50 protein-coding genes (1 of these 50 cut by a window edge) are annotated in these 56,293 nt (G+C 68.6%); 24 read left to right on the top strand and 26 right to left on the bottom strand.

Annotated features, from left to right (window positions below; genetic code table 11):
* Together ACN6O8_RS11305 and ACN6O8_RS11310 are read right to left on the bottom strand one after the other, a co-directional pair.
* The coding region (locus ACN6O8_RS11305; protein ID WP_427991148.1) for an amino acid ABC transporter permease at positions 1 to 1,079 on the bottom strand (1,079 nt) is incomplete at its 3' end.
* 167 nt (positions 1,080 to 1,246) lie between these two features.
* Positions 1,247 to 2,263, bottom strand: coding sequence for an amino acid ABC transporter substrate-binding protein (locus tag ACN6O8_RS11310; RefSeq protein WP_427991149.1), 1,017 nt, complete (start codon positions 2,261 to 2,263; stop codon positions 1,247 to 1,249).
* Positions 2,264 to 2,578: 315 nt separating this feature from the next.
* Here ACN6O8_RS11310 and ACN6O8_RS11315 point away from each other — a divergent pair, with 315 nt between their 5' ends.
* The 3 genes from ACN6O8_RS11315 (at position 2,579) to cheD (ending at position 5,340) form a co-directional block, all read left to right on the top strand.
* Positions 2,579 to 3,292: a cell division ATP-binding protein FtsE gene (locus ACN6O8_RS11315; RefSeq protein ID WP_427991150.1), complete on the top strand. Its 714-nt coding sequence runs from the start codon at positions 2,579 to 2,581 to the stop codon at positions 3,290 to 3,292.
* A complete protein-coding gene (locus tag ACN6O8_RS11320) occupies positions 3,289 to 4,197 on the top strand; it encodes a cell division protein FtsX (RefSeq protein ID WP_427991151.1) in 909 nt (302 codons plus the stop codon). The genes ACN6O8_RS11315 and ACN6O8_RS11320 overlap by 4 nt, the downstream gene beginning before the upstream one ends.
* 366 nt (positions 4,198 to 4,563) lie before the next feature.
* A complete protein-coding gene (gene cheD, locus ACN6O8_RS11325; protein ID WP_427991152.1) occupies positions 4,564 to 5,340 on the top strand; it encodes a chemoreceptor glutamine deamidase CheD in 777 nt (258 codons plus the stop codon).
* Between the two features lie 14 nt (positions 5,341 to 5,354).
* Here the strand turns inward: cheD and ACN6O8_RS11330 are convergent, their stop codons facing one another.
* The gene (locus tag ACN6O8_RS11330) at positions 5,355 to 8,966 is read right to left on the bottom strand and encodes an indolepyruvate ferredoxin oxidoreductase family protein (RefSeq protein WP_427991153.1); all 3,612 of its coding nucleotides are present in this window, start codon (positions 8,964 to 8,966) and stop codon (positions 5,355 to 5,357) included.
* A 170-nt stretch (positions 8,967 to 9,136) separates the two neighbouring features.
* On the opposite strand from ACN6O8_RS11330, the gene mutY reads away from it, so the two are divergent.
* Positions 9,137 to 10,204 (top strand): A/G-specific adenine glycosylase, encoded by a 1,068-nt coding sequence (gene mutY / locus ACN6O8_RS11335; RefSeq protein ID WP_427991154.1) that lies wholly within the window; start codon positions 9,137 to 9,139, stop codon positions 10,202 to 10,204.
* Positions 10,205 to 10,270: 66 nt separating this feature from the next.
* Here the strand turns inward: mutY and ACN6O8_RS11340 are convergent, their stop codons facing one another.
* From ACN6O8_RS11340 to metH, 11 genes are all read right to left on the bottom strand, one after another.
* On the bottom strand, positions 10,271 to 11,098 hold the full coding sequence (locus tag ACN6O8_RS11340) for a helix-turn-helix transcriptional regulator (protein ID WP_427991155.1): 828 nt from the start codon (positions 11,096 to 11,098) through the stop codon (positions 10,271 to 10,273).
* Between the two features lie 138 nt (positions 11,099 to 11,236).
* Positions 11,237 to 12,799 carry a mannitol dehydrogenase family protein gene (locus ACN6O8_RS11345; protein WP_427991156.1) on the bottom strand — a complete coding sequence of 521 codons (1,563 nt, stop codon included), beginning with the start codon at positions 12,797 to 12,799 and terminating at the stop codon, positions 11,237 to 11,239.
* Complete coding sequence (gene manD, locus ACN6O8_RS11350; RefSeq protein ID WP_006386881.1) at positions 12,787 to 13,998, bottom strand: D-mannonate dehydratase ManD; 1,212 nt, start codon at positions 13,996 to 13,998, stop codon at positions 12,787 to 12,789. The genes ACN6O8_RS11345 and manD overlap by 13 nt, the downstream gene beginning before the upstream one ends.
* A 28-nt stretch (positions 13,999 to 14,026) precedes the next feature.
* Positions 14,027 to 14,839, bottom strand: coding sequence for an amino acid ABC transporter ATP-binding protein (locus ACN6O8_RS11355; RefSeq protein ID WP_427991157.1), 813 nt, complete (start codon positions 14,837 to 14,839; stop codon positions 14,027 to 14,029).
* On the bottom strand, positions 14,836 to 15,495 hold the full coding sequence (locus tag ACN6O8_RS11360) for an amino acid ABC transporter permease (protein WP_049070959.1): 660 nt from the start codon (positions 15,493 to 15,495) through the stop codon (positions 14,836 to 14,838). The genes ACN6O8_RS11355 and ACN6O8_RS11360 overlap by 4 nt, the downstream gene beginning before the upstream one ends.
* Positions 15,492 to 16,157, bottom strand: a complete 666-nt coding sequence (locus ACN6O8_RS11365) for an amino acid ABC transporter permease (protein WP_427991158.1) — start codon at positions 16,155 to 16,157, stop codon at positions 15,492 to 15,494. Before ACN6O8_RS11365 ends, ACN6O8_RS11360 begins: the two co-directional genes overlap by 4 nt.
* A 30-nt stretch (positions 16,158 to 16,187) precedes the next feature.
* Positions 16,188 to 17,225, bottom strand: coding sequence for an L-idonate 5-dehydrogenase (locus ACN6O8_RS11370; RefSeq protein ID WP_427991159.1), 1,038 nt, complete (start codon positions 17,223 to 17,225; stop codon positions 16,188 to 16,190).
* Positions 17,226 to 17,237: 12 nt separating this feature from the next.
* Positions 17,238 to 18,071: a substrate-binding periplasmic protein gene (locus tag ACN6O8_RS11375; RefSeq protein ID WP_427991160.1), complete on the bottom strand. Its 834-nt coding sequence runs from the start codon at positions 18,069 to 18,071 to the stop codon at positions 17,238 to 17,240.
* 129 nt (positions 18,072 to 18,200) lie between these two features.
* On the bottom strand, positions 18,201 to 19,067 hold the full coding sequence (locus tag ACN6O8_RS11380; RefSeq protein ID WP_427991161.1) for a substrate-binding periplasmic protein: 867 nt from the start codon (positions 19,065 to 19,067) through the stop codon (positions 18,201 to 18,203).
* A gap of 99 nt (positions 19,068 to 19,166) precedes the next feature.
* The gene (locus ACN6O8_RS11385) at positions 19,167 to 19,895 is read right to left on the bottom strand and encodes a FadR/GntR family transcriptional regulator (RefSeq protein ID WP_427991162.1); all 729 of its coding nucleotides are present in this window, start codon (positions 19,893 to 19,895) and stop codon (positions 19,167 to 19,169) included.
* A 167-nt stretch (positions 19,896 to 20,062) separates the two neighbouring features.
* Complete coding sequence (metH, locus tag ACN6O8_RS11390) at positions 20,063 to 23,836, bottom strand: methionine synthase (protein ID WP_427991163.1); 3,774 nt, start codon at positions 23,834 to 23,836, stop codon at positions 20,063 to 20,065.
* A 454-nt stretch (positions 23,837 to 24,290) separates the two neighbouring features.
* Here metH and ACN6O8_RS11395 point away from each other — a divergent pair, with 454 nt between their 5' ends.
* The 6 genes from ACN6O8_RS11395 to ACN6O8_RS11420 all read left to right on the top strand — a co-directional run bounded on the left by ACN6O8_RS11395 (position 24,291) and on the right by ACN6O8_RS11420 (position 31,523).
* On the top strand, positions 24,291 to 26,336 hold the full coding sequence (locus tag ACN6O8_RS11395) for a TonB-dependent receptor (RefSeq protein ID WP_427991164.1): 2,046 nt from the start codon (positions 24,291 to 24,293) through the stop codon (positions 26,334 to 26,336).
* Positions 26,337 to 26,391: 55 nt separating this feature from the next.
* On the top strand, positions 26,392 to 27,312 hold the full coding sequence (locus ACN6O8_RS11400; RefSeq protein WP_427991165.1) for a cobalamin-binding protein: 921 nt from the start codon (positions 26,392 to 26,394) through the stop codon (positions 27,310 to 27,312).
* A gap of 257 nt (positions 27,313 to 27,569) precedes the next feature.
* A complete protein-coding gene (locus ACN6O8_RS11405; RefSeq protein WP_006386872.1) occupies positions 27,570 to 28,379 on the top strand; it encodes a thiazole synthase in 810 nt (269 codons plus the stop codon).
* Positions 28,376 to 29,218: a bifunctional hydroxymethylpyrimidine kinase/phosphomethylpyrimidine kinase gene (gene thiD / locus ACN6O8_RS11410; RefSeq protein WP_241133388.1), complete on the top strand. Its 843-nt coding sequence runs from the start codon at positions 28,376 to 28,378 to the stop codon at positions 29,216 to 29,218. The genes ACN6O8_RS11405 and thiD overlap by 4 nt, the downstream gene beginning before the upstream one ends.
* Positions 29,219 to 29,412: 194 nt before the next feature.
* Complete coding sequence (locus ACN6O8_RS11415) at positions 29,413 to 30,093, top strand: protein-L-isoaspartate O-methyltransferase family protein (protein ID WP_006386870.1); 681 nt, start codon at positions 29,413 to 29,415, stop codon at positions 30,091 to 30,093.
* Between the two features lie 98 nt (positions 30,094 to 30,191).
* Entirely contained in the window at positions 30,192 to 31,523 is a 1,332-nt protein-coding gene (locus ACN6O8_RS11420; RefSeq protein WP_427991166.1) for a TolC family outer membrane protein, read from the top strand.
* Between the two features lie 15 nt (positions 31,524 to 31,538).
* Here ACN6O8_RS11420 and rfaE2 read toward each other — a convergent pair whose 3' ends face one another.
* From rfaE2 to ubiE, 6 genes are all read right to left on the bottom strand, one after another.
* Positions 31,539 to 32,027, bottom strand: a complete 489-nt coding sequence (rfaE2, locus tag ACN6O8_RS11425) for a D-glycero-beta-D-manno-heptose 1-phosphate adenylyltransferase (RefSeq protein ID WP_427991167.1) — start codon at positions 32,025 to 32,027, stop codon at positions 31,539 to 31,541.
* A gap of 81 nt (positions 32,028 to 32,108) precedes the next feature.
* The gene (locus ACN6O8_RS11430) at positions 32,109 to 32,987 is read right to left on the bottom strand and encodes a ferritin-like domain-containing protein (RefSeq protein ID WP_427991168.1); all 879 of its coding nucleotides are present in this window, start codon (positions 32,985 to 32,987) and stop codon (positions 32,109 to 32,111) included.
* A 181-nt stretch (positions 32,988 to 33,168) separates the two neighbouring features.
* On the bottom strand, positions 33,169 to 34,722 hold the full coding sequence (gene ubiB / locus ACN6O8_RS11435; protein ID WP_427991169.1) for a ubiquinone biosynthesis regulatory protein kinase UbiB: 1,554 nt from the start codon (positions 34,720 to 34,722) through the stop codon (positions 33,169 to 33,171).
* A 3-nt stretch (positions 34,723 to 34,725) separates the two neighbouring features.
* Positions 34,726 to 35,364: a ubiquinone biosynthesis accessory factor UbiJ gene (locus ACN6O8_RS11440; protein ID WP_427991170.1), complete on the bottom strand. Its 639-nt coding sequence runs from the start codon at positions 35,362 to 35,364 to the stop codon at positions 34,726 to 34,728.
* 198 nt (positions 35,365 to 35,562) lie between these two features.
* The gene (locus ACN6O8_RS11445; protein ID WP_427991171.1) at positions 35,563 to 36,552 is read right to left on the bottom strand and encodes a Tim44 domain-containing protein; all 990 of its coding nucleotides are present in this window, start codon (positions 36,550 to 36,552) and stop codon (positions 35,563 to 35,565) included.
* 176 nt (positions 36,553 to 36,728) lie between these two features.
* Positions 36,729 to 37,505 carry a bifunctional demethylmenaquinone methyltransferase/2-methoxy-6-polyprenyl-1,4-benzoquinol methylase UbiE gene (gene ubiE, locus ACN6O8_RS11450; protein WP_427991172.1) on the bottom strand — a complete coding sequence of 259 codons (777 nt, stop codon included), beginning with the start codon at positions 37,503 to 37,505 and terminating at the stop codon, positions 36,729 to 36,731.
* Between the two features lie 161 nt (positions 37,506 to 37,666).
* On the opposite strand from ubiE, the gene phoB reads away from it, so the two are divergent.
* From phoB to serA, 9 genes are all read left to right on the top strand, one after another.
* Complete coding sequence (gene phoB / locus ACN6O8_RS11455) at positions 37,667 to 38,365, top strand: phosphate regulon transcriptional regulator PhoB (protein WP_006386862.1); 699 nt, start codon at positions 37,667 to 37,669, stop codon at positions 38,363 to 38,365.
* Positions 38,366 to 38,377: 12 nt separating this feature from the next.
* Positions 38,378 to 39,685, top strand: a complete 1,308-nt coding sequence (gene phoR, locus ACN6O8_RS11460) for a phosphate regulon sensor histidine kinase PhoR (RefSeq protein WP_427991173.1) — start codon at positions 38,378 to 38,380, stop codon at positions 39,683 to 39,685.
* Between the two features lie 66 nt (positions 39,686 to 39,751).
* The gene (locus ACN6O8_RS11465; RefSeq protein ID WP_427991174.1) at positions 39,752 to 40,438 is read left to right on the top strand and encodes a heavy metal response regulator transcription factor; all 687 of its coding nucleotides are present in this window, start codon (positions 39,752 to 39,754) and stop codon (positions 40,436 to 40,438) included.
* Entirely contained in the window at positions 40,435 to 41,829 is a 1,395-nt protein-coding gene (locus ACN6O8_RS11470; RefSeq protein WP_427991175.1) for a heavy metal sensor histidine kinase, read from the top strand. Before ACN6O8_RS11465 ends, ACN6O8_RS11470 begins: the two co-directional genes overlap by 4 nt.
* 72 nt (positions 41,830 to 41,901) lie before the next feature.
* Positions 41,902 to 42,396, top strand: coding sequence for a cupredoxin domain-containing protein (locus ACN6O8_RS11475; RefSeq protein WP_427991176.1), 495 nt, complete (start codon positions 41,902 to 41,904; stop codon positions 42,394 to 42,396).
* Positions 42,397 to 42,414: 18 nt separating this feature from the next.
* Positions 42,415 to 44,196, top strand: coding sequence for a copper resistance system multicopper oxidase (locus tag ACN6O8_RS11480; RefSeq protein WP_427991177.1), 1,782 nt, complete (start codon positions 42,415 to 42,417; stop codon positions 44,194 to 44,196).
* Positions 44,197 to 44,214: 18 nt separating this feature from the next.
* The gene (locus tag ACN6O8_RS11485) at positions 44,215 to 45,066 is read left to right on the top strand and encodes a copper resistance protein B (protein ID WP_427991178.1); all 852 of its coding nucleotides are present in this window, start codon (positions 44,215 to 44,217) and stop codon (positions 45,064 to 45,066) included.
* 18 nt (positions 45,067 to 45,084) lie between these two features.
* Positions 45,085 to 45,558 carry a DUF411 domain-containing protein gene (locus ACN6O8_RS11490; protein WP_427991179.1) on the top strand — a complete coding sequence of 158 codons (474 nt, stop codon included), beginning with the start codon at positions 45,085 to 45,087 and terminating at the stop codon, positions 45,556 to 45,558.
* A gap of 134 nt (positions 45,559 to 45,692) precedes the next feature.
* Positions 45,693 to 46,892 (top strand): phosphoglycerate dehydrogenase, encoded by a 1,200-nt coding sequence (gene serA, locus ACN6O8_RS11495; protein WP_427991180.1) that lies wholly within the window; start codon positions 45,693 to 45,695, stop codon positions 46,890 to 46,892.
* Positions 46,893 to 46,976: 84 nt separating this feature from the next.
* On the opposite strand, the gene ACN6O8_RS11500 is transcribed toward serA, so the two are convergent.
* On the bottom strand, positions 46,977 to 47,849 hold the full coding sequence (locus ACN6O8_RS11500) for a LysR substrate-binding domain-containing protein (RefSeq protein ID WP_427991181.1): 873 nt from the start codon (positions 47,847 to 47,849) through the stop codon (positions 46,977 to 46,979).
* A gap of 141 nt (positions 47,850 to 47,990) precedes the next feature.
* Between ACN6O8_RS11500 and ACN6O8_RS11505 the strand changes: the two genes are divergently transcribed.
* Genes ACN6O8_RS11505 through ACN6O8_RS11520 form a run of 4 tightly spaced genes read left to right on the top strand, consistent with a single transcriptional unit; the run spans position 47,991 to position 50,952 of the window.
* Positions 47,991 to 48,422 carry a VOC family protein gene (locus ACN6O8_RS11505; protein ID WP_054503561.1) on the top strand — a complete coding sequence of 144 codons (432 nt, stop codon included), beginning with the start codon at positions 47,991 to 47,993 and terminating at the stop codon, positions 48,420 to 48,422.
* A 24-nt stretch (positions 48,423 to 48,446) separates the two neighbouring features.
* Positions 48,447 to 49,181, top strand: a complete 735-nt coding sequence (gene pxpB / locus ACN6O8_RS11510; RefSeq protein ID WP_427991182.1) for a 5-oxoprolinase subunit PxpB — start codon at positions 48,447 to 48,449, stop codon at positions 49,179 to 49,181.
* Positions 49,178 to 50,185 carry a biotin-dependent carboxyltransferase family protein gene (locus ACN6O8_RS11515; protein WP_427991183.1) on the top strand — a complete coding sequence of 336 codons (1,008 nt, stop codon included), beginning with the start codon at positions 49,178 to 49,180 and terminating at the stop codon, positions 50,183 to 50,185. Before pxpB ends, ACN6O8_RS11515 begins: the two co-directional genes overlap by 4 nt.
* Positions 50,182 to 50,952: a LamB/YcsF family protein gene (locus tag ACN6O8_RS11520; RefSeq protein ID WP_427991184.1), complete on the top strand. Its 771-nt coding sequence runs from the start codon at positions 50,182 to 50,184 to the stop codon at positions 50,950 to 50,952. Before ACN6O8_RS11515 ends, ACN6O8_RS11520 begins: the two co-directional genes overlap by 4 nt.
* Before the next feature lie 9 nt (positions 50,953 to 50,961).
* Here the strand turns inward: ACN6O8_RS11520 and ACN6O8_RS11525 are convergent, their stop codons facing one another.
* Both ACN6O8_RS11525 and ACN6O8_RS11530 read right to left on the bottom strand, forming a co-directional pair.
* Positions 50,962 to 51,723: a GntR family transcriptional regulator gene (locus ACN6O8_RS11525; protein WP_427991550.1), complete on the bottom strand. Its 762-nt coding sequence runs from the start codon at positions 51,721 to 51,723 to the stop codon at positions 50,962 to 50,964.
* Between the two features lie 51 nt (positions 51,724 to 51,774).
* Positions 51,775 to 52,413: a trimeric intracellular cation channel family protein gene (locus tag ACN6O8_RS11530; protein WP_427991185.1), complete on the bottom strand. Its 639-nt coding sequence runs from the start codon at positions 52,411 to 52,413 to the stop codon at positions 51,775 to 51,777.
* A 254-nt stretch (positions 52,414 to 52,667) separates the two neighbouring features.
* On the opposite strand from ACN6O8_RS11530, the gene ACN6O8_RS11535 reads away from it, so the two are divergent.
* Positions 52,668 to 53,540, top strand: a complete 873-nt coding sequence (locus ACN6O8_RS11535; protein WP_427991186.1) for a universal stress protein — start codon at positions 52,668 to 52,670, stop codon at positions 53,538 to 53,540.
* Positions 53,541 to 53,576: 36 nt separating this feature from the next.
* Here ACN6O8_RS11535 and ACN6O8_RS11540 read toward each other — a convergent pair whose 3' ends face one another.
* The 3 genes from ACN6O8_RS11540 to metX all read right to left on the bottom strand — a co-directional run.
* Positions 53,577 to 54,857 carry a muropeptide transporter gene (locus ACN6O8_RS11540; protein ID WP_427991187.1) on the bottom strand — a complete coding sequence of 427 codons (1,281 nt, stop codon included), beginning with the start codon at positions 54,855 to 54,857 and terminating at the stop codon, positions 53,577 to 53,579.
* A gap of 69 nt (positions 54,858 to 54,926) precedes the next feature.
* Entirely contained in the window at positions 54,927 to 55,541 is a 615-nt protein-coding gene (gene metW / locus ACN6O8_RS11545) for a methionine biosynthesis protein MetW (protein ID WP_427991188.1), read from the bottom strand.
* A protein-coding gene (gene metX / locus ACN6O8_RS11550; RefSeq protein WP_427991189.1) for a homoserine O-succinyltransferase MetX crosses the window boundary here: on the bottom strand, positions 55,538 to 56,293 show its 3' portion. It continues 516 nt past the right edge of the window; the window shows 756 of its 1,272 coding nt (coding positions 517-1,272); its start codon lies beyond the right edge, outside the window — the gene reads right to left on this strand; the stop codon is at positions 55,538 to 55,540. The genes metW and metX overlap by 4 nt, the downstream gene beginning before the upstream one ends.

A 56,293-nucleotide genomic window follows, 5' to 3' on the forward strand; every position in this document is an offset into this window, starting at 1 on the left:
CCGGTCTGGTTCAGCGTGGTGTTGACCACCGACACGATGTCCGGATAGCCGATGGCCACGGCCAGCGAGCTGTTCTTGGTGAGGTTGAGGAACTGGCTGGTCATCGGCGGGATGATCACGCGCAGCGCCTGCGGCAGCACCACCAGGCGCAGCACCTGCTTGCGGCGCAGGCCCAGCGCGCCGGCGGCTTCCCACTGGCCGTTGTTGACCGCCTGGATGCCCGAGCGCACCACTTCGGCGATGAAGGCCGAGGTGTAGATCACCAGCCCCGCCAGCAGCGCGGCGAACTCCGGCGACAGCGTCAGGCCGCCGCTGAAGTTAAAGCCCTTGAGCTCCGGCATGTCCAGCGTCAGCGACGCGCCGCTGACCAGCCAGCCGACGACCGGCAGGCCGATCAACAGGCCGATGGCCGCGCGGCCCAGCGGGAACACGTGGCCGGTGGCTTCCTGGCGCTTCTTGCCCCAGTGGCCCAGGAACAGGATGGCGACGATGGCCAGGCCCAGGCCGGCCAGCATCCAGTCGAGCGAATTGCCTTCCAACCCCGGCACCTTGAGGCCGCGGTTGGAGATGAACACGCCCGGCAGCGGGTTGTGCGCCTGGCGCGGGCCCGGCATGTTCTCGGTGATCAGCGCATACCAGAAGAACAGTTGCAGCAGCAGCGGCACGTTGCGCATCACTTCGACGTAGACCGAGGTGATCTTGGCCACGAGCCAGTTCTTGGACAGCCGGCCGACGCCGATCAGCGTGCCGAGGATGGTCGCCAGCACGATACCGAGCACGGCCACGCGCAGCGTGTTGAGCAGGCCCACCCAGATGGCGCGGCCATACGTATCGGCGGGGGTATAGGCGATGGGCGTTTCGCCGATGGCGAAACCGGCCTCGCGTTGCAGGAAACCGAAACCCGTGGCGATGTTGCGCACGGACAGGTTGTGAAGCGTGTTTGAAACCAGGAACCACACCGCCAGCGCGACGGCGGCCAGTGCGATCACTTGATAGACCACGGCGCGCACGCCGGGATCGTTCCAGTTCAGACGCCGGGGGGGTGCCGAAATCGGGGCGTTTTTATTTGGAGTCGTCATGAATGAATCTACAGAAGTCGGACACCGGGCGGACGGGGCCTTGCGGCCCGCGCCGTCCACTCCTGCCGCCCGCTCGAGGGCGGGTTAGGGCCTGTTCACGCCAAAAAGCGGCCTCGCACAGACCCTAGGCATGGCGCGCGCCGCGCGCCATGCCGGGCAGCCGTGTGTTAGCGCACCGGCCAGCCGTACATCAAGCCACCTTGCTTGTAGCTGGCGTTCAGGCCGCGATCCAGCTTCATCGCGCTGCTCTTGCCGAGCGTGGCTTCGAAGCTTTCGCCGTAGTTGCCGACCTGCTTGATGATGTTATACGCCCACTTGTCGTCCACGCCCAGGTTCTTGCCCATGCCCGGGGTCACGCCCAGGATGCGCTGGATGTTGGGATTGGTGCTCTTGGTCATTTCTTCCACGTTCTTGGACGTGATGCCGTATTCCTCGGCTTCCAGCATCGCATTCAGCGACCAGCGCACCACGTTGAACCATTGTTCGTCGCCCTGGCGCACCATGGGGCCCAGCGGCTCCTTGGAGAAGTCTTCCGGCAGGATGATGTACTTGTCCGGGTTCTCCAGCGTGGTGCGGGTCGAGGCCAACTGCGACTTGTCGGTCGTGAAGGCATCGCAACGGCCGGCCGAGAAGGCGCGGATGATTTCGTCGTACTTGTCGATCACGACGGGCTTGAATTCGATCTTCTGGCCGCGGAACCAGTCGGCCAGGTTCAGTTCGGTGGTGGTGCCGGGCTGCACGCAGATGGTGGCGCCGTTCAGTTCCTTGGCGCTCTTGACGTTCAGGTCCTTCGAGACCATGACGCCCTGGCTGTCGTAGTAGTTCACGCCCACGCCGATCAGGCCCAGGGTGGTGTCGCGCGTCAGCGTGACGGTGGTGTTGCGGGTCAGCACGTCCACTTCGCCCGATTGCAGGGCGGTAAAGCGCTGTTGCGTGTTCAGCGGCGTGACCTTGAATTTGCTGGCGTCGCCGAACATGGTCGCGGCGATGGCGCGGCACATGTCCACGTCCAGGCCCTTGTATTCACCCTTGCTATCCGCGATCGAGAAGCCCGGGATGCCGGTCGAAACGCCGCATTGGACAAACCCTTTCTTCTTGACATTATCGAAGGTCGCACCCGCATTGGCAGCCGCGGACGCAGCGAACAGGGCGGTGCCAATGGCAGCGAGTTTCAGTACTTTCATCGTGATCTCCGTAGGGGTGTTGCGAAGCCGAACGCAAGGCCGGGTCGGGCTTTACGCATGGGGCGGATGGTAGCGTCCGCAAAGCGGCCTCCGCATCCGGGAATTCCCTTGAAATATAGGGACACTGGATGAAATCAAACACAGTTTCATGGAGAAAACGGGGACGCGTTTGATTCACAAAAAACGTGTCCGGCCGGTCACTTTGGCCCGCCCACGGCCGTCACATCGCGACACGTTTTGCGCGCTCGGACGAATCCGGTTTTAGGCCAGCTCACTGTCCCCGAGTTACTATTGCGGCTTCATCCGACAGCCGCCATGATCGAATTCCAGCACGTCTTCAAATCGTATGGCCGCGGCCGCAATATTCTGGCCGACATCAACTTCCGCGTGAGCGCGGGAGAGTTCGTTTTCGTGTCGGGGCCGTCCGGCGCCGGCAAGTCGACGCTGCTCAAACTGATCGGCGGGCTCGAGCCGGCCAGCCGCGGCTCGATCCAGGTCAACGGCCAGCGGCTCGACAAGCTGCCCGCCCGCGCCCGGCCCTACCTGCGCCGCGCCGTCGGCGTGATCCTGCAGGACACTCACCTGCTGTTCGATCGCAGCGCCTTTGAAAACGTGATGCTGCCGCTGGCGGTCACCGGCCACCCCTGGGACGCGGCCGCCGCCCGCGCCCGCGCCGCCCTGGACAAGGTCGGCCTGTCGGGCAAGGAAGACCTCAACCCCATCGAACTGTCCGGCGGCGAGCAACAGCGCCTGGCGATCGCGCGCGCCATCGTCAACCGGCCCGCCATCCTGATCGCCGACGAACCCACCGCCAACCTCGACCACGACAACGCGCAGCGCATCATGAACGTGTTCCGCGACTTCAACCGCGTCGGCGTCACCACGCTGATCGCCTCGCACGACCAGGAACTCATGGCGCGCTACGCCACCCGCACCCTGCGCATCGATCCGGGCAAGTTCGCCGACTCGCACGGCGCCGCCACGCCGCCGGCCGACGCCGGCCACGGCATTGCGGGAGAACCGGCATGAGCGCCTGGCTGCGGCAGCATCGTTATGCGCTCATGGTCACCCTGCGGCGGCTGGTGAAACAGCCGTTCTCGTCGCTTGCCAACCTGCTGGTGATGGCGCTGGCGCTGGCCCTGCCGCTGCTGGGCAGCGCCATCCTGGTATCGGTGCAGCCGGTCGCGCGGCAAATGTCCGTGACCCCCGAAGTCACCGTCTTCATGCGGGTCGACGCGCCCGCCGGCGCCGCCGCCGACGTGGCCAAGCGCATCCAGGGCGAATACGCCAACGATATCCGCGCGGTGCGCGTGGTCGGCCGCGACGACGCCCTGGCCGACCTGCGCGCCAACCCCGCCTGGCAGCAGGCGCTGGCGGTGTTGCCGGGCAACCCCCTGCCCGACGCGGTGGTGGTGACCCTGGCCGACGGCGAGGATCTGGCCGGCCGCGCCGACAAGCTGGCGCAAGCCTGGAAACAATGGAACCAAGTGGACCTGGTGCAGCTGGACAGCGCCTGGGTCCAGCGGCTGGAGGCCATCCTGCGCTTCGCCCGCATCGGCCTGGGTTTCCTGGCGGCCTGCGTGGCGGTGGTGGTGCTGGCCACGGTCTTCAACACCGTGCGCATGCAGGCCCTGTCGCAACGCGAGGAAATCGCGGTGGCGCGGCTGGTGGGCGCCACCGAATCGTTCGTGCGGCGGCCGTTCCTGTACCTGGGCGCGCTGTCCGGCGCGCTGGCCTCGCTGCTGGCCATCGGCGTGGCGGCGGTGGCGTTGTCGCCGCTGAACAACGCCCTTCTCGGACTGGCCCGAAGTTATGGGGCGGAATTCGCCCTGCATTTGCCCGGCGCCCCCGTGCTGCTGGCGGCCATCGTCGCCTCGGCCGCCCTGGGCGCGCTGTCGGCGCGCTGGTCCGTGACCCGCAGCACGCGTTTCTAAAGCCGCGTATAGCCCCCCTTCCTCCCCGTGATCCGGGGAACGGCTGCCCCCGCCACTGGTTAGGATGGAGGTTCCCTCCTCCTCTGGCCGTGCGCGGCGGGGGGCAGGATGCGTCAGTCCCGCGTGGCGGGCTGCCCCGGCGCCGCAAGGCGTCCCCCCCCGGCGGACCGCGGCGACATGGCACGCGAAACAGCCATATTTATCAGGGACATACCAAAGTTGCGGTTACACAGGATTTCTCCCTATTACGGGTCAGATGTGTGAGAATAAAGCGACATTTTTCCACATACTTTGAAACGTTTATTGTCAATCGAGCGTTGTCTTACGTGTCCCAATCGCTGTTCTTGCCCTTGATTCCGCCCCGCCATGGTCGCCCGTCTTGAAGCCCGTGCGACGCGCCATTATTTCGATAGCGCGTTCCAGTCCCAGGCGGTGAAGGTACTGCCCAACGAGTACTACGTCACCGACGAAGACATCATGATCTCGACCGTGCTCGGTTCGTGCGTGGCTGCCTGCATCCACGACCCCGTCAACGGTGTCGGCGGCATGAACCACTTCATGTTGCCCGAGGGTGACATGCAGTCGCCCGCCTCCGCCACCATGCGCTATGGCGCCTTCGCCATGGAAGTGCTGATCAACGAACTGCTCAAGGCCGGCGCGGTGCGCGACCGCCTAGAGGCCAAGGTGTTCGGCGGCGGCGCGGTGCTGTCGGCCATGCAGCAGATGAACATCGGCGAGCGCAACGGCCAGTTCGTGCTGAACTACCTCAGGATCGAAGGCATTCCCGTCAAGGCCCAGGACCTGGGCGACGTGCACGCGCGCCGCATCAACTATTTCCCGCGCGACGGCCGCGTGATGGTGCGCAAGATGGCGCCGCACCACCAGCGTGCCGAAGAGATCATCGCCAAGCGCGAACAGGCCGCCGCCGCCAGCGCGCAAGCCAAGACCCAAAGCCCGCCCCGCGTCGAGCGCTTCGCGCGGCCCGGCGTGGAACGCTTCGATCGCCCCGCCGCCCGCCCGGGCGTGGAACGCTTCGATCGTCCCGGCGTCGAGCGCTTCGATCGTCCCGCCTCGCGTCCCGGGGTCGAACGCTTCGACACCGGCGTCACCCGCCGCGGCAAGCCGGAAACCGCCGGCGGCTGAAACCCGCGCGCGGCTCACGCCGCCCGCACGCCGCCGATCGATACCACGCTGGCGCTGAAGTCCTTGAGCAGGGCCTCGCGTCGCGCGGCGGCCTTCGCCATCGCCGCTTCCTTCACATGGCCGTAGCCGCGGATCTCCTCCGGCACGCTGGCCAGCGCCACGGCGCGGTCCAGGTTGCCCCGGTTGAGCTTGGACAGGATCGCGGTCAGGTTCTCCCGGTACTCGCGCGCCAGTTCGCGCTCGGCGCGGCGTTCACGGGTGTAGCCGAACGGATCGAAGCGGGTGCCGCGCAGGCGCTTCATGCGCGCCAGCAGGCGGAACACCCGCAACATGCCGGGCCCGTAGGCCTTCTTGACCAGTTGGCCATCGGGGCCGCGGCGCGCGAACAGCGGCGGCGCCAGATGGAAGCGCAGCTTCCAGTCGCCCTCGAACTGCTCGCCGATACGCTTGAGGAATTCGCCGTCCGTATACAGCCGCGCCACCTCGTATTCGTCCTTGTAGGCCAGCAGCTTGAAGTAGTAGCGCGCCACCGCCAGCGCCAGGCGCTGAGTGCCGGTGGCCTCGAGCTCGGCGCGCGCCACCTTGGCCACCAGGTCGGTGTACTGGCGGGCGTAAGCGGCGTCCTGGTATTGCGTCAGGAACGCGCGGCGCGTCTCGACCAGGCGCTCCAGCTCGCCGGCCGGCTTCTTCAGTTCCAGCACCGGGCTGGCGGCGCGCGGGCGGCGGATCTCGATGATGCCCTCCGGCTGCGCCGGCGCGCCGCCGTTGGCCAGCAGGCGCGTGACGCCGGCCAGGTCATGCGCCGCGCGCCGGCCCCAGGCGAAGGCAGCCAGGTTGTTGGGCACCTGCTGGCCGTTCAGCTCGATCGCGCGCAGCAATGACTCGCGCGACAGCGGCAGCCAGCCCTTCTGATAGGCGTAGCCCATCATCAGCGGATTGGAATAGATGGCGTCGCCCAGCAGGCCCACGGCCAGCGCCGACGCGTCCACCGTGTGCAGGTTGTCCTTGCCGCAGGCGGCCTGCAGGTCGGCCGTGAGGTTGGCGCCCGGCAGCGTCCAGTCCGGGTCGGTCACGAACGCCGCGGTCGGCGCGGTGTCGCTGTTGAGCAGCGCGCGCGAGCGGCCGGGACGCAACCGCGCCATGGCGTCGGCGCTGGTCGCCACCACCAGGTCGCCGGCCAGCATCAGGTCGGCCTCGCCCATCGCCACGCGGGTGTTCATCAGGTGGTCCGGGGTCTGCGCCAGCACCACGTGCGAATAGACCGCGCCGCCCTTCTGCGCCAGGCCGGCCATGTCCAGCACCGAACAGCCCTTGCCTTCCAGGTGCGCCGCCATGCCCAGCAACTGGCCGATAGTGACCACGCCGGTGCCGCCCACGCCGGCGATGAAGACGCCATAGGCCTGCGCCAAGGCCGGTAGCGCCGGTTGCGGCACGTCATCGTCGACCGCGCCTTCCGGCGCCAGCGCGCGCGGCTTCCTGAGCTTGCCGCCCTCCACCGTGACGAAGCTGGGGCAGAAGCCCTTCAGACAGGAGAAATCCTTGTTGCAACTGGACTGGTTGATGGTGCGCTTGCGGCCGAACTCGGTCTCCAGCGGTTCCACCGACAGGCAGTGCGATTTCTGCGAACAGTCGCCGCAGCCCTCGCACACGCGTTCGTTGATGACCACGCGCCGCGCCGGGTCGGGATAGGCGCCGCGCTTGCGGCGGCGGCGCTTCTCGGTGGCACAGGTCTGGTCGTAGATCAGCACCGACACGCCCGGGTGCTCGCGCAGTTCGCGCATTACCGCGTCCAGCTCGTCGCGGTGCCTGACCGGCACGCCCGGCGCCATGCCGGCCATGCCCTGGTATTTTTCCGGCTCGTCGGTCACCACCACGATCTTGTCGATGCCCTCGGCCGCCACCTGGCGGCTGATCATCGGCACGCTGATGGGGCCGTCCACCGGCTGCCCGCCGGTCATCGCCACCGCATCGTTGAACAGAATCTTGTAGGTGATTGGCGCCTTGGCCGCCACCGCGGCGCGGATCGCCAGCAGGCCCGAATGGAAGTAAGTGCCGTCGCCGAGGTTGGCGAACACGTGCTTTTCCTCGGTGAACGGCGCCTGCCCCAGCCACGGCACGCCCTCGCCGCCCATCTGCGTGTAGACCTGGGTATTGCGGCCCATCCAGGTCACCATGTAGTGGCAACCGATGCCGGCCATGCCGCGCGAGCCTTCCGGCACCCGCGTGGACGTGTTGTGCGGACAGCCGGAACAGAACCACGGCTTGCGGTCTTGCACCACGCGCGGGCGCGCCAGCGCCTGCTCGCGCTCGGCAATGAAGGCCAGCCGCGCCTCGATGCCGGCGCGCACGTCCGCCGGTAGTTCGAAGCGCAGCAAGCGCGCGGCGATGGCCTTGGCCACCATCGCCGGAGAGAATTCGTAGTGCGCCGGCAGCAGCCAGTTGCCCTGCGGCACGGCCCACTCGCCGCCGTCCTTGTCGTCGAACTTGCCGACCACGCGCGGGATCTTCTTGCCGCTGCCGATCCAACTGAACAGCTCTTCCTTGAGCTGGTATTCGAGCACCTGGCGCTTTTCCTCGACCACCAGGATCTCGTCCAGGCCGTCGGCAAAGCGCGCCATGCCGGTGGACTCCAGCGGCCACACCATGCCGACCTTGAACAGCCGCAGGCCGATGCGCTGGCACACCGCCTCGGTCAGTCCCAAGTCCGACAGCGCCTGGCGCGTGTCCAGATAGGCCTTGCCCGAGGTCATGATGCCGAAGCGCGCATCGCGCGCCGGCACCTGCCACAGCTCGCGGTTCAGGTTATTGGCGCGGGCGTAGGCCAGCGCGGCGTACAGCTTGTAGTCCAGCAGCCGCGCTTCCTGCTGCAAGGGCGTGTCCGGGATGCGGATGTTCAGGCCGTCCGGCGGCAGCTGGAAATCCTCGGGCAGCACGATCCGCACGCGATGCGGATCCACCTCCACCGAGGCCGACACCTCGACGATGTCGGTGATGCATTTCATGCCGACCCAGACGCCGGCATAGCGGCTCATGGCCCAGCCGTGCAGGCCGTAGTCCAGCACCTCCTGCACGCTGGACGGGAACAGCGCCGGGATCATGCAGGCCTTGAGGATGTGGTCGCTCTGGTGCGGCAGCGTCGACGACTTGGCCGGATGGTCGTCGCCGGCCACCACCAGCACGCCGCCATGCGGCGAGGTGCCAGCGGCGTTGGCGTGCTTGAACACGTCGCCGCAGCGGTCCACGCCCGGCCCCTTGCCGTACCACATGCCGAACACGCCGTCGTACTTGGCGCCGGGGAACAGGTTGACCTGCTGCGTGCCCCACACCGCGGTGGCCGCCAGGTCCTCGTTGATGCCCGGCTGGAATTCGATGTGATGCGCCTTCAGGTACTTGGCCGCCTTCCACATGTTCTGGTCGACCCCGCCCAGCGGCGACCCCCGGTAGCCCGACACGAAGCCCGCCGTGTTCAGCCCGGCGCGCAGGTCGCGCAGCCGCTGCATCATCGGCAGGCGCACCAGGGCATGGATGCCGCTCATCCAGGCACGGCCGCTTTCCAGGGTGTATTTGTCGTCCAGTTGGACGGATTCTAGCGCCGCGCGCAGCGCGGGCGTGAGGGGGGCATTCATGTCTACTCCGAGGGTCGTGGAACGCCCGCGGCAGCCAACGCACCACGCCCTCTTGAAGCGCATGCAGGCAAGCGGCGGGAGGTGAATTCCGGGCGCTCGATGCGCCTCTGTCCTACGGTTGTAACCGCTCGCCCCACCCCCGGCAATAGGGCGATGCGATAATTGCCGGCATGGACTTCGCCCCTCGCATCGTCGCCTGGCAACGCCAGCACGGCCGCCACGATCTTCCCTGGCAGAACACCCGGGATCCCTACCGCATCTGGCTCTCCGAGATCATGCTGCAACAGACGCAGGTGGCCACGGTGATCCCGTATTACGAACGCTTTCTGCAGCGCTTCCCCGACGTCGCCGCGCTGGCCGCCGCCGACCAGGCGGACGTGATGCCCTACTGGGCCGGCCTGGGCTATTACGCCCGCGCCCGCAACCTGCACCGCTGCGCCCAGGAAATCGCGCGCGACTGGAACGGCCGCTTCCCGCCCAGCGCCGCAGCCATCGCCACCCTGCCCGGCATCGGCCGCTCCACCGCCGCCGCCATCGCCGCCTTCGCCTACGGCGAGCGCTCGCCGATCCTGGACGGCAACGTCAAGCGCGTCTTCACCCGCCACTTCGGCATCGCCGGCGACCCCGCCAAGCGCGACGTAGAACAGCGCCTGTGGGCCCTGGCCGACGCCCAGGTCGAGGCCGCGCCCGGCCTGGACATGGCCGCCTACACGCAGGGCCTGATGGACCTGGGCGCCACCCTCTGTACGCGCGGCAAGCCGGCCTGCGACCGCTGCCCGGTCGCCGCTACCTGCGTCGCCAGACGCGAAGGCCGCCAGGCCGAACTGCCCACGCCCAAGGCGCGCAAGGCGATTCCGGAACGCGAGACCGCCATGCTGGTGCTGCAATGGCGCGGCGCCTATTTGCTGCAGCAACGCCCCGAGCCCGGCATCTGGGGCGGCCTGTGGAGCCTGCCGGAATTCGACGTGGCCGGCGACCCCGGCGCGGCGTCGCGGGCGCTGGGGCTGGAGCCGGAGCGGCACAGCGCCCTGGCGGCGTTCTCGCATACTTTCACGCACTACCGGCTGCATGTGCGGCCCTGGTGGGTCGAGGTGCGCGCGGCCAGCCTGCGCGACGGCCATCCGCCCACGCGCTGGGTCGCGCCCGACGAACTGGCTGCCACGGCGCTGCCGGCGCCGGTCAAGAAACTGCTGCTGGGACTGGCGCAGGCGAACGCGGCGCACGGCACGCTGTTCTGAGCGTCGCCTCCGGCCGGGCGCGAGACTTCGCGCCGCCCGGCTTTACCACCGGTTCGGCGCGCCGCCTCAGTCCTGCCCGGCCCCGTCCAACAGCATCACCAGTTTCAGATCCAGATGCGTCGCCAGGCGGAAGGTGATCTGTTGGAACGCCATGCGGCCGCGCCGCGGATGCGCGAACTCGCGCAGCCCGCCCTCGCGCTCGACCACCGCGTGCCGGTTCCACCAATGCGCGAACACCGCGCTCTGCCGGTTCAACGCATCGATCAGCGCCAGCACCGCCGGCTCATCCAGATGCGCGCCGGCGTCCGCCCGGAACTCGGCCACCACGCGTCGCGCGCGCTGCTCCCAGTCCACCACCAGCTCGCGCGCCGCCGGGTCGAGAAAGATGTAGCGCAGCAGGTTCGGCTCGGGGTCGCGCGCCGGCCAGTCACCGAACAGGTCTCGCAGCGGTTCGTTACAGGCCAGCACGTTCCAGGCCCGGTCCAGCACATAGGCCGGCGCGGTGATGGCGTCCACGCAGGCGCGCAACGATCCCGGCGCGCCCATCGCGTCATCGCGCGCGTGCTGCGGATCGGCGCAATCGGCCAGGTCGAACAGATAGGCCCGCTCGGCCCGCGCCAGTTGCAGCACCCCCGCGATGCGCGACCACACCGACGGCGACACCGACACCTCGCGGCCCTGCTCGATCCAGGTGTACCAGGTGACGCTGATGCCGCACAGTTGCGCCACCTCTTCGCGCCGCAGCCCCGGCGTGCGGCGCCGCATGCCTTCGGGCAAGCCCGCCATCTGCGGCGTGATGCGCGAACGGGCGCTGCGCACGAATTCACCCAGCGCCTGACGGCGCAGGCGGGAGCCTTCATGGCCGGCAAGGCCGGCTGGGGAGGAAGTTTTCATACCAGGATAAGCGGGTGACTTGTACGTGTATAAGCGTCGCCTATCTTAGCGCTCAATGGCGCCGCCGGCCTGCGGCCGGCATCACGCTGCTGGACGCCGTGCTGAACGGCGACGCCCCCCGCTGCCGGTCCTGCCCGCCTACGCGGCGTCTGCGCGCATGGCGGCCAGGGTCGCTTCCAGCGCGCCCGCCACGCCCTGGGTGCGCAGCGACTGCGCCGCCTGGGCCACCGCGCGCACGAAACGCGTGTCTTGGCCCAGGTCACCGAACACCGTGGCCAGCGCCGTCATCTCGCGCGCCCAGGCCAGGGCGGCGGCCGCTCCCGGCGGCGCGTCGCGCGCCGCCTGCTCGGCCTGTGCCAGCCGCTGCGCCAGCGTCTCGGCCAGCGGGTCCTCGATCGGATAGCGCCGTCCCGCCTGGTCGGCACCGCGCAGGAAGTGCAGCCAGCCGGCCAGCGCCAAGGCCAGACCGGTGATCGGCTGATCCGCCGCCAGCCGCGCACGCACCGTGCCCAGCAGGCGCTGCGGCATCTTCTGCGAGCCGTCCATGGCGATCTGCCGCGTCTGGTGCCGCAGCGCCGGATTGGCGTAGCGTTGCAACAGCCGCGCCTGGTAGGCGGCCAGGTCCAACCCCGGCAACGGCGGCAGGGTCGGCGCGATTTCGGTGCGCATGAGCGTGGCCAGATAGTGCCGCAGCAGCGGCTGCGCCACCGCCTGATCCACCGTGCTCCATCCCGCCATCACCGACAGATAGGCCAGCGCCGAATGCGCGCCGTTCACCATGCGCAGCTTGAGCGTCTCGAACGGCGCCGCGTCGGTGGCGAAACGCGCGCCGCCCACGGCCCAGTCCGGCCGCCCCGCGGCGAAATGGTCTTCCACCACCCATTCCAGGAACGGCTCGGCCTGCACCGGCCAGGCATCCGTCAGGCCCAGCGCCCGCGCCACCGCCGCGCGATCCTCGTCGGTGGTGCGCGGCACGATGCGGTCGACCATCGAGCACGGGAAGGTGCAGGCCTGGCCGATCCACTCGGCCAGGCGCGCATCCACCTGCGCCGCGAACGCCAGCACCAGGCCGCGCAGCAGGCGGCCGTTGCCCGGCAGGTTGTCCAGCGACAGCAGCGTCAGCGGACCCAGGCCCGCCGCGCGGCGCCGTTGCAGGCCCCACACCAGCAAGCCGATGGTGCTGCGCGGCGCCAACGGCTGGCCCAGGTCATGCACGATGTCGGGATGCGCCAGGTTCAGCGCGCCGCTGGCCGGATCGTGGCAATAGCCCTTCTCGGTCACCGTCAGGCTGATGATGCGCGTGTCCGCGCCGGCGATGCGCGCCAGCACCGCCTGCGGATCCTCCAGCGCCACCAGCGTCTCCAGCAGGCAGCCGATCACCGCCAGTTGCGCTTGCGGCCGGCCGTCAGCATCGGCGCTGCGCAGCGCCAGCGTGTACAGGCCCTCCTGCGGCGCCAGCGCGTCCCGCGTATCGGGCTGGCGCAACGACACGCCGCAAATGCCCCAGCGGGTGTCGCCAGTGGCGTGCAGCGCGGCTTCATTGACCGCCGCCAGGTGGCCGCGCGCGAACGCGCCCAGCCCCAGGTGCACGATGCCGGCGCGCAGCGCGCCGCGATCGTAGGCCGGGCGCGCCACGCCAGGCACCAGCGCCGGCAATCGCGCCGGGTGCAGGCGCGCGGCCATGGGGGCTACCAGTTCCATAGCGTGCCGTCCTGCTGCAAGCGATTCACCGGCAGATAGGCGCGCTTGTAGGGATACTTGGCGGCCAGCTTCTCGTCGATGTCCACGCCGTGGCCCGGCACGTCGCCCGGATACAGCATGCCCTGCGAGAAGGTGTAGGCGTGCGGGAACACCGCGTCGGTTTCCTCGGTGTGGCGCATGTATTCCTGGATGCCGAAGTTCGGCACCCACAGGTCGAAGTGCAGCGCCGCGCCCATGCACACCGGCGACAGGTCGGTGGCGCCATGGCAGCCGGTGCGCACCTGGTAGAGCGAGGCCAGGTCGGCGATGCGGCGCAGGTGGGTGATGCCGCCGGCGTGCACCACGGTGGTCCGGATGTAGTCGATCAACTGGTTCTGCACCAGGTCCTTGCAGTCCCAGATCGAGTTGAAGATCTCGCCCACCGCCAGCGGCGTGGTGGTGTGCTGGCGGATCAGGCGGAAGGCCTCCTGGTTCTCGGCCGGCGTGGCGTCCTCCATCCAGAACAGGTTGTACGGCTCCAGCGACTTGCCCAGGCGGCCGGCCTCGATCGGGGTCAGGCGGTGGTGCACGTCATGCAGCAGGTGGTGCTCGAAGCCGAGCTTTTCGCGGATGCGTTCGAACAGCTTGGGCGCGTGCCGCAGATATTTCTCGGTGGACCAGTCGTGTTCGCTGGGCAGGTCGGCGTCGGCCGGCTCGTAGAACAGGTTGCCGCGGCCCACGCCATAGACCTTGTCCAGCCCCGGCACGCCGCTCTGCGCGCGGATGGCGCGGTAGCCCATGTCGGCGTAGCGCAGCACCTCGTCCACGGTGTGCTCGATGTCGCTGCCGTTGGCGTGGCCGTAGACCATGACGCCCGTGCGGCTCTTGCCGCCCAGCAACTGATACAGCGGCAGGCCGGCGGCCTTGGCCTTCAGGTCCCACAGCGCGGTGTCGACCGCGGCGATGGCGGTCATGGTGACCGGGCCGCGGCGCCAGTAGGCGCCCTTGTACAGGTATTGCCAGATATCCTCGATCTGGTGCGCGTCGCGGCCGATCAGGCAAGGCACCACGTGTTCGGTCAGGTAGGCCGCCACGGCCAGCTCGCGCCCGTTCAGGGTGGCATCGCCGATGCCGGTCAGGCCCTGGTCGGTCTCGATCTTCAGGGTCACGAAATTGCGGCCCGGCGAACAAACAATGACGCGTGCGTTCGTAATTTTCATCATGGATTCCGTGAAAACGGGAGGGTGTTCAGCCTTCCCAGCCCAGGTGGCTGAGGAAGTCGCGGGTGCGGGCGACCTGCGGGTTGTCAAAAATCTGCGCGGGCGGGCCCTGTTCCAGGATGGCGCCGTTCTCGAACACCACCACCCAGTTGGCCACGCGCCGCGCGAAACTCATTTCATGCGTGACCACGATCATGGTCATGCCTTCCTGCGCCAGCTTCTTCATGACGTTCAGCACTTCGCCCACGGTCTCGGGGTCGAGCGCCGAGGTCGGCTCGTCGAACAGCATCACCTCCGGCTCCATCGCCAGCGCGCGGGCGATGGCAACACGCTGCTGCTGGCCGCCGGACAGGTTGGCGGGGAAGTTGCCGGCCTTGGCCGCCAGGCCGACCTTTTCCAGCAGCGCCATGGCGCGGGCCCGCGCCTGTTCCGGCGCCATGCCGAGCACGGTGATGGGCCCCATGGCGACGTTGTCCAGCGCCGACTTGTGCGGGAACAGCTCGAAGCTCTGGAACACCATGCCCATGCGCTGGCGCACCTTGCGCACTTCGGCCTCGGACTCGGGCACCGCCACGCCGTCCAGCAGCACGCGGCCGCCGTCGATCTTCTCCAGCGCATTGGTGCAGCGCAGGAGCGTGGACTTGCCCGAGCCGGACGGCCCGATCAGGCACATCACCTCGCCCTTGTTCACTTGCAGCGACACGTCGTTCAACGCCACGAAGTCGCCATAGACCTTGCGCACGTGCTCGTACACCAGCACCGGCGGCTGGTCGGCGCCTTTGCGCGCGGCCAGCGCCGCGCCGGACGTATCGGCCACTTTTTCCAGGATCATCTCGTTCATTCCTTGACTCCGTATTTGCGGTGGATCCAGTCGACCAGCTTGGCCTGCGGATAGCCCATCAGCCAATAGATCACCGCCATCGCGGTCAGCATTTCCAGCACGCGGAAGCTCTGCGCGCGCACCTGCATCGAGGCATAGGCCAGCTCGCTGACGGCGATCACCGACACCAGCGAGGTGTCCTTGAACAGCGAGATCCAGGTGCTGGCCAGCACCGGCAGGATGCGCCGCGCCGCCTGCGGCACCAGCACCTTGAACATGGCCTGGCGGCGCGACATGCCCATCGCCAGCGCGGCCTCCATCTGCCCCTTGCGGATCGAATTGATGCCGGCGCGGAAGGTTTCCGAGTTGTAGGCCGACACATTCAGCACCAGCGCCACCAAGGCCGTGGTCACCGCCGAGAACTGCACGTCCAGCGCCATCGGCATCACGTAGAACGCCCAATAGATCACCAGGATCAGCGGCAGGTTGCGGAAGAACTCGACGATCGCCACGGCGATGCCGTTGGCCACGCGGTTCGACGACAGCCGCATCAGCGCCAGCACCATGCCGCCCGGCACCGCCAGCGCCATCGTCACCACCGTCAGCATCACGGTCATGGCCGCGCCCTGCAGCAGCACCTGGCGCGAGTCCCAGATAATTCCCCAGTCCAGGTTCATGAGCGCCCCAAGTGTGCGTAACGTTGATACAGCCGGTCCACGCCGCGCGTCACCGGGAACAGAATGACGAAGTACGCCACGATCACGGCCGTGAACACCTCGATCGGCCGGTAGCTCTGGCCGGCGATGGTTTCGGCCTTGTGCATCAGCTCGGGCACCGCGATCACGGTGGCGATGGCGGTGTCCTTGATCGCCACCGTCAGCACCGAGCCGAACGCCGGCAGCATGCGGATGGTGGCCTGCGGCAGGATGATCTTGCGCAGCGCCTGGGCCCGCGACATGCCCAGGGCCAGCCCGGCGCGCATCTGCCCCGGCCGCACCGACTCGATGCCGGCGCGGATCACCTCGGCCGAATAGGCCGCGATGTGCAGCGTCAGCGCCACCAGCGCCGCCCAGAACGGCGCGAAGTTCACGCCGGCCAAGAGCGGGAAGGCAAAGTAGATCCACACCAGCACCACCAGCACCGGAATGGCGCGCATGCTGTCGATGTAGAACACCAGCAGCACCCGCAGCCAGCGCGGCCCGTACAGGCGCAGCAGCGCGATCACCAGCCCCAGCAGGATGCTGGAGACCGCCGTGACCGCGCTCAGCGCCACCGTGATGCCCAGGCCGCTGGCGAAGAAGCGCCAGTTATCGACGATGGGGGAAAAATCGAAATCCATGGAATCTCCGTGCGAACGCGAGCGCTGGGCTCAGAACGTCACCATCACTTTCATGGCCTGGCGCCGGTCGGCCGCCAGCGCGAAGGCCTCGTGCGCCTGGCGCGCCGGCACCGCCGCCGTCAGCAGCGGCGCCACGTCGATCAGGCCACGGCCCAGGTAGTCCACCGCCCAGGCGTATTCATCGACGAAGCGGAAGCTGCCGATGACGCTCAGGCTCTTGACCATGATCTGGTTGAACGGGCATTGCTCGCTGCTGCCGCCCAGCGTGCCGACCGTGACGATGGTGCCGCGCGGCCGCGTGGCGCGGATGCAGTTGGCCAGCCCGGCGTAGTTGCCCGACGCCTCGAAGCACACGTCGACCGTGCCCTTGCCCGCCGCCAGCGCGTCCAGCGCGGCCGGCTCGGTGGCGGCGTTGATGGTGCGCGTGGCGCCGACCTTGGCGCAGGTGGCCAGCGTCTGGTCGACGATGTCGACCACGATGACCTGGCTGGCGCCAGCCAGCCGCGCCGCCATCAGCACCAGCGCGCCGATCGGCCCGGCGCCCACCACCATCACGGTCTTGCCCAGCAGCGACCCGGCGCTGCGCACGGCGTGCAGCGCCACCGCCAGCGGCTCGCCAAAGGCGGCCAGTTCGAATGACAGGCTGTCGGGCACCGGCACGCATTGCTTTTCCTGCACCACCACCTGCTCGCGCATCGCGCCCTGCATGTGTGGATAGCGGCTGGCGCTGCCGAAGAAGAACACCGCCTCGCAATGGTTGGAATCGCCCTGGCGGCAATAGCGGCACACCCCGCAGGTGCGCGCCGGATCCAGCGCCACGCGGTCGCCCGGCTTGACGGCGGTGACCGCCGAACCAACTTCCAGCACCTGGCCCGAGGCCTCATGGCCCGGCGTCAGCGGCTCGCGGATGATGAAGTCGCCGACCCGGCCGTGGCGGTAGTAATGCAGATCCGAGCCGCAGATGCCGACCGCCTTGACGCCGACGCGCACCTGCGTCGGGCCGAGGGCTTCGGGCGCCTGCTCGACCAACCGCAGGTCTTCGGCGCCATGGATTGCGCAATTGAGCATGATGACGCCGCCTTACTTCAGGTTCTGGGTCATGCGGCGCTCTTCGGCCACCAGTTCGGGATGCATGCGCGCCTCGACCTTGCGCAGCCACTCCAGGTACACCGGCTGGCCCTTGGCCACGCCCATGCCCGCGTCGATCGCGAAGATCTTGCTGTCCTGGCAGTCGTTTTCCTTGGGGAACACCGCCAGGCCCTTGACCTTCTTGCTGATGTTGGGCCACAGCATGCGGTTCAGCGGCGCCACGTCGGAGCGGCCGGCCAGCACTTCCTCGATCGGCGCCACCGAGCCCGAGTTGGTCACGCCGCGCAGCTTGGCCTTGGGGAAGTTCTCCAGCACCAGCGGCTCTTCGCCAGCGCCCGAGAAGTAGGCCATGGTGATGCCGGGCTGGTTGAAGTCCTCGACCTTGGTGGCGCTGGTGAACTTGGGATTGGACGCCAGGCCGAACATGCAGACGCTGGTGTTCGAGAAGGTGACGAAGTCGATGATCTTGGCGCGCTCGGCGTTCTGGTTCAGCGGCCCGATCATGATGTCCATCTGGTTGGCGATCAGCGCCGGCACCTTGGTTTCATGGCTGACCTGCACCGGCACGATCTTCACGTCCAAGAGGCGCGCGAATTCCTTGCCCAGCAGCCACGACGAGCCCATCCACGGTTCGCCGGAGCCGGTGGTGTTCTGCACCAGCCACGGCGGGTTGTTGACCACGCCCACGCGCAGCACGCCGGCCTTGCGGATGGCGTCGATGCGCGGGCTTTCGCCGGGCGCGGGCGGGGTCTGCGCCTGGGCGCTGGCGGCGCCCGCCAGCAGCAGGGCGGCGGCGGCGAAGCGGGTGAGGATGGACGGTTGCATTGCGGTCTCCTTGAAGGGAAGTCCGGCGGCGAACGCCGGATACGGACGCGCGGAGCCACGGGCAACCGCCCGGGCCGCGCGCCTTGCGCGTGGTCGGAAAATCCTTGGGGGGGGAAAGGCCGGTCGGGCCTACGGGGTCTGTTCGATGATGCGCATTTCGTCGGCGTCCAGGCGCGTCTTCATGCCGGCGGCCACCTGCCGCAGCCAGGCCAGGTACTCGGGTTGATTCTTGTCGACCGCCAGGCCCACGGGCGAGGCCTTCTCGGTGCTCTGCTGGCAGTTGGCCTCGGCCGGCAGCACGGTCAGGCCGCGCACCTTGCGGCTCAGGCCGACCCAGGGCACGCGGTTGATCGGGGCCGCGTCGGCGCGCTTGGCCATGATTTCCTCGATGGGCGCGGTGGCGCCCGAATTGGCCACGGCGCGCAGCGTCGCGTTGGGGAAGCGCTGCTTGACCCAGGCCTCTTCGGCGCCGCCGGTGAAATAGGCGATGGTGACACCGGGCCGGTTCAGGTCATCGACCGACTTGGCCGCGGCCATCCTGGGGTTGGACGCCAAACCGAACATGCAGACGCTGGTGGATGAATACAGCACGAAATCGACCACTTTCAGGCGCTCGGGCGTTTCGGCCAGCGGGCTGATGGTCATGTCCACCTGGTTGGCCGCCAGCACCGGCACCTTGGTCTCGTGCGATACCGGCACCGGCGTCAGTGTCACGCCCAGCAGCCGCGCGTATTCCTTGGCCAGCAGCCAGGCCGGGCCGCTCCAGCCCTCGCCGCTCTTGCCGGACACGTCCTGGATCAGCCAGGGCGCGTTCTGCAGCACCCCGACCCGTAGTTGGCCGGCCTTGCGGATCGCGTCAACGCGCGCGCTCTGTCCCGGCGCGGGCGCTTCCTGCGCCATGGCCGGCGCCGCCAGCCCGCAAGCCACCAACGCGCACGCCGACAGCGTCACCGCCGCCCTGTGCCAGGCGCGGCGCCCCTTGTTCCTTTGCTGCATCCTGTTGTCTCCTGATGTGAAAAGCCCGGTTCCGGGGCGCGGTATCTTCCGCGCTCAGCCGGGGGCCGCCTGCCGGTTCTGTTGCCGGGCCTGTCGGCCCTACCGCCACCCTTGCGCGAATTCGCCAATCACGCGCTCCAGGTGATTGCGCATCGCCTGCCGCGCGCCGTCGGCATCGCGCGCCACCAGCGCGCTGAAGATGCGCTGATGGTCTTCCTGCGAGGCCTGGCGCAATTCCTGCGTATGGAAATGCTGTTCGATCTTGTCCCAGATGGGCCCTTGCGCCTGATCCCACATCGCCGTGACCGTGCCCAGCAGCACGCTGTTGCCGGTGGACTGCGCGATGTACAGGTGGAAACGGCGGTCGGCCTCCTGGTTTTCTTCCTTGTGCATCATCTGTTCGCGCATGGTGGTCAGCGCCTCGAAGATGCGGTCCAGGTCGGCATCGTTGCGGGTGCTGGCCGCCAACGCGGCGATTTCCGATTCGACCAGGCAGCGCGCGCGCAGCAGCTCGAACGGCCCGGCGCCCGGCTCCTGCGCGGCCGGCAGCCGCGCCACGCCCGGGCGCGGCTCACAGACATAGATACCCGAACCGCCGCGCACTTCCACCACGCCTTGCAGCTCCAGCGCGATGATGGCCTCGCGCAGCGAGGTGCGGCTGACGTCGAAGCGCTCGGCCAGCGCGCGCTCGGCCGGCAGGCGCTTGCCCACCGCGAACTCGCCCTGCGCCACCAGCGCCTGGATCTGCGCGGCCAGCCGCAGGTAGGCGCGGTCGGCCACCGGCTTGGCGGCGGGTTCTTCGGGCTTGGGGATCAGTTGTAGTGTCATGGCGTCAGAAGTGGTTAGACCAAATATTATTTGGTTTACCAATTTGGCACATCATGGTTTACCACTATTTTTTTGGTAAACCAGACCAATAAGACCAAGCGCCGCGCCGGATGAACCGGGGCGGCGCTTGAATGCCGGGCGGCCCCGGCGCGGCGGTGCGAACCGACTCAGCCCAGGTTCGGCGCCAGGGTGCGCTTCAGATCCTCGATGCTGCGGCCGCTGCGGGCAGCGTAGTCCTGCAACTGGTCTTCGCCGATGATGCCGACGTTGAAGTACTGCGACTGCGGGTGGCTGAAGTAGAAGCCCGACACGCTCGAAGCGGGGAACATGGCGTAGCTGTCGGTCAGCATCATGCCGATGTCGGCGCCGTCCAGCACGCGGAACATGTCGGTCTTGACCACGTGTTCCGGGCAGGCCGGATAGCCGGGCGCCGGCCGGATGCCGACGTACTTCTCGGCGATCATGTCGTCGTTGGACAGCGCCTCGTCGGGCGCGTAGCCCCACAGGTCCTGGCGCACGCGCGCGTGCAGGCATTCGGCGAAGGCTTCGGCCAGGCGGTCGGCCAGCGACTTGAGCATGATGCCGGAGTAGTCGTCCAGCGCCTTCTCGAACTCGGCCTCCTTCTTCTCGATGCCCAGGCCGGCAGTCACCGCGAACATGCCGATGTAGTCCAGCTTGCCGCTGGACTTGGGCGCGATGAAGTCGGCCAACGACTTGTTGCTGACGCCCTCGCGCTTGGCGCCCTGCTGGCGCAGGTTGCGGTAGGTAAACAGCACTTCGCTGCGGCTTTCGTCCTTGTAGACCTCGATGTCCTCGTCGTTGACGCGGTTGGCCGGATAGAAGCCGACCACGCCATTGGCGGTCAGCCAGCGGCCCTCGATGATGCGCTTCATCATGGCCTGGCCGTCGGCATAGACCTTGCGCGCCTGCTCGCCCACCACCTTGTCGTCCAGGATCGCCGGGAATGGCCCGAACAGGCTCCAGGTCTGGAAGAACGGGCCCCAGTCCACGTACTTGGCGATCTCGGCCAGGTCGTAACTCTTGAAGGCGCGGCGACCGATGAACTTGGGGCGCGGCGGCGTGTAGCTGTCCCAGTCGATCCGCGGGCGCGAGGCGCGCGCCTCGACCAGCGGCAGGATCGGCGTGGCCTTGCGGTTGGCGTGGCGGCGGCGCACGTCCTCGTATTCCTCGGCCAGTTCCGCCAGGTAGGCGTGCGCCTGGTCGGACATCAGGCTGGTGGCCACGCCCACCGAACGGCTGGCATCCGGCACGTAGATCACCGGGCCTTCGTAGTTCGGGGCGATCTTCACGGCCGTGTGCACGCGGCTGGTGGTGGCGCCGCCGATCATCAGCGGCACCTTGCGGCTGCGGAAATACTCGTCGCGCTGCATCTCGGAGGCCACGTACGCCATCTCTTCCAGGCTGGGCGTGATCAGGCCGGACAGGCCGACGATGTCGGCGTTCTCTTCCTTGGCTTTTTCAAGGATCTGCGCGCAGGGCACCATCACGCCCATGTTCACGACTTCGAAGTTGTTGCACTGCAGGACCACCGACACGATGTTCTTGCCGATGTCGTGCACGTCGCCCTTGACGGTGGCGATGACGATCTTGCCCTTGGCGCGCACGTCGCCGCCGGCGGCCGCGATCTGGCGCTTTTCCTCTTCGATGAAGGGGATCAGGTGGGCCACGGCCTGCTTCATCACGCGCGCCGACTTCACCACCTGCGGCAGGAACATCTTGCCGGCGCCGAACAGGTCGCCCACCACGTTCATGCCGTCCATCAGCGGGCCTTCGATCACCTCGATCGGCCGGCCGCCGCGCGCGGCGATCTTCTGGCGCACCTCTTCGGTGTCCTCGACGATGAAGGCGGTAATGCCGTGCACCAGCGCGTGCGACAGGCGCGCCTCGACCTCCGCATTGCGCCAGGCCAGGTCTTCTTCCTTCTTGGCGCCCGAGCCCTTCACCGTGTCGGCGAACTGCACCAGGCGCTCGGTCGGCGTGCGTTCGTCAGCCGGGTCGGTCTTGCCGACCGGCTCGGCGCGGTCCAGCACCACGTCCTCGACCAGGTCGCGCAGCTGGGGATCCAGATCGGCGTAGACGCCCAACTGGCCGGCGTTGACGATGCCCATCGTCATGCCTTCCTTGACCGCGTAATACAGGAACACGGTGTGGATGGCCTCGCGCATCGGCTCGTTGCCGCGGAACGAGAAGCTCACGTTCGAGACCCCGCCCGAGATGCGGGCATGGGGCAGGTTCTCGCGGATCCAGCGCGTGCCCTCGATGAAGTCGACGGCGTAGTGGTTGTGCTCGTCGATGCCGGTGGCGACCGCGAACACGTTGGGATCGAAAATGATGTCTTCCGGCGGAAAGCCCTCTTCCTCGACCAGGATCTTGTAGGCGCGGCCGCAGATCTCCTTGCGGCGCTCCAGCGTATCGGCCTGGCCCAATTCGTCGAACGCCATCACCACCACCGCCGCGCCGTAGCGGCGGCACAGGCGGGCGTGGTGGCGGAACGGCTCCAGGCCTTCCTTCATCGAGATCGAGTTGACCACCGGCTTGCCCTGCACGCACTTCAGGCCGGTCTCGATCACTTCCCACTTGGAGCTGTCGATCATCACCGGCACGCGCGCGATATCGGGCTCGGAGGCGATCAGGTTCAGGAAGCGGTGCATGCACGCCACCGAATCCAGCATCGCCTCGTCCATATTGATGTCGATGATCTGCGCGCCGTTCTCGACCTGCTGGCGGGCCACCGCCAGCGCCTCGTCGTATTTCTCTTCGCGGATCAGGCGCGCGAACATCTTGCTGCCGGTGACGTTGGTGCGTTCGCCCACGTTCACGAACAGCGTGTCCTCGTCGATGTTCAGCGGCTCCAGGCCCGACAGGCGGGTCTTGACCGGGATCTCCGGCACCACCCGCGGCGTCAGCGCCGCGACCTTGTCGGCAATCGCGCGGATGTGGTCGGGCGTGGTGCCGCAGCAGCCGCCGGACATGTTCACCAGCCCGGCGCGGGCGAATTCCTCCAGCAGCGCGGAAGTGTCGGCCGGGGTCTCGTCAAAGCCGGTCTCGGCCATCGGGTTGGGCAGGCCGGCGTTGGGGTAGACACAGACGTAGGTGTCGCAGATCTTGGACAGCTCGGCCACGTACGGGCGCATCAGCGCCGCGCCCAGCGCGCAGTTCAGGCCGATGGTGACCGGCCGCGCATGGCGCACCGAGTTCCAGAAGGCCTCGACGGTCTGGCCCGACAGGATGCGGCCGGAGGCGTCGGTGACGGTGCCCGAGATCATCACCGGCAGGCGGATGCCGCGCTGCTCGAACACTTCCTCGGTGGCGAAGATCGCGGCCTTGGCGTTGAGCGTGTCGAAGATGGTTTCGATCAGGACGATGTCGATGCCGCCATCGAGCAGGCCGTTGAGCTGTTCAACGTAGGCCACGCGCAACTCGTCGAAGGTGACGTTGCGCGCGCCCGGGTCGTTCACGTCGGGCGAGATCGACGCCGTCTTGGGCTGCGGGCCGAGCGCGCCGGCCACGAAGCGCGGCTTGTCCGGCGTGCTGTACTGGTCACAGGCCTGGCGCGCCAGTTGCGCGGACACCAGGTTCAGCTCGTAGGCCAGTTCCGGCAGGTCGTAGTCGCCCTGCGCGATCGAGGTGGCGCCGAAGGTGTTGGTCTCGATGACGTCGGCGCCGGCTTCCAGGTACTGGCGGTGGATCTCCGAGATCACGTCCGGCCGCACCAGAGACAGCAGTTCGTTGTCGCCCTTCAGGTCCTTGCCATGGCCGGCGAAGCGCTCGCCGCGGAAATCGGCCTCGCCCAGCTTGTAGCGCTGGATCATCGTGCCCATGGCGCCGTCCAGGATCAGGATGCGCTGGCCCAGCAGGCGGGCGAAATCGCCGCCGCGGGTGAAGCTCTCGGGCGGGTAAGGCAGGCGGGGATACGACACGTTCGGGTCCGGAAGGAGGGGTTTTGGACGGCAGGGAAGACGGCGCGAATGTCGCGAAAATGCGATAAACGCCGAAAAATCAAGCCCTGATCGTAACAAAACAGACCCTGTTACGGCCCGCGATGATACAGTTTCGGCCCCGAACCGGTGCTTTCGGCGCATCGGGACAGGCAAGAACGCAACACTTGCCGGTCCGCGTGCGAAAGGTAAACGGGAAACAGGAAGACGTCCGCCCCGCCGCCCACAAGGCCGGCCGGTCAGGGTATCCAGCCTGTGCTGCCCCCGCAACGGTCCCCATGCGCGCGATGCGCCCATGGCAGCCCGATACCGGCCTGTTCGATCGCCAGGACGCCCGTCCGGCGCCCGCGCTCCGCACAGGGGCGCGGCGCGGATCGCGGCGCCCTCCCCATCGTGATTGACCTGCGGGGTCGCGGGTCGCATCGAGGTCTTGTAGATGAAATCCCGCTCCATCCGGCGCTACGCCGGTGCCCTGCTCTGCTCCGCCCCGGCCCTGTCCGCCGCCCAGCAAGCCGCCACCCCCGCCCCCGAACTCGACACCGTCACCGTGACCGCCCAGCGCGTGCCGACCGACGGCCGCACCCTGCCGGTGTCGATCTCGGTCATCACCGCCGAGGACATCGCCGCCAGCAGCGCCCGCACCATGCAGGACCTGCTGTCGACGCAGGCCGGCATCCACCTGGTCAACACCACCAGCGCCAGCGACAACGCCATCGTCGACCTGCGCGGCTTCGGCATCACCGGCGCCAGCAACACGCTGATCATGATCGACGGCGTCAAGCAGAACACCAACGACCTGTCGGCCCCCAGCCTGGGCGTGGTGCCGCTGGATCAGGTCGAGCGCGTCGAAATCGTGCGCGGCAGCGGCTCGGTGCAATACGGCGGCGGCGCCACCGGCGGCGTGATCAACATCATCACCCGCAAGGATTTCGCCAAGGAACCGGTCACGGCCCGCGCCACCGCCACCTTCGGCAGCTACGGCCTGCGCCAGTACGACGCCGCCGTCGCCCTGAACAACCAGAAGGTGGGCGTGGACGCCTACCTGCAGTCGCTGCACAGCGACGGCTACCGCGAACACAGCGGCGAAAGCCGCGAGGGCGGCGGCGGCGGCATCACCTTCCGCCACGACAACGGCTCGATCCGCCTGTACGGCAACACCACCACGCAGAAGCTGGACCTGCCGGGCCCGCGCCTGATCAACCCGACCACGGGCGAAAACCAGTTCGAAAGCGACCCGCGCGGCGCCAAGAACAAGATCGACTACGTCAAGACCACCAGCACCACCTTCGGCCTGCAGGTCGAGCAGCAGCTCGGCGTCGGCACGCTGTACGCCGACGCCTCGACCCGCGAAAAGAAGCTCAACGGCCTGTCGTACGATGGCTTCGGCGACACGCTGCGCCAGCAGAAGCTGGAAGAGAACCTGGCCAGCCTGCGCTATCGCCTGCCGATCAACGGCGGCCACAGCGTGGTGCTCGGCGCCGACGCGCAGCAAGCCAAGACCACCTCCGACCAGAACGCCTACTACGACTTCGCGCCGTCCAAGTGGCAGTCGCGCCAGCACCAGTATGGCCTGTTCGCCGAGGGCCAGATCCGCGCCACGGACAGCACCTACATCACCCTGGGCGCGCGCCGCCAGTACGCCTCCGACAAGCTCGAAGTGATTTCCGGCTCGGGCGAGGAATCGGACAAGGGCCACCACCTGACCGCCTGGCAACTGGGCGTGCGCCAGGATCTGCCCGCCGGTTTCGGCCTGTACGGCAAGGTCGGCCGCAGCTTCCGCCTGCCCAACGCCGACGAGGCCCTGTCCGTGCAGTCGCCGCTGGCGCCGCAGACCTCCACCGACAAGGAACTGGGCGTGACCTGGGCCTCGGACACCAGCAGCGCGCGCCTGTCGTGGTTCCGCTATGACCTGACCAACGAAATCCAGTACAACCCGCTGGCCGACGGCATGTGGGGCCCGGGCACCGGCGCCAACATCAACCTGGATCCGACCCGCCGCCAAGGCATCGAACTGGAAGGCCACCACAAGCTGACCAGCAGCCTGACGCTGGACGCCAACCTGACCTGGATGGAAGCGCAATTCCGCTCGGGCACCTACGCCGGCGTCGATCTGTCGGGCAAGACCGTGCCGCTGGCGCCCAAGTGGCTGGCCAACGCCGGCGTGACCTGGCGCCCCACCGACGCGTTCCTGTGGAACGTGACGGCGCAGTACGTGGGCAAGTCGCGCATGGACAACGACCAGGCCAACCAGTTCGACACGCAACTGGACGCCTACGTGCTCTTCAATACCAAGGTGGCCTACAAGTTCACCCGCAACATCGAAGGCGCGTTCGGCATCAACAACCTGCTGGACCGCAAGTACGCCACCTACGGCATCCGTGGCGGCGATGCCTCGTTCCAGATGCTGGGCCCGGTTGCCAACTACAACCTGTACCCCGCGCCCGGCCGCAACTTCTACGCGTCCCTCACGGTGCGTTATTGAGCGGTCGATCCGATATAGTCGGCGTTGTTCCACGCCGACCGTATCGATGCTTCACATGACCTCCGTCCGCGCCGTTGCGTTCGCCCTCCTGGGGCTGCTGTCCGCCCCGGGCCCGGCGGCGGCCGGCACCTCTGCCGACACCCCGGCCGACACCCCGGCGGCGATCCACGCGCGCGACGATCGCGGCCGCCTGATCACCCTGGCCGCGCCAGCGCGGCGCGCGGTCACCCTGGCGCCGCACGCCACCGAACTGGTCTACGCGGCCGGCGCCGGCGACTATCTGGTGGCCACCATCCGCGGCAGCGACTATCCGCCCGCCGCCCGCGCCCTGCCCGTCATCGGCGACGGCACGCAGCCCGATCCCGAACGCGTGGCCGCCGCCCGGCCCGACCTGGTCATCGCCTGGCAACCCTCCGCCGCCGCGCCGCTGGCGCGCGTGATGGACAAGCTGGGCGTGGCCGTCTACTACAGCGACCCGCAGACGCTGGCGGCCATCCCCGGCGCGGTCGAACGCCTGGGCGTGCTGTTCGGCACCGAGGCGCGGGCCGCCCCCGCCGCCCAGGCCCTGCGCGCGCGCCTGGACGCGCTGGCCGCGCGCTACGCCGGCCGCGCGCCGGTGCGCGTGTTCGTGCAGGCGGGCCTGGACCCCATCTACACCCTGAACCACGCCAGCATCGTCAGCGACGCGCTGCGCCTGTGCGGAGGCGTCAATGTGTTCGGCGACGCGCCCGTGGTGGCGCCGCAGGTCGGGCTGGAAAGCGTGCTGGCGGCGCGTCCCGACGCGGTGCTGGCCGGCGTCGCCACACCCGCCGACACCGCCCGCAACCTGGCCGCCTGGCGCGCCATGGGCCTGCCGGCGGCGCTGGCCGGCCACGTCTACGGCATCGACGCCGACGCGCTCTACCGCCCCGGCCCGCGCCTGATCGACGCGGCCGAGCTGTTGTGCGCCGACCTGGATCGGCTGCGCCAGCCCTAGGGCGCGGCGACCGCCTCGCACAGGTCCTGGGCATCGCGGCGCTCGCCACCGATACCCCTGCCCGCAACCGGGTCATTGGCGCGCCCCACGGCTGCGCGCCAAGCGCGATTTCCGGAACGCCGCACGCCCGCCGCGAGGACAGACACGCCGCCCCGTGCTTTATGATTCGCCTAACCGTGATCACCCCGTTGATCCGCCCGATGATCAGCCAGCCCCCGCGGGTTCCGCAGCGCGCGCCCGCCCTTTGACACACCGCCATGACCACTCAAGACACCCTCACCATCGCCGGCCGCGCCTATTCGTCGCGCCTGCTCGTCGGCACCGGCAAGTACAAGGACTTCGAACAGACCCGCGCCGCGCTGGACGCCAGCGGCACCGAGATCGTCACGGTCGCCATCCGCCGCACCAACATCGGCCAAAACCCGGGCGAGCCCAACCTGCTCGACTACGTGCCGATGTCCAAGTTCACCCTGCTGCCCAACACCGCCGGCTGCTACTCGGCCGACGACGCGGTGCGCACGCTGCGCCTGGCGCGCGAACTGCTCGACGGGCACGCCCTGGTCAAGCTGGAAGTGCTGGGCGATCCGCACACGCTGTTCCCCAACATGCCCGAAACCCTCAAAGCCACCAAGACGCTGGTGGATGAAGGCTTCCAGGTCATGGTGTATTGCACCGACGATCCCATCCAGTGCCGCATGCTCGAAGACATGGGCGCCGTGGCCGTGATGCCGCTGGCCTCGCTGATCGGCTCCGGCATGGGCATCCTGAACCCCTGGAACCTGCGCCTGATCATCGACCAGGCCCGCGTGCCGGTGGTGGTGGACGCCGGCGTGGGCACCGCCTCGGACGCCGCCATCGCCATGGAACTGGGCTGCGACGCCGTGCTGATGAACACCGCCATCGCCGCCGCGCGCGACCCGGTGCTGATGGCCAGCGCCATGAAGAAGGGCGTGGAATCCGGCCGCGAGGCCTTCCTGGCCGGCCGCATGCCGAAAAAGCTCTACAGCGGCGCGCCCAGCTCGCCCACCGAAGGCCTCATCACCGCCGCCCCCGGCGCCGCCAAATGAGCAGCCGCCAGCCGGCCGCCAATGGCCGCCCGATCCCCAACGCGCTGACCATCGCCGGCGTCGACCCGTCCGGCGGCGCCGGCATCCTGGCCGACGTCAAGGCCATGAGCGCCCTGGGCGCCTACGGCTGCGCCGTCATCGCCGCCCTCACCGCCCAGAACACCCAGGGCGTCACCGGCATCTCGCCGGTGCCGCCGGCCTTCGTCGGCCAGCAGATCGACACTCTGTTCGCCGACGTGCGCATCGACGCCGTCAAGATCGGCATGCTCGGCCAGCAGCCGGTGATCCAGGTGGTGGCCGAGAAGCTGGCCAAATGGACGCCGGCCCACGTGGTGCTGGATCCGGTCATGGTGGCCAAGAGCGGCGACCTGCTGCTGGAGCGCGATGCCGTCGGCGCCATGCGCGAAGCCCTGCTGCCGCAGGCCACGCTGCTGACCCCCAACCTGCCCGAGGCCGGCGTACTGCTGGAAGAGCGGCCGGTGGAAACGGTCAAGGAAATGCGGCGCGTGGCCGAACGCCTGCGCAACAAACTGGCGCACTCGGGCCAGCGCTGGGTCATGGTCAAGGGCGGCCACCTGCCCGGCAACGACACCATCGACCTGCTGCACGACGGCGACCGCATGATCGAGCTGCCCGGCCACCGCATCGAGACCGCCAACACCCACGGCACCGGCTGCACCCTGTCGGCCGCCCTGGCCGCGCTGCTGCCGCAGGTCGAGGACGTGCCCGAGGCCGCGCGCCGCGCCAAGGCCTACCTGACCGAGGCCATCCGCCACGCCGAACGCCTGTCGGTCGGTTCGGGCCACGGCCCGGTGCATCACTTCCACGCCTGGTGGTGAGCTCCGGGAGGACGCTGCCGTGCCCGCTTGACGGCCCTTCCCGCGCCAAGCAATACCCCCTCACTGCGTCCGAAAGCGCCGGGCCGGCGGACGCTTTCCCCAGGCGATAACCCGCCGGCCCGCCCGGTGGCGTCACAGGACGCTACGAATCGGTACAATGGTCAGTTGATTCCTCCGCTTTTTTTCCGACCGTCATGAACGCTTCGACCCTGCCCGACGTAGAACAAGCCCGCTTCAACATGGTGGAACAGCAGATCCGCCCGTGGGACGTCCTGGACGCCAACGTGCTGCAAGCACTGTTCGATGTGCGCCGCGAACAGTTCGTTCCGCCGGCCCTGCGCGCCCTGGCGTTTTCCGACCTGGAGCTGCCGCTGGAAATCAACGCGGTCAACACCCGCCAGACCATGCTCGCCCCCAAGGTCGAAGCCCGCCTGGCCCAGGAACTGCAACTGAGCAAGTCCGACTGCGTGCTGGAAATCGGCACCGGCTCGGGTTACCAGGCCGCCCTGCTGGGCTACCTGGCGCAGCAGGTCACCTCGGTCGAGATCGACAGCCGCCTGGTCACGTTCGCGCAGCAGAACCTGCAGATGAACAACGTCACCAACGTCAAGGTCGAAACCGGCGACGGCCGCAACGGCTGGGGCTCCACCGAATACGACGCGATTCTGGTGACGGGTTCCGTGCCGGTCGTGCCGGACGCGCTCAAGTACCAGTTGCGCGTGGGCGGCCGCCTGGTCGTCGTCGTCGGCCAGGCGCCCGTCATGACGGCCTGTCGCATCACCCGCACCACCGCCGCCAGCTTCGAGACCGTCAATCTGTTCGAAACGGTCATCAAGCCCCTGCGCGGCGCCACGGTGTCGCAGTTCAAATTCTGAGTCCCCTGGCGGGGCCGCACGGCTCCGCCGCGCCGGCGCGTCCGGCCACGGGCCACCGCCCGGACTCCCTGGAGCAGCCCCCCTCCTCCTGATACATCATGCGCGTCCGACTGCTTACGGCTTTACTGGTATTTACCTCCGCCGCAAGCGTCGGCCCGTCCGCCGCCTGCGCGCAGAACCTGTTGCAGGTGTGGCAGGCCGCCCTCGGCAATGACCCGATCTACGCCGCGGCGCGCGCCAACTATCGCGCCGGCCTGGAAAAAGAACCGCAGGCCCGCGCCCTGCTGCTGCCCGAAGTCTCGGCCGGCGTCGGCGGCGCCTACCAGGAGACCCGCAGCACCCGCGGCCTGAGCATGGCCTACAGCGGCGGCCGCGGCGTCTGGGATCTGGCGTTGACCCAACCGCTGTTCGATTGGGGCCGCTGGCAGAACTACGAGCAGTCCAAGCTGGTCGTGGCCGACGTCGAAGTGCAATTGCGGCAGGCCTACCAGGACCTGCTGCTGCGCGTGGCCGACGCCTATTTCAACGTGCTGTACGCCCAGGACGCCCTGACCGCGACCGAGGCCGAGAAAGCCGCCGTGGCCGGCCAACTGGAATCGGCGAAGCGCAATTTCGAGCTGGGCAACGCCACCATCACCGACACCTACGAAGCGCAGGCCCGCTACGACCTGGTGGTGGCCCAGGAACTGCGCCTGCAGAATGACCTGGACGTGCGCCGCGACGAGCTGGCCCGGATCATCGGCAACCCGCCCGGAGCGCTGGCCGAACTGCCGGCCGGCGTGCAACTGCCCGCGCCGCAGCCGGCGCGGGTGGCCGACTGGAGCAACCAGGCCGAATCCTCCAGCCTGGAGGTGTTGCGGGCCCAATTGCTGACCCGCATCGCCGGCCGCGAGATCCAGATCGCCAAGAGCGGCCACTACCCCACCCTGAACCTGCGCGCCACCAGCGGCAGCGCCAGCGACGCGGTGATGCGCAACGCCACGCCGGGCAAGCCGATCGACAGCACCATCGGCGTGGTGCTGTCGATTCCGCTGTATTCGGGCGGCGGCGTGTCGTCGCAGGTGACGGAAAAGGTGCAGTTGGAACAGAAGGCGCGCCACGACTTCGAGGCCGCGCGGCGCCAGGCGGTGCAGGCCGCGCGCCAGTACTACACCGGCGTCACCAGCGGCCTGGCGCGCATCCAGGCGCTGGAAGCGGGCGAGAAATCCAGCCGCGCCGCGGTCGAGGCCAACCGCACCGGCTACGAAGTGGGCGTGCGCATCAACCTGGACGTGCTCAACGCCCAGCAGCAGCTTTACGCCACCCAGCGCGACCTGGCGCTGGCGCGCTACAGCACGGTGCTGTCGGGGCTGCGCCTGAAGGCCACCAGCGGCATCCTGGGCGAAGCCGATCTGGAAGCCATCAACCGCCTGCTGCGCGAGCCGCGCTAAGCCCGGGGCGCCGCCTCAGGCGCCCTGGATCTTCCTGACCAGCGCCGTGGTGGAACGCTCGAACTCGAACGGAATCGCCACCGCGCGGCCGCCCCAGGTCTTGACCAGGGCGGTCTCGGGCAATTTTTCCATGTCGTAGTCGCCGCCCTTGACGATCAGATCCGGCTTGAGCTGGCCGATCAGGGCCTCCGGCGTGTCCTCGTGGAACGCGGTGACCACGGTGACGCAGCCCAGCGCCGCCAGCAGCGCGGCGCGGTCTTCCAGGCGATTGAGCGGACGTTCGGCGCCCTTGCCCAGGCGGCGCACCGACTCATCGGTGTTGACCGCCACGACCAGCGTGGCGCCCAGTTGGGCGGCCTGGTCCAGGTAGGTGGCGTGGCCCCGGTGCAGGATATCGAAGACGCCATTGGTGAACACCAGCGGCCGCGGCAGGCGGCCGGCGGCAACGGCGGCGACGCAGTCGTCGCGGGACAGGACTTTGGATTCGAAACGGGCGGCTGGCATGCCGCGATTGTACGACGGCGGCCGCCCCTGCCGGCCCGCCGGCGCCAGCCTGTCCGGCCAGCCCGGAGGGGCAGCGCCGGCTCAGGCGCCGGCCAGCACGATGTCCTTTTCCTTGGGCAACACCAGCGCCGTCATTTCCTTGCGGTAGCGGTTCAGGTCCTTGACCGTCTCGAAGCTGCGGTCCATCAGCTTGGACAGGATGTGCAGGATGCGGGTGGCGACCTTCTGCTCCCAGACGCCGTCAAAGCGGATCTGGCTGTCCAGCCAGTGCTCCAGCCAGCCCGGTTCGGGCAGGCGCGACTGCACCGTGTCGTTGGGGAACAGATCCTTGTTGACGTGCAGGTTGGTCGGATGCAACGCCTGCTGGGTGCGGCCGGCCGAGGCCATCAGCACGCCGATCTTGGAGAACGCCAGGCGCGCCTGCACGCTGGTGTCTTCGCCGCGGTTGTGCAGCGCGCGGCGCATGTACTGCAGGTAGGCGCCGGCGTGGCGGGCCTCGTCCTGCGCCACGGTCTTGTAGATGGCCTTGATGACCGGCTCGGTGTGCCATTCGGCGGCGCGGCGGTACCAGTGGTTCAAGCGCACCTCGCCGCAGAAATGCAGCATCAGCGTTTCCAGTTCGGGCGCGACGTCGAATTCGAAGCGCACGTTGTGCAATTCTTCTTCCGTGGGCACCAGGTCGGGACGGAAGCGGCGCAGGTATTCGATCAGCACCAGGGAGTGCTTCTGCTCTTCGAAGAACCACACCGACATGAACGCGCAGAAATCGCTGTCGCCGCGATTGTCGCGCAGGAACATCTCGGTGGCCGGCAGCGCGGCCCACTCGGTGATGGCGTTCATCTTGATCGTCTGCGCCTGCTCGTCCGAGAGCTTGCTGCGATCGAAGTCGCCCCAGGGAATGTCGTGCGCCATGTTCCAGCGCACCGCTTCCATGGTCTTGAAGAGTTCAGGATAAAGCATGTTCTGCCCTTGTTTTCGTCCCGCTAGTGGGGCTATGGAAATTAATGAATGGCGCACGCACTGGCCGGCGTGACGCTGCATAGGCCGCCGCAGCGCTATTTTTCGCCGTCTCCCGCGAAGCTATGATGACCGTTTCATGAATGAAACATGACAGGGGATCGCACCTACACCATCGCGCCGCCTATCGGGTCAAGGCCCACAACGCCACCCCGATCCCCAGGGCCAGCACGCCAACCAGCGCCGCGATCAGCCGGTTGCCCTGCTCCTGGGCCCGCCGCAACTGCACCATCTCGGCCAGCAGGGCCGGCGAGAGGTTCGGGCGGTTCAGATGGTCGTGAACCAGCCTGGGAAGCGCCGGCAGCATCTGTGACCACTGCGCGGCTTCTTTTTCCAGGCTCTGCCGCAAACCCTTGATCCCGACCCGCTGGCGCATCCAGCGTTCCAGGTAGGGCTTGGCGGTCTTCCAGAGATCCAGGTTGGGGTCGAGCTGCCGCCCCAGCCCTTCGACGTTCAGCAACGTCTTCTGCAGCAGCACCAGCTGCGGCTGGATCTCCACATTGAACCGGCGCGAGGTCTGGAACAGGCGCAGCAGCACCTGGCCCAGCGAAATCTCGGACAACGGCCGGTCAAAATACGGTTCGCAGACGGCGCGCACCGCGCCCTCCAGCTCTTCCTCGCGCGTGTCGGGCGGCACCCAGCCCGACTCGATGTGCAACTGCGCCACGCGGCGGTAGTCGCGGTGGAAGAAGGCCAGGAAATTCTGCGCCAGGTAGTTCTTGTCGAATTCCGACAGCGAGCCGACGATGCCGAAGTCCAGGGCGATGTAGCTGCCCAGCGTCTCGGGCCGGTCGGACACGTAGATGTTGCCCGGGTGCATGTCGGCGTGGAAGAAGCCGTCGGTGAACACCTGGGTGAAGAAGATCTCGACGCCGGTGCGCGCCAGGGTCGGGATGTCGATGCCGGCGGCGCGCATGCGCTCGACCTGGCCCACCGGCACGCCGTACATGCGCTGCATGGTGAACACGGTGGAGGCGGTGTATTCCCAGATCACCTCGGGCACCATCAGCATGTCGCCGCGGCCGGACTCCGGGCCGAAGTTGCGGCGCAACTGGCTGCAGTTGGACGCTTCGCGCACCAGGTCGAGTTCGTCGTGCAGGTATTTGTCGAACTCGGCCACCACCTCGCGCGGCTTGAGCCGGCGGCCATCCGCGCCCAGGCGCTCGATGATGCGGGCCACGATCTTGAGCAGCGACAGGTCTTTCTCGATGATGCTGAGCATGCCCGGACGCAGCACCTTGACCGCCACCTCGCGGCCATCGTGCAGCACCGCGAAGTGCACCTGGGCGATGGAGGCCGAGGCCACCGGGTCGACCTGGAACTGCGCGAACAGCTTTTCGGGCGGCGCGCCCAGCGCGGCCTCGATGCAGGCGGCGGCCTGGGCCGACGGGAACGGCGGCACGCGGTCCTGCAGCAGGGCCAGTTCGTTGGCGATGTCGGCCGGGATCAGGTCGCGGCGGGTCGACAACACCTGGCCGAACTTGACGAAAATGGGGCCCAGCGATTCCAGCGCCAGCCGCAGCCGCAGGCCGCGCGGCTGGCGCGGCCGGGTGCCCAGGCGGATGACGCGCAGCAGGCAGGTCGCCAGCGGGTGGTTCAGGCTGGACAGCACCAGCTCGTCCAGGCCATAGCGCAGCGAAACCAGGATGATGCGGAACAGGCGCAGCAAGGGAAACATGGCTCAGGCGCCCCGCTTGGCGGCGGCCGTGGCCAACCGGGTTTGCAGGGCGGTGGCCGAACGCGCCAAGGCGTCGGCGCGGGCATTGAGCTCGGCCAGGTCCAGGCGCCATTGCTCCAGCGCCGGCCGTCCCAGCAGCATGCCGTTTTCCTCGGCCAGGTATTCGGACACGTTCTCGGCCAGGCGCTGCCCGGCCTGACGCGCGCCGCCCGCGGCCGCGCGCAGCCCGCCGGTGATGCGCAGCGCGGGAATATCCCCCACCAGGCGCGCCAGGCTGTCTTCCGGATCCCAGCGCAATTGCTTGGACAGATCCGCCACCACCTGCGCCAGGGCCGCGTCGCCGGAGATGTGCGTGGCCTCGGCAAAGTCGGGCGCCGCGCCGCCCGCGCCCAGGCGCGGCAGCGGCAGCTTCTCGGGCGCCACCGTCAGGGTCACGTCGGGCACCACCGCCGCGTCGGCCTGGGCCGCCAGACCCTCGCTGTCGATGGTCAGGCCCAGGGTGAACCCGCCCAGCGCGAAGCGCACCGTCTTGCCGGCGTGGCGGGCCAGGCGTTCGCGCGCCCAGTCCTCACGCTTCAACAGGGCGTTGAGCGCGCCGACGGCCAGCCGTGCGGGAGTGGGCAGAAACGAAAAAGGCAACATGACGGTCCGCGGCCCCGCGGGCGGGGGGTGACGAAGTTGATGGGTAAATCAGGAGTGTAACGGGTTGGATGCCGGAGTGTTCCGGGGAGACGGGACGCGGTTTGCGCCCGCGCATGGAAAAACCGGCCCTGGCGGGCCGGTCGGCGCGCACGGCCGTGAGGCCGCCGCGCGCTGTCTGGGGAAATGGCGCCAGCCGGATCAGCTGGCGTATTCCACCGGGATCTGCTGGATACCGGCCAGTAGCCAGCCGCCGTTGGCGGGCTTGAAAAGGTTCCAGACTTCCTCGAAGCGGAAGGCTTCGGCGCCCGGGGTCTCGCGCAGCATGCCCGAGAAGCGCACGCTGGCCAGGTGGCCGTCGGACACCGTCTCGATGCCCAGCAGCTCGGCGTTCAGCAGCACCACTTCGGTCTTGTTGGGTGCCGCGCCGCGCTCGGCCAGTTGCGGCTTGAGCTCGGTGATCAGGTCGTCGGTCAGGTAGTCGCGCAGGCGGTCGGTGCTGCCGCTGTCCCACACGGCCTGGATGCGCACGAACTGTTCCTTGGCCTGCTTCAGGAAGTTGGGCGTGTCGAAGTCGCCGGGCACGAACCAGTTGTTGTCGTCGCCCGCCTTGGGCAGCGTGGCGGCCGGGGCGGCGGCAGCGGCGGCCGGAGCCGGCGCGGCCGGCTGCAGCGCTTCACGCCACATGGGCTGCTGCGTCTGGCCCGGTGCGTTGTTGGCGCCGCCAAAAGCCCCCTGGGTGGCCGGACGCGGGGCCGCGCCGCGCAGGCGGCGGATGATGAACATCACGGCGAACACAACCAGCGCGATCAGCAGCGCGGACGACAGGAATTCGGCGAAGGCGCCCGACAGGCCCATGCTCGACAGCAGGGCGGCGATGCCCAGGCCGGCGGCGATGCCGGCGATGGGGCCCAGCCAACGCGACGCGCCGCTCTTGGCGGCGGCGCCAGCGGCGCCGGCCGTGGCCGCGCCGGCGGCCGCCGGTGCGGCGGTGGCGCCCGCCGTATTGCTGGCGGCGGTCGGCGGCGTGGTGGCCTGGCGCTGCTGCGTCACATTGGAGGATTGGCGGCCGACGCTGCTGCCGCCGCCGGCACGGCGGGCTTCGGCGTCAAACGACGCCGTCACCAGCGCGGCGCCGGAAATGGCGATGAGCGCCGCGGCGACAAACCGCGAGAAACAGAATTTGGTCATGGATGTGCTCCCTCGTACCCGCGCCCCCGCTGCCCCGAGCAGCGGAAAGCCGCACGGATGGTGCGGTCCTTCAGCGCGATTCCTTACAGTAATCTGAATGACGTAAGAATAACGGACAAGCCGTCGCCCCACAAGTTCCCCTGGGGCAAAAACAAGCGGTATCGGACGCAGGGCAGTCAGCCCAGGCGCACGCCCTCGTGCAGGGCGGCGATGCCGGCCGTCAGGTTGAAGTACTGCACCCGCTCCAGGCCGGCGCTGCGCAGCATGTCCGCCAGGGTTTCCTGGTCGGGGTGCATGCGGATGGATTCGGCCAGGTAGCGATAGCTGGCTTCGTCCTTGGCCACCGTCTTGCCCAGCCAGGGCAGCACGTTGAAGGAATACCAATCATAGGCCGGCGCCAGCGGCTTGGCGATGCGCGAGAACTCCAGCACCAGCAGCTTGCCGCCCGGCTTGAGCACGCGCGTCATCTCGGCCAGGGCGCGATCCTTGTGCGTCATGTTGCGCAGGCCGAAAGCCACGCTGACGCGGTCGAAATAGCCCGACGGGAACGGCAGGCGCTCGGCGTCACAGACAGCGGTGGGCACCAACAGGCCGGCGTCGGCCAGGCGGTCGCGGCCGACGCGCAGCATGGAATCGTTGATGTCGGTCAGCCAGACCTCGCCGGTGGGGCCGGCGCGCTTGGCGAAGGCACGCGCCAGATCCCCCGTGCCGCCGGCGATGTCCAGCACCTTCATGCCCGGGCGGATGGCGGCACGGCCAATGGTGAAGGCCTTCCAGACGCGGTGCAGGCCGGCCGACATGAAATCGTTCATGATGTCGTAGCGCTGCGCGACCGAGTGGAAGACTTCGGCGACTTTGCGGGCTTTTTCGCTTTCCGGCACCGATTGGAAGCCGAAATGCGTCGACTGGGACGCGGAATCCGCGGAATGTTGCGATTCGGAGGGGTTTTGCATGGTGAATTCCCGATATATCGTCCAATGGTAGCCTATCGGGGCCTGCCGCACGCCGCGCGCGGGCGCTGGCAGGCCCCTCGCGGTCACATACCTGAAATATTGCGGCCATACTATCGCAATGTTCGCGCCGCGTCGGCGCTCCGAAGCGTGCCCTATTCGCCATGTCCAGCACCATTCTCGTCGTCGAAGACGAACCCGCCATCCAGGAACTGATCGCCGTCAACCTGTCCTTTGCCGGGCACAAGGTGCTGCGCGCCTTCGACGCCGACCAGGCCCAGACCCTGATCCGCGCCGAACTGCCCGACCTGATCCTGCTGGACTGGATGCTGCCCGGCACCTCGGGCCTGGCCATGGCGCGCAAGCTGCGCAACGACGAGCGTACCCGCGCTGTCCCGGTCATCATGCTGACCGCCAAGGGTTCCGAGCAGGACAAGGTCGACGGCCTCGAAGCCGGCGCCGACGACTACATCACCAAGCCCTTCTCGCCCAAGGAGCTGATGGCCCGCATCAAGGCCGTGCTGCGCCGCCGCGCGCCGCAGTTGACCGACGACGTGATCGACGTCGGCGGCCTCAAGCTGGATCCGGTGACGCACCGCCTGTCGGGCAACAGCCAGTCGCTGCAGATCGGCCCCACCGAATTCCGCCTGCTGCACTTCTTCATGACCCACCCGGAACGCGTGTTCTCGCGCTCGCAACTGCTGGATCAGGTCTGGGGCGACCACGTATTCGTCGAGGAACGCACCGTCGACGTGCACATCCGCCGCCTGCGCAAGGCGCTGGAGCCCAGCGGCCACGATGCGCACGTGGAAACGGTGCGCGGCAGCGGCTACCGGTTTACGGCACAGGTTCCGGCGCGGTAAAACTGCCGCACGATGATCTGGCTGCGCACCCTTATCCTGGCCGTCCTGTGGGCGGCGATCGCGCTATTGGCGCAATGGCTCATTGGAGATCCCGCCGGCTGGGTGCTGTTCAGCGCCGCCCTGGTCACCATGCTGCTGTGGCGCAGTTGGCGCCTGCACCTGGTGTCCCACTGGGCCCGGCACCCCGAAACGTCCCCGCCCGCCTCGGTCGGCCCCTGGGACGACATCCTCGCCCCGCTCTACCGCTACACCCGCGCCCGCGCCCGCGAGCTGGCCGAAACCCGCGACACCATGCAGGGCATGCTGGCCGCCGCCCAGGCCCTGCCCGACGGCGCCGTCACGCTCAATGAAGACTTCCAGATCGACTGGTGCAACCGCATGGCGCGCCAGCACCTGGGCCTGCGCCTGCCGGCCGACCGCGGCCACAACCTGCTGAACCTGCTGCGGGCGCCGGAATTCGTCGAATACGCCCACCGCGCCTCCTGGCCCGACCCGATCCTGGTGCGCCTGGGCCAGAACGGCCAGGAGCGGCTGATGATGATGCAGTTGACGGCCTACGCCAGCAACCAGCGCCTGCTCATCACCCGCGACGTGACCCAGATCGAACGCCTCGAAACCACGCGCCGCGACTTCGTCGCCAACGTCTCGCACGAACTGCGCACGCCGCTGACGGTGCTGGCCGGCTTTCTCGAAACGCTGCGCGACATGCCCGCCGACGCCCTGCCGCCCGAGCAGCGCGCGCAGTATCTGGACATGATGCACGAGCAGGCCCAGCGCATGCAGGCCATCGTCGAGGACCTGCTGACGCTGTCGACGCTGGAATCCTCGCCCGGCAGCGATCCGCGCGCGGTCAACATGGGCGCGCTGCTGCAAAAAGCGCGCCAGCAGATCGAGGCCCTGTCGGGCGGCCGCCACGTCATCGAATGGCACATCGACGAAAGCCTCGACGTGCTGGGCGCCGAGACCGAACTGACCTCGGCCCTGTCGAACCTGCTGACCAACGCCGTGCGCTACACCCCCGACGGCGGCACCATCACCGTGCGCTGGGAACGCGAAGCCGACGGCGGCGCCCGCTACAGCGTGCAGGACACCGGCATCGGCATTCCCGCGCGCCACATCCCGCGCCTGACCGAACGCTTCTATCGCGTCGACCGCGGCCGCTCGCGCGCGGTCGGCGGCACCGGCCTGGGGCTGGCCATCACCAAGCACATCGCCATGCGTCACGACGCCGAACTGCTCATCAGCAGCGAACCGGGCAAGGGCAGCGTGTTCGCGCTGCGCTTCCCGCCCGACCGCGTCGCCATCGACCCGTCCGCCTGAACGGGCGGCCCGCAGCGCTTGCGCGGTTCGCGCCGCGATCGCGGCGCGGATGGTAAATTTCCCGCCATGCGCATCCTGGTCATCGAAGACGAACCCAAGTTGGCCGACTACCTCAAGAAAGGGTTGTCGGAACAGAGCCACGTCGTCGACCTGGCGCGCGACGGCGTCAACGGCCTGCACCTGGCGCTGGAAGGCGCCTATGACCTGATCGTGCTGGACGTGATGCTGCCCGGCGTGGACGGCTTCGGCATCCTGGCCGCGGTGCGCGCCAACAAGGACACTCCGATCCTGATGCTGACCGCGCGCGACGCCGTCGAGGACCGCGTGCGCGGCCTGGAAGGCGGCGCCGACGACTACCTGGTCAAGCCCTTCGCCTTCTCCGAACTGCTGGCCCGCGTGCAGGCGCTGCTGCGGCGCGGCCGTTCGCAGGAACCCACGGTGTTCCGCCTGGCCGACCTGGAACTGGACCTGGCGCGCCGCAAGGCCACGCGCGGCGGCCGCCGCCTGGACCTGACCGCCAAGGAATTCAACCTGCTGGCCCTGCTGCTGCGGCGCCAGGGCCAGGTGCTGTCGCGCACCACCCTGGCCGAACAGGTCTGGGACATGAACTTCGACAGCGACACCAACGTCATCGACGTGGCCGTGCGGCGCCTGCGCAGCAAGCTGGACGACCCGTTCGAGGCCAAGCTGCTGCACACCGTGCGCGGCATGGGCTACGTGCTGGAATCGCGGCCGGAGCCCGCGCGCGGATGAAAGCGCCGCGCGTGCGCTCGATGCAGGCGCGCCTGACCCTGCTGCTGGGCGTGATCGCGCTGCTGGTTTCCAGCATGGCCGGCGCCACCCTGTTCTGGGCCCTCAAGCGCGAGGTCGAACGCCAGGAAATCACCGAGGTCAGTGGCAAGCTGGAGCTGATCAATCACCTGATCGACATGCAGAACAACGCGCGCGGCCTGCACGACCTGGCCGCCACCTTCGACGGCATGCGCGCCGGCCAGAGCCAGTTGGGCATCTGGATCGCCGACGCCCAAGGGCACCCGGTCTACGGCGGCGATGCGCCCGAGACCCTGCAAGCCCTGCCCGACCGACAGGTGCTGTTGCAACTGCCCGACGGCACCCGCATGCGCGGCCTGCGCGTCGCGGTCGATGAGCGCATCCTGCCTGGCGCCCAATTGACGGTGGCGGTCAGCACCCGCACCAGTTCGCGGTTCCTGTATGCCTACGGCACCGCGCTGGCGCTGATCTGCGCGCTGTGGGTCGGCGCCACCGTGGTGCTGGCGGCCTGGGCCGTGCGCCGCGGCATGGCGCCCACGCGGCGGCTGTCGGAACAGGCCGCGCGCATCCAGCCCGACAACCTGGCCGTGCGCCTGCCGCTGCGCGACACCGACCGCGAATTGCATGAACTGGTGCTGTCGTTCAACCGCACGCTGGAGCGCCTGCAGGCCGCCTACCAGCAGATGGAAGGCTTCAACGCCGACGTCGCGCACGAACTGCGCACGCCGCTGGCCACGCTGATCAACGGCACCCAGGTAACCCTGTCCAGCGGGCGCGACGCGGCCGAGCTGCGCGACGCGCTCGAATCCAACCTGGAAACACTGGAAGACCTGAAGACGCTGGTCAACGACATGCTGTTCCTGGCGCGCGCCGACCGCGGCGAGCGCGCCGCCGACCTGGCGCCGGTGTCGCTGGCCGCCGAGGCCCGGCGCGTCGCCGACTTCTACGAGGCGGCCCTGGAAGAAAGCGGCGTCACGCTGCGCTGCGACGGCGACGCCGTGGTCGCCGCCAATCCCGGGCTGGTGCGCCGCGCGCTGGCCAACCTGGTCTCCAACGCCATCAAGGCCACGCCGCGCGGTGGCGAGATCGTGCTGGCCTGCCTGCCTCGGCCGGCCGGCGCGCGGGTCGAGGTGCGCAACCCCGGCGCGCCGATCCCGGCCGCCGACCTGCCGCGCATCTTCGACCGCTTCTTCCGCTCGGGCCAGGCCCGGGCGCCGCGCAGCGAAGGCCACGGCCTGGGCCTGGCGATCGTGCGCGCCATCGCCCGCATGCACGGCGGCGAGGTCGACGCGGCTTCCGGCGCCGAGGGCACGGTGGTCGGCATCACCCTGCGCGGCCCCGCGCCCGCCGAAGCCAACATTACAAAGAAGTAATCCCGGCGCAAGCATCGGGTCACCCCGCTTTTCCTAAAGTGCCTCCATGGTCAACCCCATGAAGGGATCAGCATGAAAGGCAGTTTGCTCCGCATCACCCAAACCGTCGCCCTGGCCGCCCTGCTCGGCAGCGCCACCGCGTTCGCGGCCGGCGCCCATGGCGAACACGCCGGCCACGCCATGCCGGTGGCCACCGCGCCTATCGGCACGCCCGGCGACCCGGCCCGCGTCACCCGCAGCGTCGACATCGACATGACCGACGCCATGCGCTTCACGCCGGCCCAGGTGCAGGTCAAGGCCGGCGAAACGGTGCGCTTCAACGTGCGCAATTCCGGCCGCATCCGCCACGAGATGGTGCTGGGCAGCGATGCCGACCTGCAGGCCCACTACGCCATGATGATGAAGGACCCCGGCATGCGCCACGCAGAGGCCAACGCCGTCTCGCTGGACGGCGGCAAGAGCGGCCAGATCGTCTGGAAGTTCGACCGCGCCGGCAGCGTGTCCTTCGGCTGCCTGGAACCCGGCCACTACGGCGCCGGCATGAAGGGCGCGGTGTCGGTGCAGTAGCGCCGCCGCGCATCCATCATGAAAACCTCTCCCATTCCCGCCCGCCGCCGCTTTGTGCAGGGCCTGGCCGCCGGCGGCGCGCTCGCGGCGCTGGGCGGCTGGCGCGCCGCCACCGCGAGCCAGCACGCGGCCCCCGCCATGCCAGCCGAACTGCGCGGCACCGAATTCCACCTGGAGATCGGCGAGACGCCGGTGAACTTCACTGGAGCCGCCCGCATCGCCACCACCGTCAACGGCCAGGTTCCGGCGCCGCTGCTGCGCTGGCGCGAGGGCGACACGGTCACGCTGCACGTCACCAACCGGCTGCGCGAACAGACCTCGATCCACTGGCACGGCATCCTCCTGCCCACGGACATGGACGGCGTGCCGGGCCTGAGTTTTCCGGGCATCGACCCGGGCCAGACCTTCACCTACCGCTTCGAGGTGCGCCAGAGCGGCACCTACTGGTATCACAGCCATTCGGGTTTCCAGGAGCAGACCGGCCTGTACGGCGCCATCGTCATCGATCCCAAGCGGCCCGACCCTGTCGCCTCGGATCGTGAGTACACCGTGCTGCTGTCGGACTGGACGGACGAGGACCCGATGCGGGTCTTCGACAAGCTCAAGGCCATGCCCGACTACTACAACCGCAACCAGCCCAGCGTCCAGGGCCTGATCCGCGAGGCGGACGAAAAAGGGTGGCGGGCGGCGCTGTCCGAGCGGCTGATGTGGGAACAGATGCGCATGAACCCGTCAGACCTGGCGGACGTGTCCGGCGCCACGTACACCTTCCTGACCAACGGCGCGACGCCGGCCGGCAACTGGACTGGCCTGTTCAAGCCGGGCGAGCGCGTGCGCCTGCGCTTCATCAACGGCTCGGCCATGACCTACTTCGACGTGCGCATTCCCGGCCTGAAGATGACGGTGGTGGCGGCCGACGGCCAGGACGTGCGGCCGGTCGAGGTGGAGGAATTCCGCATCGCCGTGGCCGAGACCTACGACGTGATCGTCGAGCCCGCCGAAGACCGCGCCTACACCATCTTCTCGCAGGCCATGGACCGTTCCGGCTACGCCCGCGCCACCCTGGCGCCGCGTCCCGGCATGCAGGCCGAGGTGCCGGCGGTCGATCGGGTGCAACTGCTCGGCATGATGGACATGGGCATGAAGCACGACATGGGCGGCATGGATCATGGCGCGGCCGCCGCCCCGGGCGCGATGGCGGGCATGGATCACGGCGCGATGCCCGGCATGGACCATGGCGGCGCCCACGACAGCGGCGCCGGCCAGGGCGGCATCGTCGAGGCCAGGCACCCCTATCTCGAGGAACGCGGCCCCGGCAACTCGATGCTGCCCGACGTGGTGTCCACCCGCCTGGACGATCCCGGCATCGGCCTGCGCGACAACGGCCGCCGCGTCCTGACCTACGCCGACCTGCGCGCGATCCGCGACCCCGAGGACAACCGCGAGCCGACCCGCGAGATCGAACTGCACCTGACCGGCAACATGGAACGCTACATGTGGTCGTTCAACGGCGTGAAGTTCTCCGACGCCAAGCCCATCGTGCTGCGCCATGGCGAGCGCGTGCGCTTCGTGCTGGTCAACGACACCATGATGACCCACCCGATCCACCTGCACGGCCTGTGGAGCGACCTGGAATCGCCCGATGGCGCCTTCCAGGTGCGCAAGCACACCCTGTCGCTCAACCCCGCGCAGCGCCTGAGCTACCGCGTCAGTGCCGATGCGCGCGGCAACTGGGCCTACCACTGCCACCTGCTGTACCACATGGAGGCCGGCATGTTCAGGGCGGTCGTGGTGGAGTAGGCGATGAGAAACCGGACGATGCGCACTTCCTTTTCCCCGTTCCGCCACGCCGCGCTCGCCACCGCCCTGCTGGCGGTTCTGGCCGGCCAGCCGGCCCACGGCCAGGCCATGGGCGAGCACGCCGGCATGGACCACGGCGCGCCCGCCACCGCCCCCTCCGTCGGCAGCCTGCCGTCCAGCGACGGCGCCGGCCCGCGCGGCTACGATAGCTACGGCATCCACCCGCACATGATGGACAACACCGCCTCGTCGCGGCTGCTGTTCGACAAATTCGGCTGGTCGCGCGACCGCGACGGCCAGAACGCGCTGCAATGGGACGGCCGTTTCTGGTGGGGCACCGCCACCGACCGGCTGGTGCTCAAGAGCAAAGGCGAACGCGAAAGCGGCGGCGGCTCCAGCGCCAAGGTCGAGGCCTTCTGGAGCCATGCCATCTCGCCGTTCTGGGACCTGCAGATAGGCGCGCGGCGCGACTTCGGCAGCGGCCCCAAGCGCAACTGGGCCGCGTTCGGCATCGAGGGCGTGCTGCCCTACAACATCGAGTTCGAAACCACCGCCTACGCCGGCCCGTCCGGCCGCACCGCGCTGGCCATGAAGGCCGAGTACGACCTGCTGCTTACCCAGCGTCTGATTCTCACCCCCGAAATCGAGGCCAGCGCCTACGGCCGCAACGACCCCGAGCGCGGCATCGGCGCCGGCCTTTCGAGCGGTTCGCTGTCGCTGCGCCTGCGCTACGAGGCCACGCGCCAGTTCGCGCCCTACGTCGGGGTATCCTTTGAACGTAAGTTCGGCCGCACGGCGGACTATGCGTCCACCGCCGGCCAGGGCCGCTCGCAGGCCGCCGTGCTGGCGGGCGTGCGCTTCTGGTTCTGATCTTTCTCGCGAAGACCCATGACAAAAATCCACTCCCCCGCCCGCCTGCTCCTGGCCGCCGCGCTGTCCCTGCCGCTGTACGCGGCGCCGGTTCTCGCGCAGGCCCAATCGGCGCCCAAGGTCCAGGTCTGGAAGACCCCCACCTGCGGCTGCTGCGAAGACTGGGTCAGGCACATGCGCGACAACGGCTTCGAAGTCACCACCCACGACGTCCAGGACACCGGCCCGGTGCGCCGCAACGCCGGCATGGCCGACTACGGCTCCTGCCACACGGCGGTGGTGGACGGCTACGCCATCGAAGGCCACGTGCCCGCCAGCGACATACGCCGCCTGCTGCTGGAAAAACCGGACGCGGCCGGCCTCGCCGCCCCCGGCATGCCGCTGGGCTCGCCCGGCATGGACGGTCCCGAATACGGCGGCCGCAAGACCCCGCACGATGTCCTGCTGGTGGACAAGCGCGGCGGCGCCAGGGTGTTCCAGGCGTATCGTTGAAGGCCGTGGCCGGGCGAGCCCCGGCCACCCGCCTGAAACAATTCATCCCCACCAGGGCAATGGGTACCTCTTGCACCGCAGCAAAAATGCGCCACAATAAATAACACGCATTCTTCACCCGTCCCCTGGCAGTCATGGCACACATCGTCCTGTTCGAGAACATCCACCCGAGCGCCCGCGCCGTCTTCGAAGCCGCCGGCTACACCGACATCGTCACGCACGCCGCGGCCCTGCCGCCGGCGCAACTGCAGGAAGCCCTGCGTGGCGCCCACGTCGCGGGCATCCGTTCTCGTACCCACCTGGACGCCGCCCTGCTGTCCGGCAGCCCCGACCTGCGCGTGGTCGGCTGCTTCTGCATTGGCACCAACCAGGTCGATCTCGACACCGCCATGCAGCGCGGCATCCCGGTGTTCAACGCGCCCTTCTCCAATACCCGCTCGGTCGCCGAACTGGTGCTGGGCGAAACCATCCTGCTGCTGCGCCGCATCCCCGAGAAGAACGCCCGCGTCCACCTCGGCCACTGGGACAAAAGCGCCGCCGGCGCCTTCGAAACCCGCGGCAAGACCCTCGGCATCGTCGGCTACGGCAACATCGGCTCGCAGATCAGCACCCTGGCCGAAAGCCTCGGCATGCGCGTCATCTACCACGACGTCGAAGCCAAGCTGCCGCTGGGCAACGCCCGCCCGGCAGGCTCGCTCAACGACCTGCTGGAACAGGCCGACGTCGTCACCCTGCACGTGCCCGGCGGCAAGTCCACCGAGAACATCATGAATGCGGAGACGATCGCGCGCATGCGCCGCGGCGCCATCCTCATCAACGCCTCGCGCGGCACCGTGGTCGACATCGACGCCCTGCACGCCGCGCTCAAGTCCGGCCACCTGGCCGGCGCCGCGCTCGACGTGTTCCCCACCGAACCCAAGAGCGCCGACGAACCGCTGGCCAGCCCGCTGATCGGCCTGCCCAACGTCATCCTGACCCCGCACATCGGCGGCAGCACGCAGGAATCGCAAGAGAACATCGGCCGCGAAGTGGCCGAAAAACTGGTGCGCTTCCTGCAGGCCGGCACCACCAAGGGCGCGGTCAACTTCCCGGAGCTGCCCTATCTGGAACCGGCCGGCGCCACCCGCATCCTGCACGTGCACCGCAACGCCCCCGGCGCGCTCGGCACGCTCGACAACCTGATGGCGCAGCATGGCCTGAACATCGTCAGCCAGACGCTGCAGACCAAGGGTCAGATCGGCTACGTCATCACCGACGTCGAAGGCCAGGTCGACGATCTGGTCATGAGCACGCTGCGCGCTCATCCCATCACGGTGCGCTGCGACCGGCTGTAGAAAGCGGATCGCACACGGTAAATAGGCCCGCTCATTGAACTGCCCCCCGAAAGTTGGACGAGGATCCAACCTTCGGGGGGCAGTTCACTCCAGGGTGGCGCCAGCCGCCCGCGCCAGGCACTCCGCCATCTTGCCGCCGACGCTGCCGGCGTCGAACGGCAAGCGCCCGATGAGGCCGATCTCGCGCTCGAACGCCGCCTCGCCCAGCGACACCAGCCGCAGGCCGTCCGTGTCCAGCCCGCGCAAGCGCGGCAGCAGCGCCACGCCGAGCCCGTGGCGCACCAGGTTGGCGATGGCCTCGATCTCGTCGAGCTCCACGGCCTCGTGCACGGCGATGCGCTGCTTCTTCAGGAACAGATCCACCACGCGCCCGCCGAACGAGGCGCGGTCGTAGCGGATGAACGGCTGCGCGGCCAGCACCTCGCGCCAGGGCGCGGGCGCCATCGCCGCCGGCATCGCCAGCACCACTTCCTCGCGCAGCAGCGGCTGCCAGCCCAACTCCGGCGGCAGCGCGAACGGCGGCCGGATCAGCACCGCCATGTCGACCTCGCCCGCGTCCACCTGCCCCAGCAGCGACAGCGACACCCCCGGCACGATGCGCACCCGCACGTCGGGATAGCCGGCGCGGAATTCGCCCAGCGCGCGCACCAGCAGGTCCTGCTGCACCGAGGCAATGGCGCCGATGCGCAACGAACCGCTGACGTGCCCGGCGCCCGCATGCGCCGCCATGCGCTCGGCCATCGCCACCAGTTCCTCGGCCTGCGGCAGCATTTCGCGGCCATGGGCGTTGAGCACGGCCGCGCGCGCGCCACGGTCGAACAGCGCCACGCCCAGGTAGTCCTCCAGGCGCTTGATCTGGGCGCTGACGGCCGACTGGGTCAGGCCCAGTTGAGTGCCCGCCCCGGTAAAGGTGCCGTCGCGGGCCACGGCGATGAAGGTCTTGAACTCTTTGATCACGATCAATATTTTCGATGCTAAGACACAAAAAATATCGTTTTTCAATCAAAAAAACAATTCATAAACTACCCATTCAGGACTCGACCCGATGGCGACGGTCCGCATTCTGAATTACCTTTTCCGCCTTACCCGGAGCTTTTCATGACCGCTCAAACCAATCTGCCGCCGTTCCACCTGGCCTTCCCGGTCCGCGACCTGGCCGAAGCCCGCGCCTTCTACGGCGAAAAGCTGGGCTGTCCGGAGGGCCGCAGCTCGCCCGACTGGATCGACTTCAACTTCTACGGCCACCAGATCGTCGCCCACCTGGCGCCCAGCGAATGCGGCCACAAAGCCACCAGCGCGGTCGATTCGCATAATGTGCCCGTGCGCCATTTCGGCGCGGTGCTTTCCATGGAACAATGGGAAGCCATGGCCAAGCGCCTGACCGATGCCGGCACCGAGTTCGTCATCGAGCCCTACATCCGTTTCAAGGGCGAAGTCGGCGAACAGGCCACCATGTTCTTCCTGGATCCGTCGGGCAATGCGCTGGAATTCAAAGCGTTCAAGAACCTGGATTCGTTGTTCGCCAAGTAATCCGTCTCTACAGGTTTCGTGCCGTTGAACGCAATATCAGACACATCTTCTCCGGCCGAAACCGCCTGGCGCATCCAGCCCCAGGGTGACCGCTGCCTCATCGTGTCGTTCGGCGACCAGATCGACGCCGCCATCGGCCGCACCTGTCTGGCGGCGGCGCGCAAGCTGCGCGACGCCGGCCTGCCCGGCGTGACCGACGTGGTGCCGTCGTTCGTGGCGGTGGCGGTGCATTACCGGCCCGGCGGCCTGGGCCACGGGCCTACCTACGCCGAACTGGCCGAACGCATCGAAGCGCTGCTGGCCGACGGCATCGCGGTGGACGCCGCCGCCGGCCGCGAGATCGACGTACCCGTCTGCTATGGCGGCGAACACGGCCCCGACCTCGACGCGGTCGCCCGCGCCGCCGGCCTGACCCCCGAACAAGTCATCGCCTTGCACAGCGGCCCGCGCAGCATGGTGTTCATGCTGGGCTTCGCTCCCGGCCACGCCTACCTGGGCGTGCACGACGAAAAACTCAACCTGCCGCGCCGTCCCTCGCCGCGCACCGCCGTGCCGGCCGGCGCGGTGGCCATCGCCAACCGCCAGACGGTGATCTATCCCAACCGCCTGCCGGGCGGCTGGCACATCATCGGCACCACCCCGCTGACCATGTTCGACCCCGCCCGCGAACCCGCCGCGTACCTGCAACCGGGCGACTCGGTGCGCTTCGTGCCGATCAACGCGGAAGAATTCGACCGCCTGCGGGAGGCCCGGCCGTGAGCGTCACCGTCATCAAGCCGGGCATGCTGTCCAGCTTCCAGGATCGCGGCCGCGAGGGCTACCAGCACCAGGGCATCCCGGCCGCCGGCGCCATGGACGAACGCGCCCACCGCTTGGCCAACGCGCTGGCCGGCAACACCGGCGACCCGGCCACGCTCGAAATGACGCTGACCGGCCCGACCCTGCGCTTTGACGCCCCCGCCTGCTTCGCGCTGGCCGGGGCCGACCTGGGCGCCACGCTCAACGGCCAGGAGATCCCGCTGCATCGCCCGCTGGTCGCCCGCGCTGGCGACACGCTGGCCTTCGGCGCCCGGCCCGCCAACGGCGTGCGCGGCTATCTGGCCGTGCACGGCGGTTTCGCGCTGACACCGGTGATGGGCAGCGAAGCCACCTACCTGCGCAGCGGCTTCGGCGGTTTCAAGGGGCGCGCGCTGGCCAAGGGCGACCAGGTCGGCCTGCGCCACGCGCTTGACGGCCGCGACCTCGACACACTGCAAAAGGCGCTGTGGGATCTGCGCATCTACCTGCCCGGCGCGCTTGGCGCCAAGCAGCGCGACACCATCCGCTTCCTGCCCGGCATGCAGTGGCGGGAATTCTCCGAGGCCAGCCGCCAGGCCTTCGCCAACGCCGAATTCCGCATCAGTCCGCAGTCCGACCGCATGGGCTACCGCCTGCAAGGCCCGCCGCTGTCCATGAGCCAGCCGCGCCAGATGCTGTCGGAAGCGGCTTGCTTCGGCACGGTGCAGGTGCCGGCGGGCGGCGAGGCCATCATTCTCATGGCTGACCGGCAGACCACCGGCGGCTATCCCAAGATCGCGCAGATCGCCACCGTCGACCTGCCCCTGCTGGCGCAATCGGCGCCCGGGCGCACGCTGCGTTTTGCGCGCATCGAACTGGACGCGGCGCAGCGCCTGGACGCCGAGCGCGAGCGCGCCTTCACCCAATTGCTGGACGCGCTGGCGCCGCTGCGCGCGCGGCTGGCAAAGACAGGAATCCCCTCATGAGCACAAGCATCGACCTGAACTGCGACATGGGCGAAAGCTACGGCGCCTGGAGCATGGGCCACGACGCCGCGGTGCTGGCCTTCGTCAGCTCGGCCAACATCGCCTGCGGCTTCCACGGCGGCGACCCCGCCACCATGCGCAAGACCGTGGCCGCCGCCCTTAAGCAGGGCGTGGCCCTGGGCGCGCATCCGAGCCTGCAGGACCTGGCCGGCTTCGGCCGCCGCGCCATCCCGACCACGCCGGACGAGGCCTACGACATCACGGTCTACCAGATCGGCGCGCTGGCCGGCGTGGCCGCCTCGCAGGGCGCGCGGCTGCATCACGTCAAGGCGCATGGCGCGCTCTACAACATGGCCGCCAAGGACGAAGGCCTGGCGCGCGCCATCTGCCAGGCGGTCAAGGACGTTGACGCCACGCTGGTGCTGTACGGGCTGGCGGGCAGCAAACTGATCGACGCCGCCCGCGCCATCGGGTTGGCGGCGGCCAACGAGGTCTTTGCCGACCGCTCCTATCAGGACGATGGCTCGCTCACGCCGCGCACCCGCGCCGGCGCCATGATCGAGGACGTCGGCCAGGCGGTGGCGCAGGTGTTGCGCATGGTGCGCGAAGGCAAGGTGCGCTCGGTGGACGGCAAGGACGTGCCGGTGCAGGCCGACACGCTCTGTATCCATGGCGACCAGCCCAATGCGCTGGTGTTCGCGCGCGCCATCCGCGAGGCGCTGGAACGCGCCGGCATCGCGGTGCGCACGCCCCCCGGGCGCGCCTGACCGCCGCCCCTAGCCGCGCCCGTAGCGCGGCGCCGGCTCTTCGGCGTCGTGCCGCGAGGCCTCGTGGTAGGCGCGCAGGATGCCTGGCAGCACCTCCAGCACGCAATTGCGGGTCAGCTCGGCCGCGCGATCGAAATCACGGTTGGCCAGCGCCTGCGTGATTCCGCCCGTATAGGCCTGCAGATTGTTGGACGCCATGGTCTGCCGCGCCAGCAGATAGCGCAGCGGCTCGACCTGCTCGTACAGCCTGGTCAGCACGTCCGCCAGCGGCGCGTTGCCGGTATAGCGGGCACCGGCCAGGTAGAACTCGCGCAGCGCCGCGATATAGGCGCGCACGTCGCGCCTGGCCGTGGCGGCGGCGATGGCCTCGTCATAGGTGCGCAACTCGGCCACCAGCGGCGAGATGTCGTCCATCTCGGCGACTTGGCGGATGCAATAGGCTTCCAGCTCCGCGCGCAACTGGTACAGATGGCGGATCTGGGTTTCGGAATACAGGGTGACCCGGAAGCCTTTGCGCTGGACATGCGTCACCAGGCCGCTCAGTTCCAGCAGACGCAGCGCTTCCCGAATGGGGCTGCGGCTGGTGCCGAAACGCTGCTCCAGTTCCTGTTCCCGCAATGGCTGCCCGGGCCTGATAGTGCCATCCACTATCAACTCACGAATCTGTTCCTGTAGGAAGTACGGAATCGTGGCGGGCGCTTTGACGTCCAATCGGCTCCCCTTGTACTGCGCGATGCAAGTATTGCGACATCGAGAAGATACTAGAAAAATATTGAAACACAAATAGGAAAATTGTTGCAGGAATGCCCGCCTGCGCGCGCCTCAGTGCCAATCGTCGCGATACACGAACTTCGGCATCTGCCAATTGAAGCGCAGGGCCAGCAGCCGCAGCGCCAGCCCGACCGCCAGCGCGACGGGCACCGCGGCATTGGCCGGCAGCCCCAGGGCTTGCGCGCCCATATAGAGCGCACCGGTCACCACCGACACGCTGGCATACAGTTCCTTGCGGAACAGCAGCGGCACTTCGTTGCAGAGCACGTCGCGCAGCACCCCGCCGGCGCAGCCGGTGATCATGCCGCTGATCAGCACCACCGTGATCGGCAATTGCATCAGTTGCGCCACCTGGCAGCCGATGACCGTGAAGGCCACCAGGCCCAGGGCGTCCGCCAGCAGGAACACGCTGCGCAGGCGCCGCATCACCGGCGCGATCAGCGCGGTCAGAAGCGCCGCGCCCGCCGTCATCCACAGGTACTCGGGGTGGATCACCCAGGTCAGCGGGTAATGCCCCAGCAGCACGTCGCGCAGCGACCCGCCGCCCAGCGCCGTGACGCAGGCGATGATGCAGACGCCGATCCAATCCATGTCGCGCCGGCCCGCCGACAACGCCGCGGTCATGGCTTCGGCCACGATGGCAACCAGATAGAGCGTATGCAGCAGGACGGGCGAGAGATCGTAGAACATGGAACGGCCAGGAAAAGGGACGAACCCGCGGCCGAGGCGGAGCTGCGGCGCGGGCGGCAAGCCCCATTGTATTGACCCGGCTCCCCCCGGCGTTGCAGCGTCTGCCCATCCTCCCTTACGCTGGTGCCACGTTGATATCGGTCAAGCCCCTGTCCGCGCCCCGGCCGGACAATGGCTGTGTGCCCGCAAGGGCGAGTTCGGCCGGCCGGCGGGCTAGCGGGAGCCTGCGGCAGGCCTCATATCGGGAGAAACGTATGTCGCAACAACCTGGCCCCATCCTCCTGGCCACGGATCTCAGCGCGCGGGGCGATCGCGCCCTGGATCGCGCGCTGCAACTGGCCAAGGAACTCGACACCAAGCTGGTGGTGCTGCATGTCATGGAAAACCACGGCGTCTCGCCGCGCCTGACCACGCCGGTCTGGCGCCGGCTGGCCACCGACCACAAAGCCGTGGCCGAGCGCGAACTGGCCGAAGATCTGGCCAATGCCGGCGTGCCCACGGAAGTCGTGGTGGTCACGGGCGATCCGCTGATGCGCATCATGGAAACCGCCGACAGCTTCGGCTGCTCGCTCATCATCGCCGGCATCGCCCGCGATGAAACGCTGGGCCGCCTGCTGCTGGGCACCACGGTCGAGAAACTGGTGCGCCAGGCCCGCCAGCCGGTGCTGGTGGTCAAGAACCGCCCGCGCAAGCCGTACCGCGACGTGCTCGTCGCCACCGACTTCTCGGCCGGTTCGCGTCAGGCGCTGCGCGCCGCGCTGCAATTGGTGCCCAATGCCAACCTGACGCTGTTCCATGCCTACGACGTGCCGTTCCAGGGCAAGAACGTGCCCGACGACGCCGTGACCCGCAGCTTCTACCACGCCGCCGAGCAGAGTTCGCGCGAGTTCATCGCCGCCACGCCGGAGCTGGCCCACGTGGCGCCGCCCAAGGTGGTGATGGAATGCGGCCAGCCGGAAACGGTGCTGTCGGAGTATTCGTTCAACCACCGCTCCGACCTGGTCGTCACCGGCACCCATGGCCGCACCGGCTTGCTGCGCACCGCCATCGGCAGCGTCGCCGAACGGCTGCTCGAAGCCCTGCCCAGCGATGTGCTGATCGTGCGCCTTAGCGGCGAAGAGGCCTAGCGCGGGGCCCTGACGCCGGGCCGCGCGGCGCCGGCGTCAGGCATCGCCGTCCTGAATCATGGCCTCGATGCGGCCGCGCAGCAGATGCAGCAGCGCCAGGCCCGGCAGCGCGATCACCACCGTCACCAGGAAGAACCCGGGCCAGCCCAGATGCTCGACCAGGGGCGGCGTCAGCGGTCCCGCCAGATAGGTGCGGCCGACGGCCGACAGCGCGGACAGCAACGCGAACTGCGTGGCCGAGAAGCGCTGGCGGCACAGGGCCATCAAGAGTCCGACAAAAGCCGCCGTACCCAGTCCGCCGCACAGGTTTTCGAGCCCGACCGCCGCCCCCATCAGCCAGATGCTCTTGGGGCTGATCGCGATCAGCCAATAGCCCAGGTTGGACACCGCCTGCAGCAACCCGAACACCATCAGCGAGCGATACAGGGTCCAGCGCGACATGACGAGGCCGCCGGCCAGGGCGCCGACGACGGTGGCGGCCATGCCCATGACCTTGTTGACCGCGCCGACCTCGGTGGGCGTATAGCCCGCGCCACGGATCAGGAATGTGGTCGAGAGCGCGCCGGCAAAGGCATCGCCCAGCTTGTAGAGCACGATCAGCAGCAGCACGGCGAGCGCGCCGCGCCGGGTGAAAAACTCCTGCAACGGCGCCGACACCGCCTCGCCCAGGCTGCGCGGCGGCTGCGCCACCACTTCCGGCTCGGGCGCCCATAGCGTCGCCAGCGCGCACAGCAGCATCAGGCCGCCCATCACCACATAGGTATTGCCCCAGCCGATCCACTGGTCGGCCAGGATCAGCGCCAGCCCGCCCGAGACGATCATCGCCACGCGGTAGCCCATGACCTTGATGGCGGCGCCGGCGCCGCGCTCTTCCTTGCGCAGCACGTCGGTGCAATAGGCATCGAAGGCGATGTCCTGGGTCGCCGACAGGAACGCCACCAGCACCGCCAGCAAGGCCAGCGCCTGCAGGGTCGAGGATGGCGACAACGTGCCCATGACCATGATGGCCAGCCCCAGCAGCACCTGCGTCAGCAGCATCCAGCCCCGGCGCCGGCCCAGCAGCGGCGGCGCATAGCGGTCCACCAGCGGCGCCCACAGGAACTTGAGGGTGTAGGCGGTGCCCACCAGGGTCAGGAAACCGATCTGTTGCAAGGGCACGCCGGCCACCGTGGCCCAGGCCTGCAAGGTGCCGCTGGTCAGGGCCAGCGGCAATCCGCTTGCGAACCCCAGGACCAGCAGGGGCGCGACGCGGGGACTGGTGTAGACGTTGGATACAGCGGTAATGACGGTCTCCTGAAACGGGCCGGCCGGGCGCACGGACGGGCGCGGCGGGCTTGCGGCATTTTAGGCGCTGGCGCCCGGGCCGTCAGCCGGCGTTTCAGAATGTCAGGGCGAGGCGAAGCGGTACACCGCCAGGGTGCTGCGCCAGCTCGGAAAGGCCTTGATCTCGCGCCCTTCGTTGAAGGTGGCGCGCTCCAGGATGCGCAGGCCGAGTTCGGCGGCCAGCTGCTCGAAATCGCGCAGCGTGCACAGGTGGATGTTGGGCGTGTTGTACCACTGGTACGGCATCTGGCCCGTCACCGGCATGCGGCCGCGCAGGATGGCCCAGCCATGCGGCCAGTAGCCGAAGTTGGGAAACGACACCACGCCGTGGCGCGCCACCCGCGCCATTTCGCGCAGGATGTGCTCGGTGCGGTGCATCGACTGCAGCGTCTGCGACAGCACCACGGTGTCGAACTGCTTGTCGTCGAACAGCGCCAGGCCATCTTCCAGGTTCTGCTGGATCACTTCGACGCCGCGCCGCACGCAGGCGATGACGCAGGTGTCGTCCAGTTCGACGCCCGCGCCGCGCACCTGGCGGTGGTCGCGCAGGTGCGCCAGCAGCGCGCCGTCGCCGCACCCCAGGTCCAGCACCCGGCTGCCGGGTTCGATCCAGCTGGCGATGCGCGCCAGGTCGGGACGCAGCGTGTTGACGGCGGCACGGGGAGTCACGGGATTCATGCGGGGCGTCCTTCGGTCTGAGCGGCGTCGGTCAGTCCCAGCTCGCGGGCGATGCGCTCGTAGTAGCCGCGAACCACGGCATGGTAGCGCGCGTCGTCCAGCAGGAAGGCGTCGTGGCCGTGCGGCGCGTCGATCTCGGCGTAGGTGACGGGGCTGGCGTTCTTGAGCAGCGCGCGCACGATCTCGCGCGAACGCTCCGGCGGGAAACGCCAGTCGGTGCTGAACGACACCAGCAGGAAATCCGCCTTGGCCGGCGCCAGGGCGCGCGCCAGGTCGCCGCCGGTCTTGCGGGCCGGATCGAAGTAATCCAGCGCGCGGGTGATCAGCAGATAGGTATTGGCGTCGAAATAGCGGGTGAACTTCTCGCCCTGGTAGCGCAGGTACGACTCGACCTCGAACTCGACGTCGTAGCCGTAGCGGTAGGCGCCGTTGGCGGCCGGTTCGCGTTGGGCGCGGCCGAATTTCTCGGCCATGTCGTCGTCCGACAGGTAGGTGATGTGGCCGATCATGCGCGCCACCGACAGGCCGCGGCGCGGCACGGTGTCCTGCGCGTAGTAATCGCCGCCGTGGAAATCCGGGTCGGTGATGATGGCGCGGCGCGCCACTTCATTGAAGCCGATGTTCTGCGCCGACAGCCGCGGCGTGCTGGCGATGACCACGCAGTGGGCCACGCGCTCGGGCAGCGTGATGGCCCAGCTCAGGGCCTGCATGCCGCCCAGCGAACCGCCCATCACGGCAGCAAAGCGCTCGAT

It is taken from the genome of Achromobacter sp., assembly GCF_050285565.1.
In the GTDB taxonomy this organism is placed as follows: Bacteria; Pseudomonadota; Gammaproteobacteria; order Burkholderiales; family Burkholderiaceae_B; genus Achromobacter.

Excerpts from the sequence above, each read along its gene's own strand:
- ACN6O8_RS11400 (WP_427991165.1), top strand. The coding sequence starts at position 26,392 with ATGACCTCCGTCCGCGCCGTTGCGTTCGCCCTCCTGGGGCTGCTGTCC.
- ACN6O8_RS11530 (WP_427991185.1), bottom strand. The coding sequence starts at position 52,413 with ATGTTCTACGATCTCTCGCCCGTCCTGCTGCATACGCTCTATCTGGTT.
- ACN6O8_RS11465 (WP_427991174.1), top strand. The coding sequence starts at position 39,752 with ATGCGCATCCTGGTCATCGAAGACGAACCCAAGTTGGCCGACTACCTC.
- ubiB (WP_427991169.1), bottom strand. The coding sequence starts at position 34,722 with ATGTTTCCCTTGCTGCGCCTGTTCCGCATCATCCTGGTTTCGCTGCGC.
- ACN6O8_RS11315 (WP_427991150.1), top strand. The coding sequence starts at position 2,579 with ATGATCGAATTCCAGCACGTCTTCAAATCGTATGGCCGCGGCCGCAAT.
- ACN6O8_RS11375 (WP_427991160.1), bottom strand. The coding sequence starts at position 18,071 with ATGCAACCGTCCATCCTCACCCGCTTCGCCGCCGCCGCCCTGCTGCTG.
- phoR (WP_427991173.1), top strand. The coding sequence starts at position 38,378 with ATGATCTGGCTGCGCACCCTTATCCTGGCCGTCCTGTGGGCGGCGATC.
- ACN6O8_RS11360 (WP_049070959.1), bottom strand. The coding sequence starts at position 15,495 with ATGAACCTGGACTGGGGAATTATCTGGGACTCGCGCCAGGTGCTGCTG.
- ACN6O8_RS11475 (WP_427991176.1), top strand. The coding sequence starts at position 41,902 with ATGAAAGGCAGTTTGCTCCGCATCACCCAAACCGTCGCCCTGGCCGCC.
- phoB (WP_006386862.1), top strand. The coding sequence starts at position 37,667 with ATGTCCAGCACCATTCTCGTCGTCGAAGACGAACCCGCCATCCAGGAA.
- rfaE2 (WP_427991167.1), bottom strand. The coding sequence starts at position 32,027 with ATGCCAGCCGCCCGTTTCGAATCCAAAGTCCTGTCCCGCGACGACTGC.
- ACN6O8_RS11310 (WP_427991149.1), bottom strand. The coding sequence starts at position 2,263 with ATGAAAGTACTGAAACTCGCTGCCATTGGCACCGCCCTGTTCGCTGCG.
- ACN6O8_RS11520 (WP_427991184.1), top strand. The coding sequence starts at position 50,182 with ATGAGCACAAGCATCGACCTGAACTGCGACATGGGCGAAAGCTACGGC.
- ACN6O8_RS11320 (WP_427991151.1), top strand. The coding sequence starts at position 3,289 with ATGAGCGCCTGGCTGCGGCAGCATCGTTATGCGCTCATGGTCACCCTG.
- ACN6O8_RS11445 (WP_427991171.1), bottom strand. The coding sequence starts at position 36,552 with ATGACCAAATTCTGTTTCTCGCGGTTTGTCGCCGCGGCGCTCATCGCC.
- mutY (WP_427991154.1), top strand. The coding sequence starts at position 9,137 with ATGGACTTCGCCCCTCGCATCGTCGCCTGGCAACGCCAGCACGGCCGC.
- ACN6O8_RS11470 (WP_427991175.1), top strand. The coding sequence starts at position 40,435 with ATGAAAGCGCCGCGCGTGCGCTCGATGCAGGCGCGCCTGACCCTGCTG.
- ACN6O8_RS11355 (WP_427991157.1), bottom strand. The coding sequence starts at position 14,839 with ATGAACGAGATGATCCTGGAAAAAGTGGCCGATACGTCCGGCGCGGCG.
- ACN6O8_RS11430 (WP_427991168.1), bottom strand. The coding sequence starts at position 32,987 with ATGCTTTATCCTGAACTCTTCAAGACCATGGAAGCGGTGCGCTGGAAC.
- cheD (WP_427991152.1), top strand. The coding sequence starts at position 4,564 with ATGGTCGCCCGTCTTGAAGCCCGTGCGACGCGCCATTATTTCGATAGC.
- thiD (WP_241133388.1), top strand. The coding sequence starts at position 28,376 with ATGAGCAGCCGCCAGCCGGCCGCCAATGGCCGCCCGATCCCCAACGCG.
- ACN6O8_RS11330 (WP_427991153.1), bottom strand. The coding sequence starts at position 8,966 with ATGAATGCCCCCCTCACGCCCGCGCTGCGCGCGGCGCTAGAATCCGTC.
- ACN6O8_RS11370 (WP_427991159.1), bottom strand. The coding sequence starts at position 17,225 with ATGCTCAATTGCGCAATCCATGGCGCCGAAGACCTGCGGTTGGTCGAG.
- ACN6O8_RS11380 (WP_427991161.1), bottom strand. The coding sequence starts at position 19,067 with ATGCAGCAAAGGAACAAGGGGCGCCGCGCCTGGCACAGGGCGGCGGTG.
- ACN6O8_RS11395 (WP_427991164.1), top strand. The coding sequence starts at position 24,291 with ATGAAATCCCGCTCCATCCGGCGCTACGCCGGTGCCCTGCTCTGCTCC.
- ACN6O8_RS11490 (WP_427991179.1), top strand. The coding sequence starts at position 45,085 with ATGACAAAAATCCACTCCCCCGCCCGCCTGCTCCTGGCCGCCGCGCTG.
- ACN6O8_RS11365 (WP_427991158.1), bottom strand. The coding sequence starts at position 16,157 with ATGGATTTCGATTTTTCCCCCATCGTCGATAACTGGCGCTTCTTCGCC.
- ACN6O8_RS11480 (WP_427991177.1), top strand. The coding sequence starts at position 42,415 with ATGAAAACCTCTCCCATTCCCGCCCGCCGCCGCTTTGTGCAGGGCCTG.
- manD (WP_006386881.1), bottom strand. The coding sequence starts at position 13,998 with ATGAAAATTACGAACGCACGCGTCATTGTTTGTTCGCCGGGCCGCAAT.
- ACN6O8_RS11385 (WP_427991162.1), bottom strand. The coding sequence starts at position 19,895 with ATGACACTACAACTGATCCCCAAGCCCGAAGAACCCGCCGCCAAGCCG.
- metW (WP_427991188.1), bottom strand. The coding sequence starts at position 55,541 with ATGAATCCCGTGACTCCCCGTGCCGCCGTCAACACGCTGCGTCCCGAC.
- ubiE (WP_427991172.1), bottom strand. The coding sequence starts at position 37,505 with ATGCAAAACCCCTCCGAATCGCAACATTCCGCGGATTCCGCGTCCCAG.
- ACN6O8_RS11345 (WP_427991156.1), bottom strand. The coding sequence starts at position 12,799 with ATGGAACTGGTAGCCCCCATGGCCGCGCGCCTGCACCCGGCGCGATTG.
- ACN6O8_RS11405 (WP_006386872.1), top strand. The coding sequence starts at position 27,570 with ATGACCACTCAAGACACCCTCACCATCGCCGGCCGCGCCTATTCGTCG.
- ACN6O8_RS11535 (WP_427991186.1), top strand. The coding sequence starts at position 52,668 with ATGTCGCAACAACCTGGCCCCATCCTCCTGGCCACGGATCTCAGCGCG.
- ACN6O8_RS11415 (WP_006386870.1), top strand. The coding sequence starts at position 29,413 with ATGAACGCTTCGACCCTGCCCGACGTAGAACAAGCCCGCTTCAACATG.
- ACN6O8_RS11340 (WP_427991155.1), bottom strand. The coding sequence starts at position 11,098 with ATGAAAACTTCCTCCCCAGCCGGCCTTGCCGGCCATGAAGGCTCCCGC.
- serA (WP_427991180.1), top strand. The coding sequence starts at position 45,693 with ATGGCACACATCGTCCTGTTCGAGAACATCCACCCGAGCGCCCGCGCC.
- ACN6O8_RS11505 (WP_054503561.1), top strand. The coding sequence starts at position 47,991 with ATGACCGCTCAAACCAATCTGCCGCCGTTCCACCTGGCCTTCCCGGTC.
- ACN6O8_RS11440 (WP_427991170.1), bottom strand. The coding sequence starts at position 35,364 with ATGTTGCCTTTTTCGTTTCTGCCCACTCCCGCACGGCTGGCCGTCGGC.
- ACN6O8_RS11485 (WP_427991178.1), top strand. The coding sequence starts at position 44,215 with ATGCGCACTTCCTTTTCCCCGTTCCGCCACGCCGCGCTCGCCACCGCC.
- ACN6O8_RS11420 (WP_427991166.1), top strand. The coding sequence starts at position 30,192 with ATGCGCGTCCGACTGCTTACGGCTTTACTGGTATTTACCTCCGCCGCA.